Annotated in this window: 42 protein-coding genes and 2 tRNA genes (1 of these 44 running past the window's edge); 34 read left to right on the top strand and 10 right to left on the bottom strand. The window is 59.1% G+C overall.

From position 1 onward, the window contains the following. Positions 1-120: 120 nt before the first annotated feature. The 4 genes from I2H19_RS04815 to I2H19_RS04800 form a co-directional block, all read right to left on the bottom strand. Positions 121-1,266 carry a bactofilin family protein gene (locus tag I2H19_RS04815; protein ID WP_195444038.1) on the bottom strand — a complete coding sequence of 382 codons (1,146 nt, stop codon included), beginning with the start codon at positions 1,264-1,266 and terminating at the stop codon, positions 121-123. Positions 1,267-1,373: 107 nt separating this feature from the next. Continuing rightward, on the bottom strand, positions 1,374-2,063 hold the full coding sequence (locus tag I2H19_RS04810; RefSeq protein ID WP_229089786.1) for a trimeric intracellular cation channel family protein: 690 nt from the start codon (positions 2,061-2,063) through the stop codon (positions 1,374-1,376). Positions 2,064-2,433: 370 nt separating this feature from the next. After that, positions 2,434-2,524, bottom strand: a tRNA-Ser gene (locus tag I2H19_RS04805). A gap of 48 nt (positions 2,525-2,572) precedes the next feature. Continuing rightward, positions 2,573-2,663, bottom strand: a tRNA-Ser gene (locus I2H19_RS04800). Between the two features lie 504 nt (positions 2,664-3,167). On the opposite strand from I2H19_RS04800, the gene rpsF reads away from it, so the two are divergent. The 15 genes from rpsF (at position 3,168) to I2H19_RS04725 (ending at position 20,276) form a co-directional block, all read left to right on the top strand. Continuing rightward, the gene (rpsF, locus tag I2H19_RS04795) at positions 3,168-3,461 is read left to right on the top strand and encodes a 30S ribosomal protein S6 (protein WP_006235831.1); all 294 of its coding nucleotides are present in this window, start codon (positions 3,168-3,170) and stop codon (positions 3,459-3,461) included. A gap of 48 nt (positions 3,462-3,509) precedes the next feature. Further along, positions 3,510-3,962 carry a single-stranded DNA-binding protein gene (locus tag I2H19_RS04790; RefSeq protein ID WP_006235830.1) on the top strand — a complete coding sequence of 151 codons (453 nt, stop codon included), beginning with the start codon at positions 3,510-3,512 and terminating at the stop codon, positions 3,960-3,962. A gap of 72 nt (positions 3,963-4,034) precedes the next feature. Beyond that, positions 4,035-4,301: a 30S ribosomal protein S18 gene (rpsR, locus tag I2H19_RS04785; protein ID WP_006235829.1), complete on the top strand. Its 267-nt coding sequence runs from the start codon at positions 4,035-4,037 to the stop codon at positions 4,299-4,301. 15 nt (positions 4,302-4,316) lie between these two features. Next, on the top strand, positions 4,317-4,856 hold the full coding sequence (gene rplI, locus I2H19_RS04780; RefSeq protein WP_195621668.1) for a 50S ribosomal protein L9: 540 nt from the start codon (positions 4,317-4,319) through the stop codon (positions 4,854-4,856). A 218-nt stretch (positions 4,857-5,074) separates the two neighbouring features. Next, positions 5,075-6,472, top strand: a complete 1,398-nt coding sequence (dnaB, locus tag I2H19_RS04775; protein ID WP_195621674.1) for a replicative DNA helicase — start codon at positions 5,075-5,077, stop codon at positions 6,470-6,472. Between the two features lie 93 nt (positions 6,473-6,565). Beyond that, entirely contained in the window at positions 6,566-7,852 is a 1,287-nt protein-coding gene (locus I2H19_RS04770; protein WP_022094075.1) for an adenylosuccinate synthase, read from the top strand. Between the two features lie 118 nt (positions 7,853-7,970). Then, a complete protein-coding gene (gene purD, locus I2H19_RS04765) occupies positions 7,971-9,275 on the top strand; it encodes a phosphoribosylamine--glycine ligase (protein WP_195621660.1) in 1,305 nt (434 codons plus the stop codon). Between the two features lie 21 nt (positions 9,276-9,296). After that, positions 9,297-9,992: an NUDIX domain-containing protein gene (locus tag I2H19_RS04760; RefSeq protein ID WP_195621657.1), complete on the top strand. Its 696-nt coding sequence runs from the start codon at positions 9,297-9,299 to the stop codon at positions 9,990-9,992. Between the two features lie 184 nt (positions 9,993-10,176). Then, positions 10,177-11,949 (top strand): ABC transporter ATP-binding protein, encoded by a 1,773-nt coding sequence (locus I2H19_RS04755; protein ID WP_195621655.1) that lies wholly within the window; start codon positions 10,177-10,179, stop codon positions 11,947-11,949. A 19-nt stretch (positions 11,950-11,968) separates the two neighbouring features. Next, positions 11,969-12,934: a hypothetical protein gene (locus tag I2H19_RS04750; RefSeq protein WP_195621654.1), complete on the top strand. Its 966-nt coding sequence runs from the start codon at positions 11,969-11,971 to the stop codon at positions 12,932-12,934. Positions 12,935-13,141: 207 nt separating this feature from the next. Next, complete coding sequence (carA, locus tag I2H19_RS04745) at positions 13,142-14,581, top strand: glutamine-hydrolyzing carbamoyl-phosphate synthase small subunit (protein WP_195621653.1); 1,440 nt, start codon at positions 13,142-13,144, stop codon at positions 14,579-14,581. Position 14,582: 1 nt separating this feature from the next. Next, positions 14,583-17,897 carry a carbamoyl-phosphate synthase large subunit gene (gene carB, locus I2H19_RS04740; RefSeq protein ID WP_195621645.1) on the top strand — a complete coding sequence of 1,105 codons (3,315 nt, stop codon included), beginning with the start codon at positions 14,583-14,585 and terminating at the stop codon, positions 17,895-17,897. Positions 17,898-18,164: 267 nt separating this feature from the next. Next, positions 18,165-18,641 (top strand): PTS sugar transporter subunit IIB, encoded by a 477-nt coding sequence (locus I2H19_RS04735; protein ID WP_006235818.1) that lies wholly within the window; start codon positions 18,165-18,167, stop codon positions 18,639-18,641. 14 nt (positions 18,642-18,655) lie between these two features. Then, a complete protein-coding gene (locus I2H19_RS04730; protein WP_006235817.1) occupies positions 18,656-19,432 on the top strand; it encodes a PTS mannose/fructose/sorbose/N-acetylgalactosamine transporter subunit IIC in 777 nt (258 codons plus the stop codon). Next, positions 19,416-20,276 carry a PTS system mannose/fructose/sorbose family transporter subunit IID gene (locus I2H19_RS04725; RefSeq protein WP_006235816.1) on the top strand — a complete coding sequence of 287 codons (861 nt, stop codon included), beginning with the start codon at positions 19,416-19,418 and terminating at the stop codon, positions 20,274-20,276. The genes I2H19_RS04730 and I2H19_RS04725 overlap by 17 nt, the downstream gene beginning before the upstream one ends. Here the strand turns inward: I2H19_RS04725 and I2H19_RS04720 are convergent. After that, positions 20,273-21,028 (bottom strand): GntR family transcriptional regulator, encoded by a 756-nt coding sequence (locus tag I2H19_RS04720; protein WP_006235814.1) that lies wholly within the window; start codon positions 21,026-21,028, stop codon positions 20,273-20,275. The two genes, I2H19_RS04725 and I2H19_RS04720, sit on opposite strands and share 4 nt — an antisense overlap. Before the next feature lie 124 nt (positions 21,029-21,152). Here I2H19_RS04720 and I2H19_RS04715 point away from each other — a divergent pair, with 124 nt between their 5' ends. The 6 genes from I2H19_RS04715 (at position 21,153) to I2H19_RS04690 (ending at position 25,535) form a co-directional block, all read left to right on the top strand. Continuing rightward, a complete protein-coding gene (locus I2H19_RS04715) occupies positions 21,153-22,220 on the top strand; it encodes an alpha/beta hydrolase (RefSeq protein WP_006235813.1) in 1,068 nt (355 codons plus the stop codon). 331 nt (positions 22,221-22,551) lie between these two features. Further along, complete coding sequence (locus I2H19_RS04710; protein WP_195521035.1) at positions 22,552-22,872, top strand: type II toxin-antitoxin system prevent-host-death family antitoxin; 321 nt, start codon at positions 22,552-22,554, stop codon at positions 22,870-22,872. Then, entirely contained in the window at positions 22,869-23,219 is a 351-nt protein-coding gene (locus I2H19_RS04705; RefSeq protein WP_006235811.1) for a type II toxin-antitoxin system RelE family toxin, read from the top strand. Before I2H19_RS04710 ends, I2H19_RS04705 begins: the two co-directional genes overlap by 4 nt. A gap of 336 nt (positions 23,220-23,555) precedes the next feature. Further along, positions 23,556-24,020, top strand: coding sequence for a 5-(carboxyamino)imidazole ribonucleotide mutase (gene purE / locus I2H19_RS04700; protein WP_195621643.1), 465 nt, complete (start codon positions 23,556-23,558; stop codon positions 24,018-24,020). Positions 24,021-24,055: 35 nt separating this feature from the next. Continuing rightward, on the top strand, positions 24,056-25,054 hold the full coding sequence (locus I2H19_RS04695) for a class B sortase (RefSeq protein ID WP_195621641.1): 999 nt from the start codon (positions 24,056-24,058) through the stop codon (positions 25,052-25,054). A gap of 64 nt (positions 25,055-25,118) precedes the next feature. Next, a complete protein-coding gene (locus tag I2H19_RS04690; protein WP_229089785.1) occupies positions 25,119-25,535 on the top strand; it encodes a molybdenum cofactor biosynthesis protein MoaE in 417 nt (138 codons plus the stop codon). A gap of 90 nt (positions 25,536-25,625) precedes the next feature. Here the strand turns inward: I2H19_RS04690 and I2H19_RS04685 are convergent, their stop codons facing one another. Then, positions 25,626-26,855 carry a putative ABC transporter permease gene (locus tag I2H19_RS04685; protein WP_195621636.1) on the bottom strand — a complete coding sequence of 410 codons (1,230 nt, stop codon included), beginning with the start codon at positions 26,853-26,855 and terminating at the stop codon, positions 25,626-25,628. Between the two features lie 294 nt (positions 26,856-27,149). Between I2H19_RS04685 and purF the strand changes: the two genes are divergently transcribed. The 12 genes from purF (at position 27,150) to I2H19_RS04625 (ending at position 38,597) form a co-directional block, all read left to right on the top strand. Then, positions 27,150-28,820 (top strand): amidophosphoribosyltransferase, encoded by a 1,671-nt coding sequence (purF, locus tag I2H19_RS04680; RefSeq protein WP_195621633.1) that lies wholly within the window; start codon positions 27,150-27,152, stop codon positions 28,818-28,820. A 156-nt stretch (positions 28,821-28,976) separates the two neighbouring features. Continuing rightward, the gene (gene purM / locus I2H19_RS04675; protein ID WP_055251557.1) at positions 28,977-30,080 is read left to right on the top strand and encodes a phosphoribosylformylglycinamidine cyclo-ligase; all 1,104 of its coding nucleotides are present in this window, start codon (positions 28,977-28,979) and stop codon (positions 30,078-30,080) included. Continuing rightward, positions 30,070-30,771 carry a phosphoribosylglycinamide formyltransferase gene (gene purN / locus I2H19_RS04670; protein WP_138341251.1) on the top strand — a complete coding sequence of 234 codons (702 nt, stop codon included), beginning with the start codon at positions 30,070-30,072 and terminating at the stop codon, positions 30,769-30,771. The genes purM and purN overlap by 11 nt, the downstream gene beginning before the upstream one ends. A gap of 152 nt (positions 30,772-30,923) precedes the next feature. Beyond that, entirely contained in the window at positions 30,924-31,388 is a 465-nt protein-coding gene (locus I2H19_RS04665) for a PTS sugar transporter subunit IIA (RefSeq protein ID WP_195621630.1), read from the top strand. A 170-nt stretch (positions 31,389-31,558) separates the two neighbouring features. Further along, positions 31,559-32,779 (top strand): peptidylprolyl isomerase, encoded by a 1,221-nt coding sequence (locus I2H19_RS04660; protein WP_195621627.1) that lies wholly within the window; start codon positions 31,559-31,561, stop codon positions 32,777-32,779. 54 nt (positions 32,780-32,833) lie between these two features. Further along, positions 32,834-33,277, top strand: coding sequence for a GatB/YqeY domain-containing protein (locus I2H19_RS04655; protein ID WP_195621625.1), 444 nt, complete (start codon positions 32,834-32,836; stop codon positions 33,275-33,277). 302 nt (positions 33,278-33,579) lie between these two features. After that, a complete protein-coding gene (locus I2H19_RS04650) occupies positions 33,580-34,311 on the top strand; it encodes an amino acid ABC transporter ATP-binding protein (protein ID WP_022094215.1) in 732 nt (243 codons plus the stop codon). Between the two features lie 8 nt (positions 34,312-34,319). Next, positions 34,320-35,195: a transporter substrate-binding domain-containing protein gene (locus I2H19_RS04645; protein WP_195621623.1), complete on the top strand. Its 876-nt coding sequence runs from the start codon at positions 34,320-34,322 to the stop codon at positions 35,193-35,195. Between the two features lie 25 nt (positions 35,196-35,220). Further along, a complete protein-coding gene (locus tag I2H19_RS04640) occupies positions 35,221-35,967 on the top strand; it encodes an amino acid ABC transporter permease (RefSeq protein ID WP_035136546.1) in 747 nt (248 codons plus the stop codon). Positions 35,968-35,970: 3 nt separating this feature from the next. Beyond that, positions 35,971-36,609, top strand: a complete 639-nt coding sequence (locus I2H19_RS04635; RefSeq protein WP_148345115.1) for an amino acid ABC transporter permease — start codon at positions 35,971-35,973, stop codon at positions 36,607-36,609. 48 nt (positions 36,610-36,657) lie between these two features. Then, on the top strand, positions 36,658-37,281 hold the full coding sequence (locus I2H19_RS04630; RefSeq protein WP_195621621.1) for a cytidylate kinase-like family protein: 624 nt from the start codon (positions 36,658-36,660) through the stop codon (positions 37,279-37,281). A 35-nt stretch (positions 37,282-37,316) separates the two neighbouring features. Next, positions 37,317-38,597 carry an AAA family ATPase gene (locus I2H19_RS04625; protein ID WP_271745607.1) on the top strand — a complete coding sequence of 427 codons (1,281 nt, stop codon included), beginning with the start codon at positions 37,317-37,319 and terminating at the stop codon, positions 38,595-38,597. A gap of 165 nt (positions 38,598-38,762) precedes the next feature. Here the strand turns inward: I2H19_RS04625 and I2H19_RS04620 are convergent, their stop codons facing one another. Then, positions 38,763-39,539: a helix-turn-helix transcriptional regulator gene (locus tag I2H19_RS04620; RefSeq protein ID WP_195621618.1), complete on the bottom strand. Its 777-nt coding sequence runs from the start codon at positions 39,537-39,539 to the stop codon at positions 38,763-38,765. 215 nt (positions 39,540-39,754) lie between these two features. Here I2H19_RS04620 and I2H19_RS04615 point away from each other — a divergent pair, with 215 nt between their 5' ends. Beyond that, entirely contained in the window at positions 39,755-41,323 is a 1,569-nt protein-coding gene (locus I2H19_RS04615; protein WP_195621615.1) for a hypothetical protein, read from the top strand. 316 nt (positions 41,324-41,639) lie between these two features. Here I2H19_RS04615 and gltA read toward each other — a convergent pair whose 3' ends face one another. The 3 genes from gltA to pth form a co-directional block, all read right to left on the bottom strand. Beyond that, positions 41,640-43,049, bottom strand: coding sequence for an NADPH-dependent glutamate synthase (gene gltA / locus I2H19_RS04610; protein ID WP_117647774.1), 1,410 nt, complete (start codon positions 43,047-43,049; stop codon positions 41,640-41,642). Further along, positions 43,040-43,879, bottom strand: a complete 840-nt coding sequence (locus I2H19_RS04605) for a sulfide/dihydroorotate dehydrogenase-like FAD/NAD-binding protein (protein ID WP_117647773.1) — start codon at positions 43,877-43,879, stop codon at positions 43,040-43,042. Before I2H19_RS04605 ends, gltA begins: the two co-directional genes overlap by 10 nt. A 373-nt stretch (positions 43,880-44,252) precedes the next feature. Beyond that, positions 44,253-44,425: the final stretch of an aminoacyl-tRNA hydrolase gene (pth, locus tag I2H19_RS04600; protein ID WP_195621613.1), read on the bottom strand. It continues 457 nt past the right edge of the window; the window shows 173 of its 630 coding nt (coding positions 458-630); its start codon lies off the right edge, out of view; it ends in the stop codon at positions 44,253-44,255.

Genomic DNA, 44,425 nt, shown 5'->3' with positions numbered 1-44,425 from the left:
GGCGCCTTTAGACGCGTGCCGGAAATCCAAGGGTTATACCCTAAGAGCAAACCACCCCTTTTAGGGGTGGTTTTGATTTGTTGGTGCAAAGTAACCTGGCACCTTTGTGGTGGTTGGTGGCTAAGCGGTGGGGAGTCCTGGCATGTTAGCCGGCTGCTGCGGCTTGAGGCGGGCGTTTCGCCAGATGATCTGGATAACGTAGCCGAGCATAAAGACAAAGGCCACGCCGCTGATGAAGTCACCTACGAGGGGAAGCCCCGTGAGGGCGCCTGCGATTATGCCGCCCACGGCTGCCATGGCGTAGCGGTTTTGGTTGTGTCCGACCATGCGGGCGAGCGCGCACCCCGAAAAGGCACTCGACACCAATGCGATGCCGATAACGCCGCACAAGAGGGTTCCAGCAAGCGACAGACCAGCGATAGAGATAATCAGCAGTAGGACGGCGGGGGCGATAGCAATCGTGCCCAGAAGACCGCTCACCCACAGGGGCATGGGGCGCTGGTGGAGCATGCCGGCGGCGCCGGCGGTCGCGCGCGGAAAGACGAGCTCGAGCAGCAGAGCGACAAAGCAGGTCGAGAGTGCCGCGGCGACGATGCCGCCGATGACATCGTTAACGGTGGAAGTATCCTCGTTCTCGGTGCGGTCGATCTTGAGCGCGCCGACCTCGGCTCCCGCGGCACGCTCGGGGTCCTCGGAGACGTGCGCGTTCACGGTGCCGGTGATGTGGGCGTTCTTGCCTAGGATGAGTTTGTCGGCCCAAACCTCGACATCGCCATCGATGGTGCCATCGATGGTCACCGTATCGCCCGCGAGCGCTGCCGACTTGGTGGAGCCTCGCAGAGCAACCGTCTCGCCTATCGCGTAGAAACAGTTGGCGGTGCTGTCGGAATTGAGCACGACATGCTGGCCAGCGATGGTCACGCTGCCATCAACCGCGGTCTTGGCAATGTCGATGGTGCGTGCCGCCAGACGGACGGCGCCGCCCACTGTGCAGTCGCGGATCGAGAGGGTATCGCCCGCGGCGATGATATCGCGGTCGATGGACGTATCGTCCAAGTTGAGGTCCTGACCTGCCCAGTACAGGTCACCTTCGACGCCGGACGGATTGGCGTCATTGTCGGTCGCAAGTACGTTGCCTGCGGTGTCCGTGCCGGCGAACGACGCCGTGGGAAGCGCGGTGATCGCCAGCGCTATGAGCGCGAATGCCATAAGCAGGCAGCGACGCATCTTGTGTGACGGCGCCGCCGCGGTTTGATTGAAAGCCATGGTTGATCCTTTTGTTAGGTGTTTGGCATATACCTAACAGGGTACCCAACGCGCGGGTGCTCTAAAAGAACCTCTCGGTTGCATTTCGAAGGATGGGCCCGCGCCACCTATTTTTTGCGGTGCAAAAAGCGTGCGATGTCTTCCTCGGTGGGGCTTTTGATGTCAAAGCGCAGCGAGAGCCAGCGCAGACCCATGGTCACGACAACGCATACGACCAGCGCGGCGACATTGCTCATGATGCCGCTCATAACGAGACACACATAGCTTGTCGATCCGGCGATGGCGGCGATGGCATAAAAGTTAGTACGTTGGAAAATGCCCGGAACCACGCCCATAAAGCCGTCGCGCAACATGCCGCCGCCCACCGCGGTAAAAAAGCCCATCATGATGCACACCGCCGGTGCAAAGCCGTAGACCAGCGCCTTGTCCGATCCGGTGGCGGCATAGATGCCGACCGAGATGATGTCGAGCAGGGGAATGAGTTTTTCGGGTTTGTCGACGATTGCCGGGAAAATGTAGATGATGGCTGCCGTGGCAATGGAAAGCGGCAGCGCCATTGGCTGGTTGAGGATGTAGACGTTGCCCACCTGCAGCGTCATGTCGCGTAAAAGACCGCCGCCCAAGCCACAGACCACGGCGAGCGCGACGGCGCCCACCAGGTCGAGTTTGTGCTCGCGTGCGACCAACACGCCCGAGATCGATGCCGCGACGACGGCGAACATTTCGAGCCAAAACGGGATGGCGACCATGGCATCCGTGGCGTGTGAGGTAACGGTCATAGCGGCGACGACTGGCAAGATGGGGTCCTTTGGGTTGTGGGTTTAGACAATGCCCGTACATAGTACATGGTTGGTGGGCGTGGCGACCCTATTGCTCGGTAAACGGTTGGGATCGGGTGGGGGCGTAGGTCCCATGTTTGGGGATCTGGACTGATGCTGAACGCGATGGGGGCGTGGCTGAATAGGAGGGATGTTCAAATTTTGAGCTTTGCTCAAAATTTATCCGGTCGGCTTACGCCGACCGCGCTGCGCTAAAAACGCGCCACGGGCGCGTTTTCTTTACGCGTCGCGCCCTGGCGGGTTCGAATCCCTCCTCCTCCGCCGTATTTGCTTGTTAGAGACTCAAAACAAAAAAAGCTCCCATTCTTGGGAGCTTTCTCAACCAAAATGGCGGAGGAGGAGGGATTCGAACCCTCGTGACCTTATACAGGCCAAACGGTTTTCGAGACCGCCGCATTCAACCACTCTGCCACCCCTCCGCGTGGGGTAAAAACAAAGCAGGCTCAAAGGCCTGCTTTGGAATTAACTGGCGGAGAGTCAGGGATTTGAACCCTGGAGACGCTTTTGACGCCTACACGATTTCCAATCGTGCTCCTTCGGCCACTCGGACAACTCTCCGTTAAATGCGAGAGTCAGTATACACGAGGAATCGCAAAGTGCAAACAGAAAAGTTGGCATTTTTTAAAACGTTCGGCCGCGCTTGACGTTGCAGTGGGGTTTGAGGTGCCAAAAAACGGCTTCCGACCAGCGTGGTTGATCAACTCAATTGTTCAAAAGGGGTATTCATAAGCGACTTGGCAATGAATCTAAAAATCTTTGGGTGGTGCTGTGGGCCACTGGTATGCATTTTGCGACCACAGCCTTGTGCCCGTTGACCTGCGACTTGGCTCAGCTTGTCCTCACGGCACCGTATCTTGTCCACAGATCCGTCAAGCTTTTGGTCAGCATTTGGTTGGAATGCGCATGAAACGTCGTGCGAGTATGGGCATATGTGGAGGTCATGAGGTTGTAGCTGCATATTCTTGCAGCCTAGGAGGTTGAAAGATATTATTACCAAGTCTTTTCCTGCTTCAGGCGCACCTTCACGACCTGAAGCCACATTTGCCCAGAGGAGGTGACAATATGAAGGCTTATGAACTGCTGTTCTTTGTTGACCCGTCGCTCGACCCCGAGACTCGTCTCGCTGTTATGAAGCGTATCGATACCACGATCGCTGAGGGCGCTGGCAAGGTCGACTCCGTTGACGAGTGGGGCAAGCGCAAGCTCGCCTACGAGATCAACGACCTCACCGATGGTGACTACACCCTCATCAACTTCCACGCAGATCCTACCCAGATCGCCGAGCTTGATCGCGTCCTGCGCATCACCGACGCTGTGGTCCGCCACATGATCGTCCGTCGCGACGACCAGGAGTAAGACTGTCGTTTTGGACTGGGCTTGTGCCCCAAGAGGAAGTAGTGAGTTATGAGCATCAATCGAGTGAACATCACCGGTAACCTCACCCGCGATCCCGAGCTGCGCGCCACCGCCGGCGGAACCCAGGTTCTGTCCTTTGGCGTTGCCGTGAACGATCGTCGCCGCAACGCGCAGACTGGCGAGTGGGAGGACTATCCCAACTTTGTCGACTGCACCATGTTCGGCACCCGCGCCGAGGCCGTGAGCCGTTTCCTGGCAAAGGGAAACAAGGTCGCGATCGAGGGCAAGCTGCGCTACAGCTCTTGGGAGCGCGACGGCCAGCGCCGGAGCAAGCTTGAGGTCATCGTCGATGAGATCGAGTTTATGAGCTCCCGTGGTGGCCAGGGTGGCTACGATCAGGGCGGTTACGCCCCCGCAGCTCCCGCGCCCGCAGCACGTCCTGCCGCGCCGGTGGCTACGCCGCCCGCGGTCGACGTCTACGATGAGGACATCCCGTTCTAAGGGTTGTTCACCTATTTTTGAGTGAGAGGCGGCTTCGGTTCGCCGAAGTTGCCAAATGAAAGGTATTTTGACATGGCTAATGATTTTTCTGCACGTCAGCCGCGTCGTAAGTACTGCCAGTTCTGCAAGGAGAACACTGAGTTCATCGACTATAAGGACACTCAGCTTCTCCGTAAGTACATGACCGACCGTGGCAAGATCAAGCCCCGTCGCGTCACTGGCGCTTGCACGCAGCATCAGCATGACATCGCCAACGCCATCAAGCGCGCCCGCGAGATGGCTCTCCTGCCGTACACCGTCCCCGTGGTTTCCTCTCGTGGCAACCGCGACCGCGGCTAAGAAGGGAGACGCATCATGAAGGTTATTCTTCTCGATGAGATCAAGGGCAAGGGCGGCGAGGGTGACGTCATAGAGGTCGCTCAGGGTTACGCTGAGAACTTCCTGTTCCCCAAGAAGCTCGCTGTTGCCGCCACCAAGGGCAACCTCAAGCAGCTTGACGAGCGTCGCAACAACATCGCCAAGCGCGAGGCCGTCCGTCTGGCTACCGCCAACGAGACCAAGGCTGCCTTCGAGGGCAAGACGGTCACTGTTGACGTCAAGGTCGGCGACGAGGGCATCCTCTTTGGCTCCGTTACCGCCGCTATGGTCGCTGACGCCATCAAGGCTCAGCTCGGTATGGACATCGACCGCAAGCGCGTCGAGCTCGGTAAGCCCATCAAGGTTGCCGGTGCCCACACCGTTGCCATCTCGCTGTACCGCGAGATCAAGGCCGAGGTTGTCGTTCTCGTCGGCGTTACCGCCGAGGAGCTCGCTGCCGAGGCTGAGGTCGAGGAGGCCGCTGAGGTCGCCGAGGCCGAGACCGCCGAGGTCGAGACTGAGGCTGCTGCCGAGTAGCATTTGATGCAACGCAACAATCTTGTTCTAAGAAGGGCGCTCTGGGAAACCAGGGCGCCCTTTTGTTTTTTGCGCTGAGTGAGTGTCATGGTGAACGTTGCGTCGAAGTCCTATATACAGGACCGTTCATCCGTTTGGTTCGGTGATGATTGGCGGCGCGTGGCGCGTTTTGGGACCGTGGCTGATACTATGGATGCTCGCAAGCGATATGAATGAGGATGCTCATGGCATATGACGATAGGGAGACGGGGCTGACGGTCGAGGACCGCGGCTCAAAGTTGGGTCTTCCCCAAAACCAAGATGCAGAGGCCAATGTACTGGCCGCTATGCTGCTATCGCCCGAGGTGGTCGAAGAGGCCCAGGTCGAGCTGCAGCCCGATGATTTCTACCGGCCCATTCATAAGACCATCTACACCGCGATGGTCGATATGTACAACAGCCGCATTCCCATCGACTCCATCTCGCTGATCGATTACCTGCGAAGCATCAACAAGCTCGATGCCGTGGGCGGCGAGGCCTACATTTTGGAGCTGATGGGTCAGACTCTGTCGCTCGTGAACTGGCAGCACCATGCCGCCATCGTTCGTCGCGATTCGATGCTGCGCGAGCTGATCGGCGCCACCAACGAGATCAACGCGCTGGCATATAACGCCCCCACCGACACCAAAGAGGTCGTGGAGCTAGCCGAGAGCAAGCTGCTCAAGGTCACGGCACGCGAGGTCAAGTCGAGCTACAAGACGCTGACCGAGTTTATGGTCGAGGCCTATAACGAGGCCGAGGAAGTGTGTCAGGCCGGTGGTCAGGCTGCGGGCGTGCCCACGGGCTTCCCGTCACTCGACCGCATGCTCATGGGCTTCCGCGAGGGCCAGCTCATCATTATCGGCGCCCGCCCTGCTGTGGGTAAGACGTCGTTCGCCCTGAATCTGGCGCTCAACGCTGCCGCTGCCGGTTATACCGTCGGCTTCTTCTCGCTGGAGATGTCGGGCAAAGAAATTGCCCAGCGTCTGATTTGCGCCTACGCCATGATCTCGATCAGTGACTTCCGCATGGGCCGCATTAGCCCCGAGCAGTGGGCCAATATCAACGAGGCCACGCAGGCCTTGTCCAAGCTCGATATTCTGATTGACGATACGCCCGGCACCACAGTGACCGAGATTCGCGCCAAGAGCCGCCGCATGCTCCATAACAAGGAGAAGGCAATCATCATTCTGGACTACCTACAGCTGGTAAGTCCTCCGCCGGGCCGTCGTTCCGAGAGCCGTACCGTCGAGGTTTCGGAGATGTCGCGTGGTCTGAAGATCATGGCCAAGGAGCTCAAGATCCCGCTCATCGCGCTGTCGCAGCTCTCGCGTCAGGTCGAATCCCGTACCGGCAAGCGCCCGCAGCTTTCCGACCTTCGTGAATCGGGCTCCATCGAGCAGGACGCCGATATCGTTATGTTCTTGGACCGCTCCGCCGACGAGGCCGAAGCCTCGCGCGACGATCGACCCGACGAGGGCGTTACGCGTATCGTCGTGGCCAAGAACCGTTCGGGCCCGATCGGCGACGTCGACCTGATGTTCCTGCCGGCATCCACCAAGTTCTATGAGCTTGATGGGGCACATGCCGAGGAGTAGGACAGGCGCCCGTTGCACGGGTATACTGGGAATGTTTTGTGCTTCTGCGTGCCGGCGTGGCGCGTAGACAGTCCATGAATGTAAGGAGTAAACATGCCGTCAACCGTTTTGGTCGGTGCCCAGTGGGGCGATGAGGGCAAGGGTAAGATTTGCGACCTGGTCGCCGGCGACTTCGATGCCGTCGTGCGCTACTCGGGAGGCAACAACGCCGGCCACACCATCGTCGTCAACGGCAAGAAGTACGGCCTGCACCAGGTGCCCTCCGGCATCATGTATTCCGACCACGTGTCGGTGATCGGTAACGGCTGCGTCGTCAACCCCAAGGTTGTCCTTGAGGAGATCGACATGTTCGAGGCCGACGGCATCACCACCAAGAACCTCAAGATTAGCGGCAACGCGCATGTCATCATGCCGTACCACATCGATCTGGATGGCGCCTTTGAGCAGAAGCTCGGCAAGAAGAACATCGGTACCACCAAGCGCGGCATCGGTCCGTGCTATCAGGACAAGATGGCCCGCATTGGCCTGCGCATGCAGGACATGCTGGACGAGGCACTGTTCCGCGACAAGCTGGAGACCGCTCTCGCCCGCGTGAACCCCGAGCTCGAGCTCATCTACAACCTGCCCACCTACACCGTGGATCAGATTTGCGACGAGTACCTGCCGATGGCCGAGCGCCTGCGCCCCTACATCACCGAGACGAGCCTGCTGCTCAACAACATGATCGACGAGGGCAAGGACCTGCTGTTTGAGGGCGCCCAGGCGACGCTGCTCGACATCGACCACGGCACCTATCCGTACGTGACGTCTTCCAACTGCACCGCCGGTGGCGCCATCACTGGCTCCGGCGTGGGTATGAAGAATGTCGACCGCGTGCTGGGCGTCATGAAGGCCTATATCACCCGCGTCGGTTCGGGCCCCATGCCCACCGAGCTTTCCTATGAGTCCGAGGCCGGCCACACGCTGACCGAGGAGGGCTATGAGTACGGTGTGACCACCGGTCGCCGTCGTCGTTGCGGCTGGTTTGACGGCCCTATCGCCAACTATGCCTCGCGCGTCAACGGCCTCACCGACATCGCCGTGACCAAGCTCGACGTGCTTTCGGCCTTCGACACCATCAAGGTGTGCGTGGCCTACGACGTCGATGGCGAGCGCTATACCAGCGTGCCCGAGCATCAGGTGCGCTTTGAGCATGCCAAGCCCATCTACGAGGAGCTCCCTGGCTGGAAGTGCGACATCACCGGTTGCCGCAGCTTTGACGAGCTGCCGCAGGAGGCTCAGGACTACGTGGCGTTTATCGAGGATCTGGCACACACCCGCGTGACGTTCATTGGCGTTGGCGCCGGTCGCGAGCAGATCATCAACCGATTCTGGAAGTAATCGGGACTATTTGGCTATTGCGATATACCCCTTTGCAGCCCGGACGGGCGGCCGAGGGGTATATTTGCTTGCAAAGGGCTCGCGCGGAGCGGGCCATTCATCCATAGAGGAGGCACCCTTGAAGGCGGACACTCAAACCATCGACATCCTGTTGTTGGGCAGCGGCGGCCGTGAGCATGCTTTGGCAGCTAAGCTCGCAGCATCACCGCGCGCCGGCAAGCTCTACATTGCGCCGGGTAACGGTGGCACCGCGAGCTGCGGCGAGAACGTTGTTCTCGACGACTGCGATCCTGCGGCCGTGGCGGCGTTTGCTCAGAGCCGCGGATGCGGACTCGTGGTAATTGGCCCCGAGGCTCCGCTTGTGGCGGGCGTGGCCGACGCCGTGCGCGCGGCGGGTATTCCCTGCTTTGGCCCGGGTGCCGAGGGCGCCCAGATGGAGGGCTCCAAGCTGTTCTCCAAGCAGCTCATGGAGCGTGCGGGCATTCCGACGGCAGCCTATGGTTCGTTTACCGACGAGGCTTCGGCTCTCGCCTACGTGCGCGAGCAGGGCGCCCCGCTGGTCGTGAAGGCCGACGGCCTTGCCGCGGGCAAGGGCGTTATCGTGGCGACCGAACTTGAGCAGGCCGAGGAGGCCGTGCGCGAGTGCTTTGGCGGCACCTTTGGCGATGCCGGCAGCACCGTGGTTATCGAGGAGATGCTCGTTGGTCCCGAGTGTTCGCTGCTGGCCTTTACCGACGGCAAGACCGTGCGCCCCATGGCTACCTCGCAGGACCACAAGCGCGCGCTCGAGGGCGACAAGGGCCCCAACACCGGCGGCATGGGTGTCTACAGCCCAGTGCCCATCGTGACTGACGAGGAGCACGCCACCATGGTGAAGGTCATGGAGCAGACCGTGGCCGAGCTCGCTGTCGAGGGTATCGACTACCGCGGCTGCCTGTACGGCGGCTTTATGCTTACGCCTGCCGGCCCCAAGGTGCTGGAGTTCAATGCCCGCTTTGGCGACCCCGAGACGCAGGTCGTGCTGCCGCGCCTTAAGAACGACCTGGTTGAGGTCATGCTCGCCTGCGCCAACTGCGAGCTCGATCAGATTGAACTCGACTGGCGCGACGAGTGGGCCGTGGCCGTTGTCCTGACGAGCGCGGGCTATCCCGGCAGTTACGAGAAGGGCAAGGTCATCACCGGTATTGAGGATGCCGAGGCCATGGAGAACGTGACCGTGTACCACGCGGGCACTGCCGTGGTGGACGGCCAGCTCGTGACCAATGGTGGCCGCGTGCTTGCCGTGACCGCTCTGGGCGACACGTTCGAGAACGCTCGCAACCTTGCCTACGAGGCTTGCGAGAAGATTGATTTTGAGGGCAAGACCCTGCGTCACGACATCGGCCTGCGCGCGCTGCGCGGTCGCGACGCCTGGGATGCCTAAAATCCGAGAGGAATGAGACGGATGGACGAGAAGAACGAAGAGCTCGTGGACGCGCGGATCGTCGAAGAGGACAGCCGCATGTATGGGCACGCCGAGGGCGAGCCTGGTGGCGAGGTCGCTGACGAGCCGACGCTGGTGCTGGGCGATGACGACCCGCACGATGCCGAGCTGCACGAGAAGATTCTTTCGGAGGAGTGCGCCTGGAAGGGCAAGATCCTCGACGTCCACCGTCTTGAGGTTGAGCTGCCCAACGGTCACCGCAGCGCCCGCGATATCGTTCGCCATCCGGGTGCGGCGGCCGTTGTGGCACTGACCGAGAGCGGCAAGATCGTACTGGTGCGTCAGTACCGCACCGCCATCGACCGCGTGACGGTCGAGATTCCCGCCGGCAAGCTCGATCCAGGCGAGGACCCGCTCGATTGCGCCAAGCGCGAACTGCATGAGGAGACGGGCTTTAGGGCTGGTCGTATTCGCTTTTTGACGTCGATTGTCACGTCCTGCGGTTTTTGCGATGAGATCATCCACATCTACTTGGCTACCAAGCTCGAGTTTGATGCGCCCAACCCCGATGATGACGAGTTTGTCAACGTGGACCTGGTGCCGCTGCACGAGCTGATCGACGCCGTACTCGACGGCAAGATCGAAGACGCCAAGACCGTCGTAGGCGCCTTGGCCTGCGATAGCATCGCGCATCGCCTTGGGGGCGCGGAGCTTTAACGAGCGGGGATGATCCCGCAGGTTTGTGTAAGTCAGCGAAAGTGCTCCATTTGAGACAAGGTGGCCTAAAAGAGGAGGGAAGCGTATGGATATACGCGACCGACGATTGAAGGCCAGATTGTCCAAATGGGGCACTTGCAGCGTCGAGACGAAACGCGGTTTGGTAAAACCGCGTAAGGTGATTATGTTTAAGAGGTTTCTTTCTTACTACGAGCCCCAGATGGGGCTTTTTGTTGCTGATACTGTTTGTGCTCTGGTGCTTGCCGCCATTGACCTTGCTTTTCCTATTATTCTGCGCAATTTGACCGGTGGGCTATTTACTCAGGGTCAGGCTGCCATTATGCAGGCGCTCGGCATGATCGCGGTGGGCTTGGTGCTGATGTATGCCGTCCGCTGCGCCTGCCGCTACTTTGTGAGCTATTGGGGTCACGTGATGGGCGCGCGCATGGAGTCCAAAATGCGCGAGGACCTGTTCGACCAGTATGAGCGCTTTAGCTTTGCGTACTTCGACCGCAACAGCTCGGGCGACATGATGAGCCGCGTGGTCAACGACCTGTTCGATATCTGCGAGGCGGCGCACCACGTGCCCGAGTGGATCATCATCTGCGGCATCGAGATCATCGGCTCGTTTGTGATCCTCTTTACCATCGCCCCGGTGCTGGCACTTGCCATGGCTGTGGTGACAGCGGCGTTTGCAGTCATCATGTTTTGGCAGAACATGCGCATGCGCGAGGTCTTTAGCGACAACCGCAAAAAGATCAGTGGCATCAATGCGCAGCTGCAGGATTCGCTGGCGGGCATGCGCGTAGTCAAGAGCTTTGCCAACGAGGAGACCGAGCGCGCCAAGTTCCGTGCCTCTAACGATCGCTACCTTTCGTCCAAGGAGAACATGTATCACGCCATGGGCGTCTACACCGCGACGTATGGTCTGCTCTCGGGCGTGCTGTACGTGATCGTGGTGCTGCTAGGCGGCTGGCTGGTCGCCCAGGGACAGCTACAGGCGGTCGATATGGCGACCTTCGCACTCTATATTTCGCTGTTCTGCACGCCGCTTGAGACGCTCGTCAATTCGGCCGAAACGTATCAGAAGGCTATCGCCGGCTTTAAACGTATGGACGAGGTGCTCTCGACCGCGCCGGATATCCAGGACAAGCCAGGCGCTACGGATCTGCAGGTGACTGCCGGCGCCGTGGAGTATCACGACGTGTGCTTTAACTACGAGGATGTCGAGCTGGGCGAGGGCGATGCCGACGAGCGTCCCGTTATCGACCATATGGACCTGTCCATCAAGCCCGGGCAGACCATCGCTTTGGTTGGCCCTTCGGGCGGCGGCAAGTCCACGACCTGTTCGCTGCTGCCGCGCTTTTATGACGTGGCTACCGGATCCATTAGCATCGACGGCCAGGACGTGCGCGATGTGACGCAGCAGAGCCTGCGCCGCGCCATCGGCCTGGTGCAGCAGGATGTCTATCTGTTTGACGGTACGATTGGCGAGAACATCGCCTACGGCAAGCCGGGTGCTACGGCGGAAGAGATCGCCGAGGCCGCCCGTCGCGCCAACATCGATGCCTTTATCGAGTCGCTTCCACAGGGCTACGACACCGTGGTGGGCGAGCGTGGCAGCCGTCTTTCGGGCGGACAAAAGCAGCGTGTTGCCATCGCGCGCGTGTTTCTCAAGAACCCCAAGATCCTGATCTTGGACGAGGCGACGAGTGCTTTGGATAACGAGAGCGAGGAGGCGGTCCAGGAGTCGCTCGAAGAGCTGGCACGCGGCCGTACCACAATCATCATCGCCCACCGTCTTTCGACCATTAAGCATGCTGACGAGATTGCGACCGTTGAGCATGGTCGCGTTGTGGAACGTGGCACGCATGAACAGCTTCTCGCCCGTGGCGGCACCTATGCCCGTTACTATCGAATGCAGTTCGAAGGTGCGCGTGCGCACGAGCTCGACTGATTGATATGACAGGAAGTTTATGGCTGACAAGAACCCTTTGACTCCGGAAGAAGTGACGGAGTTATTCTCCGAAATCGATACATCCGGTGTCTTGGATCCCACGCTTGCCAAAAAGCGAACCGAGCGCATGCGTGAGAAGGAGGCTGCGGCCAAGCGCGGTGACAAAGCTGCGCTAGCGCAGCTGCGCAGCGAGGACCGCGCGAGCCAGGCAAAACATATCGACCCGCTGTCCGAGGACGATCCTTCGGGTTCGCAGGTGAGTCATACCATTACGAAGACCGCGATGGCCGTGGTCATTGGTATTTTGGTGCTGATCGTGGGCATGCAGATTGGCTACGGCGTGATGCGTCGTCTGAACACCGCCAACCTGTCCGAGAGCGTTTCGGTCGATACCGTTTCGACGGCGCTGAAGGGCGGCCTTGAGTGGGGCAACGGCTTTACGCAGTTCCCGCTCGACTTTACCGTCGATGAAGCCGATGAGCGTACGGGCACGGTCGAGGTGACGGTGTTGGACACATCGTCTGCCAACGAGCTCGAGCTGCTGTCCAACGGGCAGATTCAGGCCGCGGCGCTTGCGACCAACGCGTTGCTCAACGATAAGATCGACCGCGTGGTGTACAACGTGCACGCCTATATCGACGAGGATAGCAACATTCAGCACGATTCCTTCTTTGGCATGTTTCCTGCCCGGGGCCACCAGAGCGCCATCCTGACGTTCGTGTGGACCAAGAGCTCATCCAACGCCACGAATATCGACTGGAAGATGCGCATCGTGAGTATGGATGACACCATCGCCGAGCGCATTCAGAAGCAGGTGAACTCGGTGTCGTCGTTGATTGAGGACCCGGTGGTGAGCCAGACCAAGATTGACGAGGAAAAGGCCGAGCGTGACCTGGAGCATCGTCTGCATGGCCGCGAGATTTTCCGCGGCGGCAAGCCCGATCGCTCACCGTCCGATCTGCTGGAACAGGACAAGAAAAAGTAAGATGTCGTCATCCCGCGTGAGCCACAAGCCCCGCGGGATGATTTTTCTGGGACGGGGATTAGAAAATCATTATGCATAGAAAGTCATAATTATCATTTCGTAAACATTTCGATGAAATTAACGCCATGAGCCATGCTTGCGGTTACAATACCGCGAGGCCTAACTACACACCTTTAAGCCGGTCCTGTGAGACCGGGAAGGAGAATTATGGCGAACAACCATACCGCGGGCGCTGCCGCCCGCACCTTCGCGCCCAGCGAGCTTTGCCAGCGTATGCTGGCCAAAACCAGCAAGGGCACCTGCGGTCCCTGCATCCTGTATCTTGAGGATGGGACCATTTTTTATGGACGTGCATGCGGCGCCGAGGGCACCGCGACCGGCGAAGTCTGCTTCAACACCTCGCTCGAGGGCTACTTTGAGGTCATGACCGACCCGAGTTATGCCGGCCAAATCGTAACCATGACCTATCCGCAGATCGGCAACTACGGTATCGACGAGACCGACGTCCAGTCGGCCTTCCCCGGCGACACCGTGCGCCCTGCGAGCGCTCCGGCTATGCGCGGCATGATCGTTCGCGACATGTGCGCCACGCCTTCTAACTGGCGCTCGGCCGTCAGCGTGCCGGAGTACCTGCGCGCTCACGGCATCGTCGCTATCGAGGGTGTCGACACCCGCGCTCTGGTGCGCCATCTGCGCGACAATGGTTCCAAGATGGGCATTATCTCGACCGAGATCTTCGACGTCGACGAGCTTGCCGAGCGTCTGGCCGCAGCGCCCACGCTGGTGGGCGAGAATCTGGTCAAGACCGTGAGTTGCCCCGCGCCTCACGAGTTTGTGGCCGCCGACCTGCCTGCCACGCATGACTTTGCACTTACTGCTGCCGCTCCTGCCCGTCACAAAGTGGTCGCCTACGACTGCGGTGTGAAGCGCGGCATTCTGGAGGGTCTGGTCCGCGCCGGCTGCGACCTTACCGTCGTGCCGTGGGATACGCCCGCGAGTGAGGTGCTCGACATGAATCCCGATGGCGTCTTTTTGTCCAACGGCCCCGGCGACCCCGACGCCGTGGTGGAGACCTACGAGCAGGTGCAGCAGCTGATCGGCAAGGTGCCGGTCTTTGGAATTTGTCTTGGTCACCAGATGATCAGCCTGGCCTGCGGCGCCCAGATGGAAAAGCTTAAGTTCGGTCACCGCGGTGGCAACCAGCCGGTCATGAACCTGGTAAGCCGTCGCGTGGAGATCACCGCGCAAAACCATGGCTTTGGCCTGCTGTTCCCCAGCTTGGGCAAGCTTGTCCCCGAGCTTTCCGGCGGCGAGACCGAGCATGCGGCCGATGGAGATCTGCGCGTCTGGGTGCGCCGCGGAATCGCGCCAGTCGTGATGAACGAGCGCTTCGGCCGCATTCGCCTGACGCACGTGAACCTCAACGACGGCACCGCTGAGGGCATTCAGCTGCTCGACGCGCCGTGTTTCTCGGTCCAGTACCACCCCGAGGCTTCGCCTGGCCCCACCGATGCCCACTATCTCTTTACCGCCTTTACGCGACTCATGGACGGCGAGGAGAACTATCTGGACATCGACACCGCGAAGGACCGCCTGGCTGGCTGGAATTTTGCCGAGACCGCCGCGACCGAGACCGAGGAGAACTAACATGCCGAAACGTACTGACATCAAGCGTATCCTCGTCATTGGTTCGGGCCCCATCGTCATTGGCCAGGCCTGTGAGTTCGACTACTCCGGCGCACAGGCCTGCAAGGTGCTCAAGGAGGATGGCTTTGAGGTCATCCTGGTCAACTCCAACCCGGCGACCATCATGACCGACCCGGGTCTTGCCGACCGCACCTATGTCGAGCCCATCACCGCCGAGTTTATCGAGCGCGTGATCAAGAAAGAGCGCCCGGACGCGCTGCTGCCCACACTGGGCGGCCAGACCGGTCTGAACGCCGCCGTCGAGCTGGCGAAAGACGGTACGCTCGACAAGTACGGCGTCGAGATGATCGGCTGCGACCTGGCCGCCATCGAGCGCGGCGAGGACCGCAAGCTCTTTAACGAGGCTATGGCCGAGATCGGCCTGGAGGTCGCGCGCTCGGGCTATGCCTACAGCGTGGCTGACGCCGAGGCTATCGCCGAGCGCGTGGGCTATCCCTGCGTGCTGCGTCCGAGCTTTACCCTCGGTGGCGCCGGCGGCGGCATCGCGCACACCCACGAGGAGCTCGTCTCCATCGTGAGCCAGGGCCTCGAGCTCTCGCCTGCCCATGAGGTGCTGGTCGAGGAGTCCATCGAGGGTTGGAAAGAGTACGAGATGGAGGTCATGCGTGACCACGCCGGCAACGGCATCATCGTGTGCTCCATCGAGAACCTCGACCCCATGGGCGTGCATACCGGCGACTCCATCACCGTGGCGCCGGCGCAGACGCTCTCCGACCTTGAGTATCAGCGCATGCGCGTGGCCTCGCTCGCCATTCTGGAGAAGATCGGCGTCGAGACCGGTGGCTCCAACGTGCAGTTTGCCGTGAACCCCCGGACCGGCCGCCTGATCGTCATCGAGATGAACCCGCGCGTGAGCCGTTCGTCCGCGCTGGCCTCCAAGGCCACGGGTTTCCCCATTGCCAAGGCTGCCGCGCGCCTGGCTGTGGGCTACACGCTCGACGAGATCGTCAACGACATCACCAAGGCTACGCCCGCCTGCTTTGAGCCCACAATCGACTACTGCGTCGTCAAGGTGCCGCGCTTTGCCTTCGAGAAGTTCAAGGGTACCGACCCCACGCTCACCACGCGCATGAAGGCCGTGGGCGAGATTATGGCGATCGGCCGCACCTTTGAGGAGGCCTTTGGCAAGGCCATGCGTTCGCTGGAGGACGGGCATCAGGGCATTTGTGCCGGTGGCAAGGAGGGTGCTGACAAGCTAAGCGACGACGAGCTCGCTCAGGCCGTGGCGACCCCGACCGAGCACCGCATCTTCTTTGTGGTCGAGGCCCTGCGCCGTGGCTGGGACATCGCCCGCATCCATGCTATCTGCGGCATCGATCCGTGGTACCTCAACCGTATCAACGACATGGTGCAGGTCCAGGAGAGCATCCGCGGCCTGCGTGTGGAGGATATCGACGCCGACGCGATGCGCCTGCTCAAGCAGTACGGCACGAGCGATGCCGAGATCGCCGCGCTGACCGGCTCGGACGAGCGCTTTGTGCGCGCCTACCGCAAGGGCCTGGGCGTGATTCCCAGCATGAAGACGGTCGATACCTGCGCTGCGGAGTTCTCGAGCGCCACGGAGTACCACTACAAGACGTACGAGAACATCTACCGCACGAGCCCGGATGCCAAGAAGTGCGCGGCTCCCGACGAGACCACGCCGGCGGACAAGCCCAAGGCGATGATCCTGGGCGCCGGCCCCAACCGCATTGGCCAGGGTATCGAGTTCGATTACTGCTGCGTGCACGCGAGCTACGCGCTGGCGGCCCGCGGCTTTGAGACCATCATGGTCAACTGCAACCCCGAGACCGTCTCGACTGACTACGACACGTCCGACCGCCTTTACTTTGAGCCGCTCACCTACGAGGACGTCATGGATGTCATCGATGTTGAGCGACCCGACGGCGTCGTGGTGACGCTCGGCGGCCAGACTCCGCTTAAGCTGGCGCGCATGCTCGAGGAAAGCGGCGTAAACATCATGGGCACCAAGCCCGATGCCATCGACTTTGCCGAGGACCGCGAGCGCTTTGCCGCCCTGCTCGACAAGCTGGGCATTATGTATCCGCCGGCGGGCCAGGCAACCTCGTTTGAGGAGGCCGAGGCCGTGGCCGCGCATATTGGCTACCCGCTGCTGGTGCGTCCGAGCTACGTGCTGGGCGGCCGCGGTATGATGATCGCCTACGATGCCGAGCATCTGCGCGATTACATGGCCGAGGCTGCGCGCATTAGCCCCGACTACCCGGTGTACCTCGATCGCTTCCTGGAGGGCGCGATCGAGTCCGATGTCGACGCCCTGTGCGATGGCGAAGAGGTCTACATCGGCGGCATTCTGGAGCATATCGAGGAGGCCGGTATTCACTCCGGCGACTCTGCGACCTGCATCCCGCCGTTCAGCTTTAGCGAGAGCCTGCAGGCAAAGCTTCGCGAGACCACACGCCGCATCGCGATGACGCTGGGCGTACGCGGCCTGGTCAACGTGCAGTATGCCATCAAGGGCGAGACTGTCTACGTGATCGAGGCCAACCCGCGTGCCAGCCGTACCGTGCCGTTCATCTCCAAGGCCACCGGCGTACCGCTGGCCAAGTGCGCGGCGCGTATCATGGCGGGCGATTCCATCGCGAGCCTGGGCCTGCCGAGCGACGAGCGTCAGCTGGACTGGTTCTGCATGAAGGAAGCCGTTATGCCCTGGGGCCGTTTCCCGGGAGCCGACGTTATCCTGGGACCCGAGATGAAGTCGACGGGCGAGGTCATGGGTATCGCCAAGAGCTATCCCGAGGCATACGCCAAGACGCAGCTGGCGATCGATTACAAGCTGCCCGACCCGAGCGCCGGCAAGGTGTTCATTAGCGTGTGCGACCGCGACAAGCGTCATATCCTTTCGGTTGCGCGTATCCTTCGCTACCTGGGCTTTGATATCTGCTCCACCGAGGGTACGGCGCGCGTGCTGCGTGGCGGCAACGTGACGTGCGAGGTCGTGGAGAAGATCAGCGGCCCGCACGACGGCGAGCGCCCCAACATCGGCGACCTCATCGCCGATGGCAAGATTGCGGTAATCATCAACACGCCGTATGGTCCGGGCTCGCGTGGCGATGGCTACCTGCTACGTACCGAGGCCGTACGCCGCGGTGTGACCTGCGTGACGGCGATGTCTGCCGCCAACACATACGTGAGTGCCATCGAGGCCGTGCGCGAGGACCAGCAGGGTCACGGCAGCGCCAACGACATGGGCATGGACGTCATCGCCCTGCAGGACCTGCCGCAGCACACGGTGTAGGTCGAGCTGTCCGGCCGGGGCGGGAGGGGCCGAGTTTCCCCCTTCGCTCCGGCTGCAAGCAGAGTCGCTCAGGAGGAAACTCGGCCCCTCTCGCCCCGACGCACTGTGTCTAGACGGACTGCACCTCCTGTTTTTAGAGATAAATACCATTTAGCGGTGATATTCAACCGTTCAAGATATTATGTAATGGCATATTACGTCATATGACGTAATATGCCATTAGCAGTCAAGGATGATTGTCTGTGTTCAAGTCGAGAAAGGGGCAAAATGATTAAACTGTGTCGCGTCGATAGCCGGTTAGTGCATGGGCAGACCGTGTTCTCTTGGTATCCAACGCTTGAAGCAAACGCTATTCTTGTGGTTTCAGATGAGTACGCCGCAAGCAAAGAGCGAATTCAAGCGCTGCGAATTGCAAAACCCGCTGATGCCAAATTGGTTGTCAAAAGTGTAGAAGATTCCATCGTGGCCCTTAACGGAAGCGCGGTGGATAAATACGAGCTAATTGTTGTTGCGGGAAATGTACATGACGCCTGTGAAGTTGCGCGTGCGTGTCCAAAAATAACGTCTGTGAATTTAGGCGGCGCTCGACCGTTGGGGGATAGCGTAAAGGAGCTTGGCCCTGCTGTGCGCCTTTCCCAATCCGATATTAATGAAATTAAGAAAGCCATGGCTGATGGAATCGAGTTCGAGGTAAGGCAGGTTGCTAGCGAGAAAAAACGCATCGTAACAAGTTTTGATTTGTAGGAAGAGGGAGAAATATGCTGCTTCAGGCTTTTCTGGTTGGTCTTGCCGCTGCGATAGGTCAATCGGATTATTTACTCGGTACTGCGATGGTCGAGCGGCCGATTGTCCTCGGAGCGATCGTCGGTATTTTTTTGGGTGATATTCCGACTGGCGTTATTGTTGGTTTCCAGCTCGAACTCGCGTTCATGGGGGTCTGGCAGGTTGGTGCTGCCGTGCCGCCCAACGTAATTGTTGGTTCAGTTTTGGGAACAGCCTTTGCGATTACTATGGGTGCGGGTCCCGAGACCGCTCTGACTATTGCTATGCCCACTGCGGTGCTTGCCGGCATGTTTGACAGCCTTATGTATAGCGTTGTTACGCCTCCTATGGCTGTCTGGGCTGATCGTGGTGCCGAAAAAGACGACCCCAAAACGATTGCAGCCGCTATGTGGACCAATGGAATTCTCTACATCATTGCGCTTGGCTTGATTTGCGGCGTGGCTTTTTACGTTGGAAATGATGCTGTTCAGGCACTGATTGACGCCATTCCTGATTGGCTTACGAATGGGCTTACGATCGCAACGGGTATTCTGCCCGCGCTTGGATTTGCGCAGCTTATGTCAATCCTGTCCACCAAGGAGCTGAGCTTCCTATTCTTTGGAGGCTTCTTGCTGAGTGCCTATCTAAACATTCCGACGATCGGTATCGTGGCGTTTTCGCTGATCCTGATTGGGATTCTCAATATGGCTCACATTTTTATGCCTGCCAGTGCGGCGGTCGCTAAGGAGGTTGACGATGACAACGAATTCTAATGATGTTCTTGAGCTCTCGCCGGAGTCAAATAAATCGACCGATAAGAGAATAACCAAGAAAGACTTAAAGGCGTTATTTTGGCGTAGCTTTCCACTCAACATCATGTGGAGCTTTGACCGACAAATGAACGTTGGTTTCTGCTACGACATGATTCCGGTAATCAAGCGGTTATACGATAAGCCTGAAGACCGGATCGAGGCATATAAGCGTCATCTTGAGTTCTACAATATTCAAGTTACGTTTAATCCTCTGGTCGCCGGCATTGTGGCCTCCATGGAGGAGGAAAACGCCAACAATCAGGACTTTGACACCGCCTCAATTAACGCCATGAAAGCATCGCTTATGGCTCCGCTTTCCGGTATTGGAGATTCACTGATTGCCAGTACGCTTCGCATGATTGCGACGGGCGTTGTGACAGGACTTTGCCTTTCGGGCAGTCTGCTCGGCCCAATCCTGTTCCTGCTTCTTTATAATGTCCCAACGATCCTGATCCGCTGGTTTGGGCTTCAGTATGGTTATTCGCTTGGCAGTGGCATGATTTCGAAGCTGAACGATTCTGATGTAATGCACAAAGTTACGTCCGGCCTGGCGATTGTGGGACTAATGGTAGTTGGTGGAATGGTGGCGACCACCGTTGCAGTTACCACTCCGCTCGCTCTTAACTTCGGCGACACCGCGTTTAAGTTGCAGGAAACGCTCGATGGGATATTCCCGGCTCTTTTGCCGCTCTGCGCGTTCGGGATCATGTGTCTTTGCAATAAGAAACAGGTCAAAATTATTTGGCAGATTGTGGGCATTCTCGCTGCGGGTATTGTGCTCGGCGTCCTGGGGATTTTGGGCTAGAGAAGGCGTCCATCTTTTGAGATGCTGAACTCGAAGGACGATGCGTCTGCTCGCCAAACGGTTTTCGAATAGTGGAGCGGCATTTCATTGCAGGCATATGTGACGTGCTCGACAACGCTCACGGGGGCTCCAACGATATAACCGAGAAGGTTTGCTTCTTGGAGCCCCGCTATTCCTGCGGTGATTTTGAGTTTCTCAATACCGGTTGCGATGCTGTAATGGTTGGCGATCAGGTCGAAAAGACTGGCATTGTCTGTGAGAAGCTCCAGTAGTCCGGGTAGAGTGCCCTGCGTTGCATAAATGGTGTCGATGGCGCAGGGGGCATTTTCGATATAAACCAAGCGCGCAACTCGTTGCACTACGGTTCCGTTGTCAATTTTGAGCTCCCGTGCAATGTGGGCATCAGCCTTGATCAAGCCTGTTTCCAAGATGGACTTGGTTGTTTTATCGCCGTATTGGGGGTCGGAGCTCAAATTGAAAATGGTGCTTGTTCCTCGTTTCAGGGTGAGCTTCGATGGGTTTACGAATGTCCCCTTGCCTCGCAGGCGGTAGAGCAAGTTTTGGTCAATGAGATTCTGTACGGCGCGTCTTACGGTGATCCTGCTTACTTTGTATTGCTTGCAAAGCTCGGTTTCGGTGGGAATCTGACTGCCGCCGGGGAGTTCGCCAGAAACTATTTTCTTGAGGATATCGTTTTCAACGGTCTGATAGAGAAGCTCTGGCTGAGTGAGCTCGTCTTTTGCTGCAGGCATGGTGGACCCCTTGGTCTTCAGTTTCTTTAGTACATAGATATACGACAACTGAGGACATCATAAGCCGTTATCTCAAAAGTTATGGAAATATCGATTTGGCGTTATCGCCGAGAGGGGATTTAAGATGGGCAGACAATACGACGAGGCGTTGATTGGCGCCATCTCCGGTCGCTCGTTTATAACCGAGAAGAGGGGACTCGAGGTTCAAATTCGTCCGGTTCCTGATGATGAAAGAGAGCATGTGCTTGACCCACGAATTCTCGAGGTATCCCGCAAGAAGATGCGGAATGTTAGCATGTCTCCGAGCTGGACGAGCCTTATTGGAATGCGTCATCGCCCGGATAAGCCGACATACCGCCTACTCGATGGTGAGGTTCAGCGCGATGAGGTCCTCATGGAGGCAGCCGATCGCTATATAGATTTATTCGTCTGGACGCCACCAAATCATAAGGAGGCAAGTCCAGCGCTAGTTTACCTGCATGGCGGCGCGTTTATGGCGGGGAATGTTCTGCAATTTGAACATCAGCTCGAGTTCATCGCCGAAAAGTCTGGTGCAGTGGTGGTTTATCCGGAATACCGCTTGGCGCCGGAGACGGCATTTCCCGGGCAGATCGAGGATTGCGTTCTTGCTCTTGATTATGTGCGCGAGCATGCCGGGGATCTCGGAATCGATCCTCATAAAATAATGGTCGCCGGCGACTCTGCGGGAGGAAGCCTTACTAATGCGTGTGTTCAGCTCAGGGGTGCTGGAGCTGTAGCCCATGCCTTCGAAATCTATCCTGAAGTCGACCTTGCGGGCGAACAGGGCGAGGGATATGAGGATTTTCCTGCGATAGCCGATCAAGAGGACGTTGCGCGTTTTCGCATCGACCATCTTCGCGATTCGGACGGCCCGATGGTCGAACTTTGTGCACACGGAAAAATGTCTCCTCATGACCCGTTGATTTCTGCGCTAATGCTTGAGGACTGCACTGATTTCCCCCCGGTGACTATCGTGACATCCGAATACGATCCGCTTCGTATCCCCGATGAAAAATGGGCTACAAAATTACGGTCTTCAGGAATCGATGTCGAGGTCATCGAATATGCCGGATGTGACCATGGTTTCTTCGATCATTTTGGCGTGTACCCGCAATCGGAAGACGTGTGTTTGTTGATGGCTGAGAAGCTTAAAGAAATGGCTGTACAATAACGTCTCTCGGCGATAAGGGACTGAAGTCGCCTGTGTTTCTGCATTCGTGGTTCTCAGTCTGATTAAAAATGAGGCTTGCTCCTTGCCCGAGTGGGTGGGGAGCAGTTTGTTTTTTGTAGCGATGCGAGGTGAGTGCCGCGCACTTTAGATCGCCATTTTGCTTCGCTGTATACCACTTGACGTAATAAAAGAGGCAAGGGCGGTGCGAGGGCCAACAGTCATTCTAAGCTCGGATTCGTATCCTAAAAGGTTGTTTCGGTTGCGTGGTACAATATAGCAAAAAAGAATGATAAAATGAATTCGAAAAAGAATTCATTTTTAGGAGGTATGTATGCCTGCTTTGCAGATGCTCGACAACCTTGTTCCAATTAGCGATTTCAGCCACGGTAAGGGCTCGGCTGCATTTTCGAAGGTTGGGGACGACAATCCAGTTGTGGTTCTCAAACACAACAAGCCAGCGTTTGTGATTGTGACACCCGATGAATATAGGGAAGCGAAGCAAGCGGAGGAGGACCTCGCCTTGTTAACGTTGGCACTTAAGAGAGTGGCTGTGGCAAGTGACGATGCGCTTGTTTCCCTGTCTGATGTTATGGAAGAGCTGGGTGTGAGCCAGGACGAACTCGATCAGATGGATGAGGTCGAGTTTGAATGAGTGGGTACGAAGTCGCTTTCTACCCGGATGCTCTCAAGGATATTAAGCGTCTGGACGGCTCCCAACGAAAGATCGTCCTTAAGGCTATAGAAAAAATCAGAACGAACCCATTGCCGCAGAACGAAGGTGGATTCGGCAAGCCTCTTGGAAACAAGGCAGGTACGGATTTGACTGGCTTTATGAAAATCAAGCTCAGGGGAAGTGGCATTCGAATCGTGTACCGCCTCATCAGAATTAAAGAAAAGATGGCCATCGTAGTGGTAGGCGCTCGCGAAGACATGGAAGTCTACCGAACTGCTCAGAGACGAGAACTCGATTTCGAGAAATGGGCGGAAGAGAATATCTAGCTTTAACGATGAACGACGAGTGAGCGTTGGTGGGGCCCTGACGAATTAGATTCGTCAGGGTTTTTCGCTGAACCAATTGCCTTCAGTCTCCGTTGACCTTTCCTTCCAATTCATCAGCCAACGTACGTCATGGCAATTCCCGGTAGGTCGCAGGGCGCTTCGCGGGCGGGCCAGGCTTTATCTGAACGACCTTGCGAAGCAACCGGAGTGAAGATAAAGCCTGGCCCGCCCGCGAAGCGCCACAAAGACCGCAGGGACGGGAGCAGCTATACTACTCTCAGTAGTTAAGGGTCGCGGATCCGCCGCGTCGCCGTTCTCAACAGGAGGTCTTTGTTTATGGCAGATCAAAAGCCGGTTGTCGGGATCATCATGGGCTCCAAGTCCGATCTGGGCGTTATGGAAGGTTGCACCGCCGAGCTCGAGGCGCTGGGTGTGCCCTATGAGCTCGTGATCGCGAGCGCACACCGCACGCCGGCGAAGGTCCACGAGTGGGCTTCGACTGCTGCCGATCGCGGTATCAAAGTGATTATCGCCGCCGCCGGCAAGGCTGCTCACCTGGGCGGTGTCGTGGCTGCCTTTACGCCGCTGCCGGTTATCGGCGTGCCTATGAAGACGAGTGACCTGGGCGGTATGGATTCGCTGCTGTCGATGGTGCAGATGCCTTCGGGCGTGCCCGTGGCCTGCGTTGCCATCAACGGTGCCAAGAATGCTGCCATCTATGCCATGCAGATTCTGGGTGCATGCGACCCCGAGTACCGCAAGGTTATCGAGAAGATGAAGCAGGAGATGGCCGACGCCTAGGCGTTCCGCCGTTTCACCGCAGTATAAGGAGAGCCATGTCCGACTATCAGGGAAAACGATTCAAGGCTTCTCAGATTCCCGATCCGTCGAAGCCGGGTGCTGCCCGTGCGGCACAGCAGGGTCGGACATCCTCTCCTCAGCAGCCGCGCGCGCCGCGTCCCGTGACACCGGCGACGCATCGTCGACAGGACGCGCCGGCCGCATATCGTCCTTCGTCTTATAGCACCGCTAAAAAACCGCCCCGGTCTTCATCGCATGCCGCGCCGTCGGATTACACCGAGCCGCCGCGCAAAAAGCGCCGCTCCATTATTCCCATTCTGCTCATCATCGTGGGCATCGGTCTGATTGTCGCCGCCGCCGCTATCTTTATTAATGCTCAGATTGGCTATAAGCAGGCGAGCGATTCGTATCAGAAAATCGAGAAGCAATATATAAGCGATCAGGACGCCAGCGGCGTGCCGATTATCGATTTTGATGCACTTGCTCAGACGAACCCCGAGATTGTGGGTTGGATTTACGCGCCGGGAACCAACATCAACTATCCCGTGGTGCAGACCAACAACAACTCCAAATACCTCAACACGCTGTTTGACGGTACGGCTAACGCGTCCGGTGCCATTTTCTTGGATAGTGATGACACCGCGCCGGGAATGGTTGACCAGCAGACCACGATCTACGGACACCATATGAACGATGGGTCGATGTTCAACGTGATTTCGGATACGACTGACCAGGCAACGTTCGATAGCATTGAATATGTGTACTACATCACACGGGATGCTACGTATAAGCTGCGACCACTGGCGACCAAAGTTGTTGAGGACACGTATGCCAAGGCGCGCACGCCCAATTTTGAGGGCGATGACGGGCTCAAGAACTATCTGTCCGAGATGCTCGACGGTGCCTCTGCCGTGGCGAGCGATGCGAGCGACCGCGCCGCCTCGGCAACCAAGGTCGTAACGCTTGTGACCTGTCGTTCGCTATCGCTGAGCAACACGCGTGCCGTCATGGTGCTCACGCCGGTCGAGGAATAGATTATCCAGGGGTAGCTAAAACCCGTCCCAAATTGGCTACTCGCTGACAGTAGAGGGAGAAACGATGCTTGAAAATGGCAAATTGATGCCTTCGGTTGATGCTTGGCTGCGTGAGGCCAAGGCCGATTCGTCGGCACCTGCGTGCGGTATGTATCTGACACATAACGGTGTGGTGCGCTCGACGCCCAAGGCCGAGGCGCGCGGTGTCGAGACCGATGGCGTGGCGCCGGGCCACAAGGTGGGCGGCATGGTGTTTGGCTACGACGCCAGCAAGGTGCAGGCTGCTATCGAGGCCACGCGCGCGATGCCGGGTATCGGCTATGTACGCGTGTGGCTGGCAAGCGGTGAGCTTGCCGTAGGTGACGACATCATGCTCGTGCTCATCGGCGGGGACATTCGCCCGCACGTGGTCGATGCGCTGCAGGCGCTCGTTGGCACCATCAAGAACGAATGCGTGAGTGAGGTCGAGCGCGAGGCGTAGAGGCTTGCGTTGGTAGAAGGCTCGTTTATAAAAATGCCCGCCGGTACGTGTGATACCGGCGGGCATTTTGCGTTTTGGGCGCGATGGACGCTACACGCGCGTCGCATCCTTGGGGCTCATGGTCATGCTCTGGAAGCGATTCTCCATAAAGTCATTATCGAAGTACTTGCCGTAGAACTGCGCAACGGGAATATCCGGTTCCGTGCCGTTGACGCGCTGATACCAATAATCGAGCGACTGCAGCGTCATAACGCCATCGACCAGCATAATGATGGTGAAGATGACGGTAGCGGAGTAGCGGCTCTTCCACGGAATCATGTTGATAAGCTTGAGCAGCCTCGGCAGCAGCAGCTTGATCCAGATGAGGCCGCCCAGGCCCCACAGGCAGGCGAAGCCCGTGCAGGTACGTCCGCCGGTAAGGACGGCGAGCGGATCGGGCATGCCAAAGAGCTTCATATGCGAGTAGCTCCACGAGACCACGCCAAACGAGGTCTGCATAAACCAGCCCACGAACACCTCAAAGCTTGCACCGAGCAGCGCACTCACCAAAAAGATAATGATGGGGTTCTTTTTATAGAAGCGGTTGAGCACCATGGTCATGAGCACGGCGCCAAATCCGTAGATGGGGCTGAAGGGGCCAAACAGCATGCCGGCGCGGTTCTGGTAGACGCCCGGGTCGTCGACCGTCATGTGCCAGATGTCCTCGGCGATCAGGCCGAGTATGCAGCAGACAAAGAATACCCAGAACAGGTTGAAGTAGTTGAGCTTGATGTAGCCTTCGCCGGTTTCATCGCGCCCGAGCATGCCCTCGGTGGCGGCGTCGCGATCGAGCATTTCCTGCAGGCGGCGCTGCAGCTCGCGCTCTTGGCGCAGCGTGGGGTCGACGGTGGCCGAAAGCGCGACGAGGATGCCGAGCTGGATGGCAGGGCGCAGCAAGAAGGGCCCGATACCCTGGAGCATCACGTCGACCAAAAGCTCGACGACGGTAAACGCGATAAGGATGTAGGACAGGCGAGCGGCGTTGCGGCGCTGGTTTTTGATAAGGTCCAGGCCAAAGATGATCAGGATGACGGCGCTTGCCGCAGAGAGCATGATGCCGGCGACGATAAGGCCGACCGCGACGAGCGTGTTGTCGCCGAGCTTGGCGGCGGCGTTGCCGTTGATGAGCGCGGTGATGACCTGCCACATAAAGGCGCCGACCGAAGGGAGCGTGCCCACGCCGGACAGGATGCACAGGGCGGCGTATACCTTAATGATGAGGGGGATCTTCTTGACCTCCGTGGCGCTGGGGACGCTGGGGTCGAGTTCGTTTCGATCCATACATAACCTTTCTCGTTTTGCTGTAGGTACAAGGATACGCCGCCGACCTGCCAAAAGACAGGACGAACGTCCCAATTGCAACAATGTAACCCTCAACGGTGAGCGAGGCGCGTCGCAACGGAAACATGCGGGATCGTCGACCCCGAGGCGGTTGCCCAATAAAATGTTTGGCTGCAAAACGGATTATAAGCTCGGTGGGCTTTTAAAAAGCGCTGTTCATGCGCGGGAGTGCTTGTCTTGCCGTGCGTATAATAGGGCAGGTAACGCCAAATAACGAGGCTCTGAGGGGATGCCATGTCTCAAGAAACCATCCGCGCGGCCGAGCGTGCCGCGGGACAGGTGAACGCCATGTCGACTTATGATCCGGACTCCGACCAGCTGCATGAGGAATGCGGCATTTTTGGTGTGTGGGCACCCGATCGCGATGTGGCTCGACTGACGTACTTTGGTCTGCGCGCGCTGCAGCATCGCGGCCAGGAATCGGCGGGAATCGCCGTGGGTGATGGCGGCACGGTTATGGTCCGCAAGGATCTGGGCCTGCTCGACCGCGTGTTCTCCAACGCCGACCTGTCGACGCTCTCCGGCCAGCTGGCCGTGGGCCACGTGCGCTATGGCACTGCCGGTGCCAAGAGCTGGGAAGCCTCGCAGCCGCATCTCTCCACCATCAACAGCGTCATTATCGCGCTTGCTCACAACGGCACTCTGGTCAACACCGACGAGCTGCGCCGCCAGCTGATCGAGCTGGGCGTGCCGTTCCTCTCCAATTCGGATTCCGAGGTCGCGACCAAGCTTATCGGCTACTTTACTCAGCGTACAGGCCACCTGCGCGAGGGCATTCGCAAGACCATGGAGCTCGTGCGCGGCGGCTACGCCATGACGCTCATCAACGAGCAGGCACTCTACGCATTCCGCGATCCGCACGGCATTCGCCCGCTCGTGCTGGGCAAGCTGGTGGACGAGGGTCTGGACCAGGCCGATGCCGCATCCGTTTCGCAGCTGCCCTCGCAAGACGGCGCCACGACGGTCGACTCCGCCGTCCATGTCACGCGCGCCGGCGGCTGGGTCGTTGCTTCCGAGACCTGCGCACTCGACATCGTGGGTGCCGAGTACGTCCGTGACGTCCGTCCCGGCGAGATCTTGCGCATCAGCGCCGAGGGTCTGGTATCCGAGCAGGGCGTGCCTGCAGCCGAAGAGCCCGCAAACTGCATCTTTGAGCAGGTCTACTTTGCCCGCCCCGACTCCATCATGAACGGCAAGAGCGTCTATGCCTGCCGTTACGACATGGGTCGTCAGCTGGCACACGAAGAGCCCGTCGAGGCCGACCTGGTCATCGGCGTGCCCGACTCCGGCCTGCCGCCTGCGGAGGGCTATTCGCACGAGAGCGGCATTCCCTTTGGCGAGGGCCTCATCAAGAACCGTTACGTGGGCCGTACGTTTATCGAGCCTACGCAGGAGTTGCGCGCCATGGGCGTGCGCATGAAGCTTAACCCGCTGCGCGACAACATCGAGGGCAAGCGCCTGGTCGTCATCGACGACTCCATCGTGCGCGGCACCACCATGGTGCAGCTCGTCAAGATGCTGCGCAACGCTGGCGCCAAGGAGATTCATATCCGCATCAACTCGCCCGAGGTCATCTGGCCGTGCTTCTACGGTATCGATACTGACGTGCAGTCGCAGCTTATCAGCGCCAACAAAACGGTCGACGAGATTTGCGAGTACATTGGCGCCGATTCGCTGGCTTTCCTTTCGGTCGAGGGCCTGCTTAAGGTCATGCCCAAGGGCGGTTACTGCGATGCGTGCTTTACCGGCCGCTACCCCGTGGCGATTCCCGAGAGCTTTGGCCGCGACAAGTTCATGGAGGGCTTTAAGCCTCGCAACCTGGACAAACCGCTGCACGTTGACGACGACGCCGTGGTCGAGAAATACGACGACCGCAGCTGGGAAGAGGAGCACGGCGAGGCCTAAAACCTGCCATTTAGGGACAGGTTTATTTTGGTAGGTTTTACCTGCTGTTTTGTTGATTTGACGGCGCGTGACGTTATGGCGCGCGCCGAAATGAACGCAACTATGAGTACCGTCTCGCGCTTGTGCGGCGAGCGGTAGTGGGAGAGGAAGGCTCAGATGAGCGACAGCAAGCATGTGACGTATGAGGACGCCGGCGTCGATACCGCCGAGGGCGGCCGCGCCGTCGACGCTATTAAGCAGATGGTCAAGGACACCAATCGCCCTGAGGTCATCGGCGGCATCGGTGGCTTCGGTGGCCTGTTCTCGGCCGCCGCGCTTAAGGATATGGAAGACCCGATTCTGATCAGCGGTACCGACGGCGTGGGCACCAAACTCGTGCTCGCTCAGATCATGGACCGTCACGAGACGGTGGGCCAGGACCTGGTCGCCATGTGCGTCAACGATATTCTGGCTTCGGGCGCCGAGCCGCTGTTCTTCCTGGACTACGTTGCCATCGGCCACATTGAGGCCGAGCACATGGCAAAGATCATCAAGGGTGTGGCCGATGGCTGCAAGCTCGCGGGCTGCGCGCTCGTGGGCGGCGAGATGGCCGAGCACCCGGGCGTCATGGCTCCGGCCGACTACGACCTCGCCGGCTTTACCGTGGGCGTCGTCGATCGTCCCAAGATGCTCGACCCCGCGAATGTCCGCCCCGGCGACGTGATCCTGGGCCTGCCTTCTACCGGCGTGCACTCCAACGGCTACTCGCTCGTGCGTAAGGTCATCGGCGTCGACGGTATTAAGCCGGGCACGCCCGAGGCCGCCGCTAAGGCCGAGGAGCTGAGCCGCCCGCTCGAGGAGCTCGGTGGCGCTTCGCTGGCTGACGCCCTGTTGGCCCCCACGCGCATTTATGTGAAGCCGATTCTTGAGCTGCTGCGCGGCGGCGCCAACGTGCATGCTATCGCCCACATCACCGGCGGCGGTATTACCGAGAACCTCAACCGCGCACTTGCCGACGACGTCGACGCCGTGGTCACTCGCAACGGCGCCGAGATGGGTTGGGACGTTCCGCCCGTCATCACCTACGTGTCGCGCCAGGCCGAGCTCGCGCCCAACGAGGCGTGCAAGACCTTCAACATGGGCGTTGGCCTGTGCCTGATCGTCGCCCCCGAGGACGAGGCCGCGGTGACCGAGGCTCTGGTCGCGCTGGGTGAGAAGCCGTTCCGCGTGGGCGAGTGCGTCGAGGGTTCCGGTAAGGTCGTGTACTCCGATGAGCGCTAACGAGCAGATGACTGCTGCCGAGGGCCTGGATTTTGTGCCCTACACCCGTCCGACCGGCACCGATACGGCCGAGCCGCTCAAGATCGGTGTGCTCATCAGCGGTTCGGGTACCAACCTGCAGGCGCTGATCGATCTGATCGCTGCCGGCAAGCTCAACGCTTCGATTGAGCTTGTGGTGTCGAGCCGTCCTTCGGCTAAGGGTTTGCAGCGCGCTGAGCGCGCGGGCATCCAGACGCTCACACTGTCCAAGGATGTCTATGCCGACCCTATTGCCGCCGACGAGATTATCGCGCACGAGCTTCTCGAGCGCGGCTGCGAGTATGTGGTCATGGCCGGCTACATGCGCATGGTGCACACGCCGCTGCTGGCGGCGTTTCCCAACCGCGTGGTCAACTTGCATCCGGCGCTGCTGCCGAGCTTTACCGGTGCGCATGCGATTGACGACGCCTTTGCGCGCGGCGTCAAGGTAACTGGCGTGACCGTGCATTTTGCCAACGAGATCTACGACAACGGTCCCATCATCGCCCAGCGCGCGCTGGCTGTCGAGGAAGGTTGGGATGTCGACACGCTCGAGGAGCACATCCACGCGATTGAGCACGTGCTGTATCCCGAGGTTGTTCAGATGCTCGCCGACGGCCGTGTCCACGTGCTGGAGAGCGGCAAGGTCGCAATTGATGCACCCCGCGGCTAGCGGTGCACAGTACAATTTAGCCGAGTAGTCAGGGTGGTCATTGGCGCCAAGGCGCGCGTGGCCACCTTTTGTTTTAGGTAGTCATTGGGGACGTTCTTTAACGACTGGCCATTCAAGAACGTCGCAGGTGACTAGATGAGAGAGGTGAGCGCATGGCGGATAACGAAGCGCTGTTTACGCCTGAGCTGGTGTTTTTTGATTGGGAGTGTGCGACGCCGGATGAGGTGTTTGCGCGGCTCCAGGGCGAGCTTGCACCGCGTGGCTACATTGCGTCCGGTTGGCTCGACGCCGTTCGCACGCGCGAGGATGCCTATCCCACGGGTCTTGCCATGCCGGCGGCAAACATTGCCATTCCGCATACCGATCCGGGGTTTGTGGCCAAGCCCTATATCGCGGTGGTGAAGCCCGCCGCGCCCGTGACATTTAACGCTATGGCTGGCATGGGCGCTCCGGTGCCGGCGCAGATCGTCATCAATTTGGGTATTGCCGAGCCGGGTGGCCAGGTCGAGGCCCTGCAGGCACTCATGAACATCTTTATGGGCGCCGATGCCGCAGCCGACGTGCTCGGCCAGACCACGCCCCAGGGCATGGTCGACGCCATCCGCCGCCACTTCTAAGGTGGGGCTGAGTCGGCACTTGGGGACTGTCCCTAACTGCCGGCTGCCAGAGCTGTCCCCTTTGCACCAAAATGGTGCAGATTAACCTGTCCCCAATGCACCAAGCGTGCCGCGGGGGCTGCGTTGTGACACAATGGCGTTTGTTCGATTCGTGATGCGAAAGGCCAACTATGGCAAATAAGAAAAAGAACTCCGAGGCCGCGCCGACGCCCGAGCAGCAGGCCCGCGCTGCCTCCAGCTCTCGCAAGAAGCAGCGCAAGACGTACGTGTCTAAGACAGTCAAGATCGTCCTGGTGGTCATCGGCGTGCTGGCGATGCTGCTTTCCGTCTCGGCGATGGCGTGCTCCGGCCTTATGTCGCAGGCCGAGGACACCTCGGGCTACAAGCTGACCGGCGGTGTTGCTGCAACTATCAACGGCACCAACCTCACCGAGGACACCGTGACCAAGCAGATCATGAGCATGCGCACGTCCTACGGCTACACCAAGGATAAGGATTGGGCGCAGTATCTGGTTGACAACGACCTCACGCCCAAGAAGTACCGCAAGCAACTCATCGACTCCTACACGCAGCAGATTCTGCTTCAACAGGCACAGAAGGAGAACGGCGTGACGGTGTCGGACGAGGAGGTCGAGAAGGCTTGGAAGGACGCGTGCAAGAGCGCAGGCGGTGCCAAGGCCTTTAAGAAGACCCTCAAGACCTACGGCTATACCGAGGACACCTACAAGGACTCGCTCAAGGAGAGTCTGGCGCAACAGAAACTCAAGGATGCCGTCGCGCCCACGAGCAAGCCCAAGGACAGCGAGATTGTCGATTACATCAACGAGAACCTGTCCAGCTACAACGACGCCCGCCGCTCGTCGAACATCCTGATCAAGGTTGATTCCGACGCTTCCGACGAGGACAAGGCTGCCGCCAAGGCCAAGGCACAGGAGTGCCTGGACAAGATCAACTCCGGTGAGCTGAGCTTTGAGGACGCCGTTGAGCAGTACTCCGAGGACACCGGTTCCAAGGAGAAGAAGGGCGATGTGGGCTGGGATAAGCTCACCACTTTCGTCGACAGCTACCAGACGGCGCTCGAGGGGCTCAACAAGGGCGACGTGAGCGAAGTCGTCGAGTCGACCTATGGCTACCACATCATCAAGTGCACCGACTACTTCCATGTCGATAATCAGGTTGATGACATCAACCAGGTACCCAAGGACATCAAGAAGTACGTTTCTAATGTGGTGAAGACGCAGGCGGCCAGCACTGCATACAGCGAGTGGCTGGAGCAGTACAAGAAGGACGCCGACATTACCGTCAACCCCATGCCCAAGGACGTACCCTATAACGTGAGCCTGAAGGGCGTCACCAAGAGCTCGACCGACGATTCGTCGACGACTGAGTAATCATGGGGCGGTGCTCGCGCGAGTGCCGCCCACGCTATCAGAGAGGATTTGCAGATGACCAACGAAGAGCTGCAGAAGGAAATGATCGCGGCCATGAAGGCCAAGGACAAGGTTCGCCTGTCCATCATTCGCCAGGTCAAGGCCGAGGTGAAGAATATCGAGGTTAACGAGCGCCGCGATGTGTCCGAGGAAGACGTCAACAGCATGATCAAGCGTCTGATCAAGCAGACGAGCGAGACGTTGGAGATGTCCATCAAGGCCGGCACCGACCAGGAGCGTACCGACAACCTGACCGAGCAGGTCAAGATTCTGGAGAGCCTGCTGCCCGCACAGGTTTCGGGCGAGGAGCTCGAGGCCCTGATCGAGCAGGTTATCGCCGAGCTGGGCGCTACTTCCAAGAAGCAGATGGGCCAGGTCATGGGAGCACTCGGCAAGGCCACCGGCGGCAACTTCGATAAGCCGGCCGCGGCAAAGATCGTTGGCGCGAAATTGGCGTAAGTGCCGGCCGACACATAGTTGATGTTGAGGGGGGGCGTGACCATTGCGGTCGCGCCCCTTTTTTGATGGCAGCTGAAGGGCACTCATTGGGGACAGACTTAAATGAGTACCCAATGAGTAGGTGATCATTTAAGGGTACTCATTTAAGGGTACTCATTTAAGTCTGTCCCCAATGAGTGCCCGAGTGCCCAATGAGTGGGCGGAAGGTTGCGGGTTCTTTACGGGAATGTAGTGTGGGCTGCGGAAACGTGGTTCTTTCCGTACAATAGTTCAACTCGTGTAAACGCAGGGAAGGGACATTCATGGCAGACATGATCGAGATCAAGCATCTCAACAAGTACTTTGGCGACCTGCATGTGCTCAAAGATATCAATCTCACCGTCAAGCGCGGCGAGAAGCTCGTAATGATCGGGCCTTCCGGCTCGGGTAAGTCGACGCTCATCCGCTGTGTCGATTATCTTGAGGAGCCCACGTCGGGCGAGGTCGTCATCGATGGTACGCCGCTCACCAAAAAGAACCACCTGGAGATGGCTCGCAAGTACAGTTCCATGGTGTTTCAGCAGTTCAACCTGTATCCCAACATGACGGTGCTCGGCAACCTGACGCTCGCGCCCATCAAGCTGCAAAAGAAGAGCAAGGAGGAGGCGACCGAGATCGCCATCGCCGCGCTCAAGCGCGTTGGCATGGCGCATAAGGCCGGCGAGTATCCGCAGAATCTCTCGGGCGGTCAGCAGCAGCGCATCGCCATCGCCCGTGCCCTGTGCACCAAGCAGCCCATCATCCTGTTTGACGAACCGACCTCGGCGCTCGACCCCGAGATGGTCCAGGAGGTTCTGGACGTTATGATTGAGCTCGCGCAGGAGGACATCACCATGATCTGCGTGACGCACGAGATGGGCTTTGCGCGCCAGGTGGCCGACCGCGTCATCTTTATGGAGGACGGCCGTATTCTGGAGGAGGGCACGCCCGAGCACTTCTTCGATAACCCCGAGAACCCGCGCTGCCGCGAGTTCCTGTCCAAGATTCTGCACTAGGCGCGGTGATGGACATGACGGATATGACGAGGGCGGCCGTGTCGCGCCGTCACTTTTTGCAGCTGGCGGGCGCCGGTATGCTTACGCTGACGGGGGCCGCGCTTACCGGTTGCGGCAACTCCGCCAGCGGCGAGGGCTCCGACAAGGGGTCCAAGCTTGCGGCCATTAAGTCGCGTGGCCATCTGAATGCCGGCGTTAAGAAGGACGTTCCCGGTTACGGCTATTACGACACCGCTAAGGGCCGCTTTGAGGGTATGGAAGTCGATTTGTGCTACCAGATCGCCGCTGCCGTCTTTGGTGTGAGCTACAAGGATGCCCGCGCCCAGGAGCTTGTCGAGTTTACCGACGTAACGCCCAAGACGCGCGGCCCGCTGATCGATAACGGCCAGCTTGACGTGGTCGCGGCGACCTACACCATCACCGACGAGCGCAAGAAGAGCTGGGATTTCTCGACGCCGTACCGCACCGACTACGTGGGACTCATGGTCAAGAAGCGTTCGGGCTTTACCTCGATTGAGGACCTGGACGGCAAGGTCATTGGTGTGAGCCAGGGTGCTACCACGCAGGGCCTGATCGAGCAGATGATCAAGGACAACGGCTTTAGCTGCGAGCCCGAGTTTAGGGCCTTTAGCGGTTACCCCATCATCAAGAGTTCGCTCGACGCCGGCAATATCGACGTCTTTGCCATGGACCGCTCCACGCTGGCCGGTTACATGAACGAGACCGTTGAGTTGCTGCAGCCCGAGGTCAAGTTTGGCGAGCAGGGCTACGGCGTGGCGACCAAGAAGGGCTGCGACCTTTCGGCCGTGGTCGATCAGGTGATTTGCGATCGCCTGGCCGACGGCTGGCTCGACCAAGAGGTCAAGACCTGGGGTCTTGTATAGGCGCATCGTCCAAGGAAGGAATCAAATGCTCGAAGGATTATTTGACGCCGACCGTTGGTCGACGACATTTCAAAACATGGGGCCCTTCTGGGAGGGCTTTGGCGTGACGCTACAGGTGGTCGTTGCCGGTCTGCTGCTGTCGCTGGTGCTGGGCACGCTGCTGGGCGTGTTCTCTACCACTCGCTCGCGCGTGCTGCGCGCCATAAGCCGCGTGTACGTGGAGTTTTACCAGAACACCCCGTTGCCCGTGCAGGTGCTCTTTATGTACATGGCCGGTCCGCAGTTTTTGCAGGCCATAACCGGTGCCGACCAGCCGGTGCGCATCGCGCCGTTCGTGCTGGGCTTCTTGGGCGTGGGTCTGTATCACGCGGCCTACATTTCGGAGGTCATCCGCACCGGTATCGAGGCGGTTCCGCGCGGTCAGATGGAGGCGGCCCAGAGCCAGGGCTTCACCCGTGCGCAGGCGTACTGGTACATCGTGCTGCCCCAGACATTTAAGATCATTCTGCCGCCGCTGTGTAACCAGGCGCTCAACCTGGTCAAGAACACGTCGGTGCTGGCGCTTGTGGCCGGCGGCGACCTTATGTACCGTTCCGACAACTTTGTGAGTCTGTACGGTTACCTGCAGGGATACATCGTCTGCTGCCTTATGTACTTCATCATCTGCTTTCCGCTCGCCATGCTGGTGCAGTGGCTCGAGCGCCGCTCCAAGGAGCGTCCGCGCGGCGTGAGCCTGGCCGAGCTGGGGCTCGACAACGTAGAGGAGGCCTAGCGCATGGAAATCTTCAACGCGACTAACCTGCTCTACATTTGGGGCGGCTTTGTTAAGACAATCGAGATCTCGGCGCTGTCGATCTTTTTCTCGCTCATCTTGGGCACGGTGCTGGCGCTTGTTAAAAGCTATGCGCCCCGCCCGTTCCGTATTTTGGTAAGCGCCTATATCGAGCTGTTCCGCTGCACGCCAAACCTGCTGTGGATCCTGTTTATCTACTTTACGGTGCAGGGTTTGGACATTGTGATTTCGACCATCGCCTTTACGCTGTTTACCAGCGCTGTTATGGCCGAGATTGTGCGCGGCGGCCTCAACTCGATTCCACGCGGCCAGTTTGAGGCAGCGCAGAGCCAGGGCTTTGGCTTCTTTGCCACCATGCGCTACATCATTCTGCCGCAGACGTTTAAGACGATCATTCCGGCGCTGTTTAGCCAGTGCACGACCGTCATCAAGGACAGCTCGTATCTTTCGGGCATTAACGTGGCCGAGCTCATGTACACGGCAAACGTCGTGATGGCCCATGCGATCGACCTGTCGCAGGTGCTTATGCTCTACGGCCTGGTATTTGCGATGTACTTTGTGCTCAACTTTGGTATCTCGCTGCTGGTCCGAGCGTATCAGAGGCGAATGGTGGCAGCGTAGAATGTGGCAAAGGGACAGCCCCTTTGTCACATAGAGAAAGGAATCGCGATGAGCGATCTGGTGAACAAGAAGAGTCCTGTGGTCATTACTATCGCGCGCGACTTTGGCGCCGAGGGCCACGAGATTGGCCGTATCCTCGCCAACGAGCTGGGGATTCCGCTGTACGACAACGAGCTGCTGGTGCGCGCGTCGTTGCGTGCCGGCGAGTCGCTCGATAAGATGGCGGCCTACGACGAGCGCCTGGCTGTGGAGAACATGGCGTTTCTGCCCGACCGTTACGATGCACGTTCGTACTCGGACAAGCTGTTCCAAAAGATGAGCCAGGTGATTTTGGACCTGGGCGAGACCGAGAGCTGCATTATTGAGGGCCGTCTGTCCGATTACCTGCTGCGCAACAACCCCAACCACATTGCCGTGCTGGTGACCGCTCCCTTTGAGGATCGCGTCGAGATCGTGCGCAAGAAGCGTGGCCTCAACAAAAAGAAGGGCGCCAAGCTGGTTAAACAGCAGCAGAAGGCGCGCGAGGCATTCTACAAGCGCTACAGCGCCGGCAAGTGGAAGATGACGAGCGGCAAGGACATCGTCGTCAACCGCGCCAAGCTGGGCCGCGAGGGCTGCAAGGACGTCATCGCCGCAGCCTACCGCTACAAAGTAGCTCAGCTCGAGGGCTAGCCGACCAAAACCACCGCAAAGGGGACAGCACCTTTGTGGTGGTTTTTGTTTTAGGTAGAGAAAGTCAACTGGTTCTGCCGGGGCCGATCGCTCAAAGAACTCAAGGAAGCTCAAAAAAATCAAAGATACTCAAAATACTTAAAGATTGTAGGGGCATAATTAAGTTGTATGAGTTCAAGGACGAGTTCAAGGGAGGCTTTATGGCGGCACCGACGGCGTACAGGCAGGCAAATCCATTCACTCCGATGTTCGGACGTGTACCGGCGTATATGGCCGGCCGTGAGCAAATCATCGATGATATGGTGCTGGCGTTTGAAAATGACGATTCCGATCCCAATCTTTGCTCGGTTTTCTATGGTGCGCGTGGTACAGGTAAAACGGCGCTTTTGGCATATCTGTCGTACCGCGCCCAGCAAGAGGGCTGGATTACAGCGAATGTGACGGCCTCGGAGGGGATGCTCGAAGACATTTTGCAGCGCCTCAACGAATCAGCCGCCCATCTGATCGAAAAGCCCGCTTCTAGGCGTGTGAACAGTGTCGGCATTGCCTCCGTAGGAAGCATGAGCTGGGAAAACATCGATGTTGAATTTGAGGGCGCTAACTGGCGTACTAAGATGAACGCTTTGTTTGCTCAGCTTGAAGCGACTGACACCGGGGTGCTTATCGCCGTTGACGAAGTGGATGCATCGTTTGCGCAAATGACGGAGCTTGTTACTACCTACCAGCACTTTGTAAGCGAGAATAAAAAGGTAGCTTTGCTTATGGCGGGGCTGCCGTTTCGCGTGCTGGCGCTGCTGACGGGGAAATCGACATCGTTTCTTCGTCGCGCGGCTCAACATTCGCTGGGATCAATTTCACCGACTGAGGTAAAAGAAGCGTTTCGACTAACGATTGAGGACGGCGGCAAGACGATTTCTGATGAGGCGATCGACCTCGCTGCCAAGGCGATCGATGGCTTTCCATTTATGTTCCAGTTGGTGGGGTATCGGGCATGGAATGCTTCGCGCCAAGCCTCCGAGGTTTCTATTGAGGATGTCGAACGAGGCGCGAAACTTGCGCAAGAGGAGCTGGAATCGCGAGTTTTCGCTTCAACAGCGGCGGAACTTTCACGAGGGGACCTTGAATTTCTTCGTGCAATGAATCCGGTTGGGACGACGACCAGGCAAGAGCTGGCAGCGAGGCTTAAGAAGAGTTCCGGTTCGATTTCAACGTATAAAAAGCGTCTGGTAGAGGCTGGGGTAATTGAAGAGCCTCTACAAGGACGTTTTGAGTTTGCATTGCCAGGCTTTGGCCGATATGTCGCATCGCTTTACTAGAGGGTCGTTGCTGCGAAGGATCGCTTCGTGTCCCTTTACTGTCTCGATCTGTAACAATAAGCCTGCTTTTAGGGGCCTATCTGTTACAGACTGAGACAAACTGGCAGAGTGGCCTTCTGCTCCGCTCAAACCACCGCAAAGGGGGCCTTTGTGGTGGCTTTTGTTTTAAGCTGAGGGGAAGATTTTGGTGAGACCGGCGCGCGTCTGCGTGTCGGTCTTTTGGTAGATGGAGCTCAGGTGGCGCTGGACCATGCGCATCGAGATACCGAGCTCCTCGGCGACCTGCTTGAGCGGGCGTTCGTCCTGGGTCACGGCTATGAGCACATCGACTTCGCGCGGGGTGAGAGCGTGGTTGGCGATGAAGGCCTGACGCTGCTCCTCGATGGTGGGGGCGGCGAGTGCTTCTTCTGCCAGCTGTTCGCGCTCGCGCTCCTGCTCGGTTTGGGGCAGGCGGAACAAGCCGGCTGCCACGAATGCCGCACAGGCGGCGACGAGCAAAACGAGCGCGCCGATCATAATGAGGGCAACGTTATCCGAGGTCACGAGAGCAAGCGAGACGCCCGACGTGGTGAACGCGCACACGTTATTGGCCGCACGGCCCATGCCGGCCCAGAAGGCGGGCACGTGCATGCGCGGTGCCAGCTGTGTAAAGGTGGCGGTAAAGAACGTGACAAAAAAGCCCGAGCTCAGGTAAAAGACGACAAGGCCCAGGTTGGGATCGGCACCGGCCTCGACGGCCAGGATGGAAATGGTCGAGAGCACGGCAATGCCGAGCATGACAAGCCCCATGTATCGGCGCTCGGCAAGATCAAAAATAAGACCGGCAGCAAGGCCGCTCGCCGCCAAAAAGAGGCGCGGCCATGTTTGTACGGCAATGGTGCCGTGGGCGTTGGAGAGCGTGACCACGTTGTCGAGGGTCGAGAACAAGCAGGCAAGAATCATGACGAGCGCGATACCCCAACATGCCTGCTTGGCGAGGGCATGAGAGGGCTCAACAAAGGGATTGATGGCAGGCCTTTCGGGGGGGCGCTTGGCAATCGCATGCTCGTTGCCTTTTGCGCTGGCAGGTGCGCCACATGAGAATTTGTGCCCCGGGATCCGGATATCTTCCCGTAACATGGTGTTACAGAAGCACCCCTTACGACAAGGAGGCTCATATGCGAAAGCAAATCCATGACAACCCAATCGACCACGGCCGCGCATGCTCGCTCTCCCACGGAACGTGGCGTCGCGTGGGCGCCAAGCTTGCCTGCGCGGGGGCTTGCGTGCTCATGGCCGGCCAGCTGCTGCTACCGAGCGTGGCACTCGCCGCCGACTGGGTCAACGTCGGCGGCACGCAGTACAACAAGGGCGCGGTTGCCGGCGACGAGGCCGGAACGTGGTCCTGGGACGGCGCCGACGACATGAAGCTCAACGGCTACGACGGCGCCGGTATCAGCGCTCAGGGCAACCTCAATATCGGCGTGACGGGCGCCAACACCGTAACGGCCGATTCCTTGCAGAGCGCTATCGAGGTCAAGGACGGCAACCTTGCCATCACGGGGGAGGGAACCCTCAACGCGACGGCCGAACCACAGAAGAGCAGGAGCGCTGTTAAGGTCGAGTGCGGTAGCCTCGCCATCTCGGGCGACGTGACTCTCAACGCGACGGCCGGGACCGATACGATAGCGGTTTCGGGGGACGGTAAGGCCGGCGGCGACGCGGACATCCGCGGTGCCAACGTTAACGTGACGGCAACGAACAAAGTGCCTCATACCATCGGCATTCATACGCGGGCAGGCAACATAACCATTAACGAGGGCGCCGACGTCCACGTCGAGGCGGAGGCGAATGGGGGGCTCAATGCCGTTGCAGTCTATGCCGAAAACATCTCCTCCGAGCATGGAGGCTGCATCGCGGTGGATAACGCAAAATTAGATGCGGCGGCGCGTAATGCAAACATGTTGTCGGTCGCCCTGTATTCGTTCGGGGGTAAGGATACATATTTGAGTATTACCAACGGGGCGGATGTTACGCTCGTGGCGAGTGATAGTGTCGAGGTTTTGGATGGTGTTTGGATGCGCGCGCAGGACGGCGTGTCGCGGGTGCTCGTCGAGAATTCGAGCCTTACAGTTCGATGCGGTGACGGAACTGGCCACAGTCGTAAACATGGCTACGGAATATATTCCCAGTCCGGCTCCCAGTCCGCCATCCCTCGAATTGACATCATTAATTCAAATGTTGAGGTGTCGGGTAATGCAGCGGCAATCTACGCTGTCAATCAAGGTGATGCAGCCCCTTGTCTCTCAATTGATGGCGGATCGGTAGTTGCGACTCCCGCCGGCGGCACTGTGCGAGAAACTACGGGAAACGGACTCGTCATCGGTGTTCCCGGGTCGTCTGTCATCCAGGACATTAGAACTTCCGACGAGGTCGCCCGCAGCGTGGTAATCAGCTCCGGAGATGCGGTCGAACCCGAGCCCACCCCGCAGCCTGAACCCACCCCGGCCCCCACGCCACAGCCGGGCGGCGGCAGCGGGACCGCCGTGCCGTCCGTGACGCCGACTCAGGCGAGTTTCACGGCTGCTGCCTCCAAGCCGGCCGCGAAGGCCACCGCTGCCCAGAAGTCCGTGGGCACTCTGGCCGCCACGGGCGACAACGCCGCGACGGCGGCCGCCGCCCTTGGCATCGCCGGCGCAACCGTTGCCGCTGCCGGCATCGCCGCAACCAAGTGCCGCAAGCGCTAGGCTTTTGGTGGCAGCGCCCATTCTCGGCTTTTACAAAATCTCAATCTGTAACACCAAACCTGATAGTTGGGCTCTAGGTGTTACAGATTGAGACGAACTGTTCAGCCGCTAACCTAACGTCTCGATCTGTAACACGTGGCGAGGAATTTGGTCTCTAACTGTTACAGATTGAGACAAAACGACCGGCCAAGTCCCCGACCACCACAAAGGTGCCTGTCCCCTTTGCGGTGGTCGGTCGACCGGCATAGAAAAAAAGTCCCCGCCGGGCGTGTGCTCGACGGGGACTTTGCCGTTTGGTGGCTAGCGCTGCAGGTGATTACTCGCCCAGCAGGCTCTTGGTGATGGAAGCGGCGGCCTTCTTGCCGGCGCCCATCGCCAGAATGACCGTAGCAGCACCGGTGACGATGTCGCCGCCGGCCCAGATGCGGGGATCGGTGGTCTGGCCGGTCTCCTCGTCGGCAACGATGTAGCCCCACTTGTTGAGCTCCATCTTGCCGCCGATCTTGGCAGCGAAGGGGTTGGCGTTGGTGCCAATAGCCGAGATCGCGACGTCGCAGGGGATCTCCTCGATGGCGCCCTCGATGGGCACCGGGCGACGGCGGCCGGACTCGTCAGGCTCGCCGAGCTCCATCTTCTGGACCTTGACGGCGCACACGGAGCCGTCCTCGCCAGCGACAAACTCGAGCGGGGAGACGAGCGGCAGAACCTCGACGCCCTCGGCCTTAGCATGGTGCAGCTCGGCACGACGGCAGGGCATCTCGTCCTCGGTACGACGGTAGGCGATGATGGCGTGCTCGGCGCCCAGGCGCTTGGCAGTACGGACGGCGTCCATAGCCACGTTGCCGCCACCAAAGACGACGACGTTCTTGCCGTGCTTGGTGGGGGTGTCGTACTCGGGGAACTTGTTGGCCTTCATCAGGTTCACGCGGGTGAGGTACTCGTTAGCGAAGAAGACGTTGGGCAGGTTCTCGCCGGGGACGTTGAGGAACTTGGGCAGGCCAGCGCCGGTCGCCACGTAGATGGCGTCGAAGCCCTGCTCGAACAGCTCCTCGGCCGTGGCCATGTTGCCCACGACGGAGTTGTACTCAAACTTGACGCCCATGTCCTCCAGGCCGTCAATCTCGCGCTTGACGACTGCCTTGGGCAGACGGAACTCGGGGATGCCGTAGACCAGCACGCCGCCGCCGGTGAAGAAGGCCTCAAAGACGGTGACGTCAAAGCCGTTACGGGCGAGCTCGCCGGCGCAGGTGATGCCGGACGGGCCGGAGCCCACGACGGCGACCTTCTTGCCGTTCTTGGGAGCCATCTTGGGCGTGGAGGCGAGCTCGGGGCGGTCACCCAGGAAGCGCTCGAGCTGGCCGATGGCCACGGGCTCGGACTTCTTGCCACGGATGCACTTGCCCTCGCACTGGTTCTCCTGCGGGCAGACGCGGCCGCAGATGGCGGGAAGCATGGAGTCCTCGCGGATGGTATCGAGAGCGCCGCCGAAGTCCTTCTCGCGGATCTGCTCGATAAAGCGGGGGATGTTGATGTTGACGGGGCAGCCCTCAACACAGAACGGCTTCTTGCAGTTGAGGCAGCGCTCGGCCTCGGCCAGCGCCATCTCCTCGGTGAAGCCCTTGTCGACGGGGCGGAAGTCGCAGGCGCGCTCGGCAGCCGGCTCCTCGTTATCGGGGGTGCGGGGCGACTTCATATCGGCAACGAAACGACCGTTAACTAGTGGCATGCGCAGCTCTTTTCCTCATAGGCCTTGAGGGACGCGCCCTCTTCGGAACGATAAGCGGCCTGGCGGGCACGAAGGTCATCCCAGTCGACCAGGGTGGCATCGAAGTCGGGGCCGTCGACGCAAGCGAACTTGGTCACGCCGCCCACCTCGACGCGGCAGCAGCCGCACATACCGGTGCCGTCAACCATGATGGGGTTGAGCGACGCGGTGATGGGGGTGTCGTACTTCTGGGCGGTGAGGGTCGAGAACTTCATCATCGGAACGGGGCCGACGCAGAAGACCTGGCTCACGGCCTTGTCCTGCAGCAGGCGCTCCAGCGGAGCGGTGACAACGCCCTGCTCGCCGTAGGAGCCGTCGTCAGTGGTGATGTGGATGTGGTCCTCGTCGAGGAGCTCGCGGAACTGGTCCTCCATGAGCAGGAGGTCCTTGGTGCGGGCGCCCATGATGGCGTGCACCTCGTGGCCGGTCTCGACCAGGTGCTTGGCGACCGGGAAGGCAATTGCCAGGCCGACGCCGCCGCCAATGACGGCGCAGGGGCCCTCGGCCATCTCGGTGGGAACGCCCAGCGGGCCCACGACGTCGCGCAGCGACTCGCCGGCCTCGTAGGTGGACAGCATCTCGGTGGTCTTGCCGATCACCATGAAGATGAACTCGACCCAGCCCTCGTCACCGTTCCAGCCGGCCAGGGTAAACGGGACGCGCTCGCCCGTCTCGTTGGCGCGAACCATGAGGAACTGTCCAGCGTGCGCATGCTTGGCGATTGCGGGCGCCTCGATGCGGAACTTGAACACCTTCTCCGAGAACTGCGTCTTCTCCAGGATCTTATACATAGAACCCCTCTCTTGTTAGGGCCGCCGAACCGTGCCTCCACGGAAATGGACGGTAGCCCGAATAAAACCGTACGTGCACAGGCGTTGTGCAGACATACGGTGCAAATTATACCCTCATGGACATGTCGCTTACGTGTGTCTTCGGCGGTTGGGAAAAGGGTTTATCCACTTCGACCTACCAAATAGGGACAGGTTTATTTTGGTCGGTTTTATCAGGCAAAACAGCAAAGGGGCCGGCCTCGTGTCGTGATGAGGCCGGCCCCCTTTGGGGCGCTATGTGTGTATGGCAGTGCGGGGTTTATTGCGATGTGCCGACTGTGGCGTTTCCGTAGATAAAACCTGCCAAAATAAACCTGTCCCTAAACGGTAGGTTTTAGTGCTTGCCGTTGGCGGAGGCGGCGCCGTTGACGTGGTCGCGGGCGTAGATTACGCCGTGGACGATGGCCAGACCGGCGGCATCTGCGGCGCGGGCGCAGGTGTCCTGGAAGTCCTCGGCCTCGCGGGCGCGCAGCTGCTTGAGCACATAGTCTGCCACGGCCATCTTGC

The organism is Collinsella aerofaciens (assembly GCF_015560135.1).
In the GTDB taxonomy this organism is placed as follows: domain Bacteria; phylum Actinomycetota; class Coriobacteriia; order Coriobacteriales; family Coriobacteriaceae; genus Collinsella; species Collinsella aerofaciens_AN.
This window is presented reverse-complemented; position numbering and strand designations above follow the sequence as displayed.

Excerpts from the sequence above, each read along its gene's own strand:
- I2H19_RS04750 (WP_195621654.1), top strand. The coding sequence starts at position 11,969 with ATGGCTGACAAGAACCCTTTGACTCCGGAAGAAGTGACGGAGTTATTC.
- I2H19_RS04620 (WP_195621618.1), bottom strand. The coding sequence starts at position 39,539 with ATGATTCTTGCCTGCTTGTTCTCGACCCTCGACAACGTGGTCACGCTC.
- purE (WP_195621643.1), top strand. The coding sequence starts at position 23,556 with ATGGCAGATCAAAAGCCGGTTGTCGGGATCATCATGGGCTCCAAGTCC.
- I2H19_RS04615 (WP_195621615.1), top strand. The coding sequence starts at position 39,755 with ATGCGAAAGCAAATCCATGACAACCCAATCGACCACGGCCGCGCATGC.
- I2H19_RS04770 (WP_022094075.1), top strand. The coding sequence starts at position 6,566 with ATGCCGTCAACCGTTTTGGTCGGTGCCCAGTGGGGCGATGAGGGCAAG.
- I2H19_RS04695 (WP_195621641.1), top strand. The coding sequence starts at position 24,056 with ATGTCCGACTATCAGGGAAAACGATTCAAGGCTTCTCAGATTCCCGAT.
- I2H19_RS04630 (WP_195621621.1), top strand. The coding sequence starts at position 36,658 with ATGAGCGATCTGGTGAACAAGAAGAGTCCTGTGGTCATTACTATCGCG.
- I2H19_RS04685 (WP_195621636.1), bottom strand. The coding sequence starts at position 26,855 with ATGGATCGAAACGAACTCGACCCCAGCGTCCCCAGCGCCACGGAGGTC.
- purM (WP_055251557.1), top strand. The coding sequence starts at position 28,977 with ATGAGCGACAGCAAGCATGTGACGTATGAGGACGCCGGCGTCGATACC.
- dnaB (WP_195621674.1), top strand. The coding sequence starts at position 5,075 with ATGCTCATGGCATATGACGATAGGGAGACGGGGCTGACGGTCGAGGAC.
- I2H19_RS04640 (WP_035136546.1), top strand. The coding sequence starts at position 35,221 with ATGCTCGAAGGATTATTTGACGCCGACCGTTGGTCGACGACATTTCAA.
- I2H19_RS04655 (WP_195621625.1), top strand. The coding sequence starts at position 32,834 with ATGACCAACGAAGAGCTGCAGAAGGAAATGATCGCGGCCATGAAGGCC.
- I2H19_RS04645 (WP_195621623.1), top strand. The coding sequence starts at position 34,320 with ATGGACATGACGGATATGACGAGGGCGGCCGTGTCGCGCCGTCACTTT.
- gltA (WP_117647774.1), bottom strand. The coding sequence starts at position 43,049 with ATGCCACTAGTTAACGGTCGTTTCGTTGCCGATATGAAGTCGCCCCGC.
- I2H19_RS04705 (WP_006235811.1), top strand. The coding sequence starts at position 22,869 with ATGAGTGGGTACGAAGTCGCTTTCTACCCGGATGCTCTCAAGGATATT.
- I2H19_RS04660 (WP_195621627.1), top strand. The coding sequence starts at position 31,559 with ATGGCAAATAAGAAAAAGAACTCCGAGGCCGCGCCGACGCCCGAGCAG.
- I2H19_RS04790 (WP_006235830.1), top strand. The coding sequence starts at position 3,510 with ATGAGCATCAATCGAGTGAACATCACCGGTAACCTCACCCGCGATCCC.
- I2H19_RS04665 (WP_195621630.1), top strand. The coding sequence starts at position 30,924 with ATGGCGGATAACGAAGCGCTGTTTACGCCTGAGCTGGTGTTTTTTGAT.
- purN (WP_138341251.1), top strand. The coding sequence starts at position 30,070 with ATGAGCGCTAACGAGCAGATGACTGCTGCCGAGGGCCTGGATTTTGTG.
- I2H19_RS04720 (WP_006235814.1), bottom strand. The coding sequence starts at position 21,028 with ATGCCTGCAGCAAAAGACGAGCTCACTCAGCCAGAGCTTCTCTATCAG.
- purF (WP_195621633.1), top strand. The coding sequence starts at position 27,150 with ATGTCTCAAGAAACCATCCGCGCGGCCGAGCGTGCCGCGGGACAGGTG.
- I2H19_RS04710 (WP_195521035.1), top strand. The coding sequence starts at position 22,552 with ATGCCTGCTTTGCAGATGCTCGACAACCTTGTTCCAATTAGCGATTTC.
- I2H19_RS04690 (WP_229089785.1), top strand. The coding sequence starts at position 25,119 with ATGCTTGAAAATGGCAAATTGATGCCTTCGGTTGATGCTTGGCTGCGT.
- I2H19_RS04760 (WP_195621657.1), top strand. The coding sequence starts at position 9,297 with ATGGACGAGAAGAACGAAGAGCTCGTGGACGCGCGGATCGTCGAAGAG.
- rpsF (WP_006235831.1), top strand. The coding sequence starts at position 3,168 with ATGAAGGCTTATGAACTGCTGTTCTTTGTTGACCCGTCGCTCGACCCC.
- I2H19_RS04755 (WP_195621655.1), top strand. The coding sequence starts at position 10,177 with ATGTTTAAGAGGTTTCTTTCTTACTACGAGCCCCAGATGGGGCTTTTT.
- I2H19_RS04730 (WP_006235817.1), top strand. The coding sequence starts at position 18,656 with ATGCTGCTTCAGGCTTTTCTGGTTGGTCTTGCCGCTGCGATAGGTCAA.
- carB (WP_195621645.1), top strand. The coding sequence starts at position 14,583 with ATGCCGAAACGTACTGACATCAAGCGTATCCTCGTCATTGGTTCGGGC.
- carA (WP_195621653.1), top strand. The coding sequence starts at position 13,142 with ATGGCGAACAACCATACCGCGGGCGCTGCCGCCCGCACCTTCGCGCCC.
- I2H19_RS04605 (WP_117647773.1), bottom strand. The coding sequence starts at position 43,879 with ATGTATAAGATCCTGGAGAAGACGCAGTTCTCGGAGAAGGTGTTCAAG.
- I2H19_RS04735 (WP_006235818.1), top strand. The coding sequence starts at position 18,165 with ATGATTAAACTGTGTCGCGTCGATAGCCGGTTAGTGCATGGGCAGACC.
- rplI (WP_195621668.1), top strand. The coding sequence starts at position 4,317 with ATGAAGGTTATTCTTCTCGATGAGATCAAGGGCAAGGGCGGCGAGGGT.
- rpsR (WP_006235829.1), top strand. The coding sequence starts at position 4,035 with ATGGCTAATGATTTTTCTGCACGTCAGCCGCGTCGTAAGTACTGCCAG.
- I2H19_RS04725 (WP_006235816.1), top strand. The coding sequence starts at position 19,416 with ATGACAACGAATTCTAATGATGTTCTTGAGCTCTCGCCGGAGTCAAAT.
- I2H19_RS04815 (WP_195444038.1), bottom strand. The coding sequence starts at position 1,266 with ATGGCTTTCAATCAAACCGCGGCGGCGCCGTCACACAAGATGCGTCGC.
- I2H19_RS04715 (WP_006235813.1), top strand. The coding sequence starts at position 21,153 with ATGGGCAGACAATACGACGAGGCGTTGATTGGCGCCATCTCCGGTCGC.
- I2H19_RS04635 (WP_148345115.1), top strand. The coding sequence starts at position 35,971 with ATGGAAATCTTCAACGCGACTAACCTGCTCTACATTTGGGGCGGCTTT.
- I2H19_RS04650 (WP_022094215.1), top strand. The coding sequence starts at position 33,580 with ATGGCAGACATGATCGAGATCAAGCATCTCAACAAGTACTTTGGCGAC.